Below are 57124 nucleotides of genomic sequence, written 5' to 3'. Positions count from 1 at the left end.
TCGAGGGAAGCTATCAGAAACTGTGGCAGGCGCTGACTCTTTCAAAGACAGTTCCGAGTGCAAGGATTGCAAAACTGATTTTGGATGACCTGATCGAAGCAAACAAAGACTTCTGGCCGGAACTGAAATAAGTCAAATGGGAGGTATGGGATGTTCGGATTTTTAAAGGGAAAAAGTAAAAAAGAGAAGATTTTTTATTCCATGGTAACAGGAAAGAGTATTGATCTTTCTGAGGTAGATGATGAAATGTTTGCAGGAAGGGTTCTGGGTGACGGGATTGCTGTCTGGCCGGAGGAGGATGTGTTTTCGGCTCCCTGCACCGGTACAGTGACTACGGTGACGGATACAAAGCATGCCATCGGTCTTGAGAACGGTGACGGTGTTCAGGTGCTCATTCATATCGGACTGGACACGGTAAAACTTGATGGAAAGGGCTTTGAAACTTATGTGGAGCCAGGACAGAAGGTAAAAGTCGGTGATCCCCTTGTAAAGGTGGACCGTCAGATGCTCAGGGAAGAAAAAATTCCGGACGTCTCCATGCTGGTTTTCATAGAACCAAACGGACATAAACTGACCAAATTTTATACACGACAGACAGTGGAGGCGGGAACAAGTCCTCTGGTGGAATACGAGTAGGAAATTTCTCCATTATTGCAAGGCAGGTATCATGAGGATATCTGCCTTCTTGCATCAATGGACAAAATGTGGGAAATAGAGTAAAATTAGGGTAAGATTCAGGAACCAGAAGGCGGCGGAAGCATTTATGAGGTAGATGTCTTTATGAAATTAGATGAACTGGTGAACAAGCATTACGGACAGCTCAATGAAAATGATTTATACATATGGAATTACATATTTTCACACAGGAAAGAGTGTGAAAAGCTTACCATAGACCAGCTGGCTTTTAAGTGCAGTGTGTCGAGAACAACAGTCCTGCGGTTTGCCCAGAAACTGTCCTTAAAAGGCTACGGTGAACTGAAGGTCTTTTTAAAGCTTGACAATCAGGAAGCAAAGGAAAACATCAGACATGTGGACATGGTCTGTGAGTCTTACCGCCGGGTGATCGACAGCATGAAAGAAAAGGACTGCACAGATATTTTAAGGAAGTTTGACCAGGCAGAGAATATCTATGTGTATGGGATCGGCATGATCCAGTCCTCTATTAAAAAAGAGTTAAAGCGGACCTTCATGATGAGCGGGAGACTGATCTATGATCTGAGCGGATATGAGGAGGCGGAAAGGCTCCTCAGTATTGTCGCAGAGGACGACTTGTTCATCATCATATCTGTGTCAGGAGAGAATGAATTTATCAATAATTTTACTAGAAACTTAAAGATTCGGGGCGTCTCTGTGCTGTCCATCACGAAGCTTCGGGAAAATACGCTGGCACATATGGCGGACTATGCTCTCTACGTTACTGAGACGGTGTTTTCCCAGCCGTTCAGTCACATAGAGTATGATTCTCTCACATCATATTTCATTTTGATTGAGATTTTATTTTTAAAGTACATGGAATATAAGACAAAAAAAGAGGAGATAGCGGATGAGGCTGGAAACCCTGATTGAAGAAAATTATGATAAACTGAATGAAAATGATTTGAGCATCTGGAACTATATTCTGCGGCATAAGAAGGAGTGTCAGACCATGTCGATCCAGGAGTTGGCAAAACAGTGCCATGTGTCCCACACAACAGTCTCAAGATTTACTCATAAACTGGGGATGGAAGGCTACGGGGAACTGAAGATTTTTTTGAAATGGGACAGCCGGGAGGAGGAATCCTTCGATGTGAGGGAGATCGAGCGGGTCTACCAGGACTACATAAAGACTCTGGATATGATGAAGGGCAGGGACTGTTCTGATGTCTCAGAGATGCTTTCCAAGGCCGGAAGCATATATGTATACGGAACAGGAGCGGTCCAGAAAAATGCTGCAAGAGAGTTAAAGAAGAACCTGCTTTTCCTGGACTATTTATGTAATTTGATTGAAGGACGGGATGAAATAAAGATGGTGCTGGAAATCGTAAAAGAGGGAGATGTATTTTTTCTGTTTTCTCTTTCCGGTGAAAATGCCTTTGTCAATGAGCTGACAGGCAGGCTGAAAGCAAAGGGTGTCAAAATCATCTCTGTGACAAAAGTGGGGAATAATGAGCTGTCGCGGCTCAGCGATATCAGCCTTCAGTTCTATGCTCATCCGGTGCTGAAGGGAAGGTGTAATTCCGATGTATATATGACGGCTCAGTTTTTTGTGGTCAATGAGTTTTTACTTTTAAAGGGATTGGAGTATGGAAGAAGTGAAGAGTGAATTCTAAAAGGTACAATAGACGGTCTTTCTCTTTTCTGTTAAAATAAAAAGAAAAATCAGGTGGTGACAGATCATGTTTGTAGAAGAAAGACAGCAAAAGATTCTTGAACTTTTGCATGAAAATCAGAAAGTAAAAGTAAAAGAGCTGAGCCGGATGTTTGAGGTTACAGAAGACTGTATCCGGAAAGATCTGGCCAGTATGGAAGGCCGCGGCCTTTTAAAGCGTGCCTATGGAGGTGCTGTTTTGACGGAAGGCATGCACCCGGGGCACAGCAATGCGGTTTCTTCAAGGAAGGAAACGAACCTGAAAGAAAAACAGAGGATTGCAAAAAAAGCGGTAAAGCTGATCAGCGACGGGGATGTGGTTTTTTTGGACACATCCACAACGAACCTGGAGGTTGCGTGGGAAATCATCCGTTCTAAACGGAAAGTGACGGTCGTAAGCTGTATGCTGGATATCGCAAATCTGTTCGCAGCAGACGGAAACACTGGATTTATACTTTTAGGAGGAGAGTTCAACCGTTCTCAAATTGGGTTCCTGGGTTCGCTGACCCTTTCTATGATGGAGAACTTCAGATTTGATCTCTGCTTTATGGGTGTTGTCGGAGCGGATATAAAAGGAAATGAAGTCACTACCTATGTTCCGGAGGACGGAGCCATGAAGCGGAAGGCCATCGATAAAAGCCGCAGAAGATATCTGGTGATGGAGACAAAAAAGTTTGATTTCCAGGCAAATTATGTCTTCACAGATTTCACACAGGTAGATGGGGTGATCTGTGAGAAGGAGCCTCAGGAAGAGATAAGAGAAGTGCTGAGAGAATATGGAACAGAAATCATAGTATGACAGTTTCTGCATGATCTCCGCTCGATTTTTGAAATGTATGGATAAATAAGATCATAGGCAAAGTATCTGTAAAATATGGACAGATACTTTGCCTGTTATATTTATTGTTTGGTGTACTTTGTTAATTGAACATCAATATTCCGCCCTTGATACATTACGCGTATGATGGTCACTGTTCGGCCCGCTTGTATGTCGGAATATCCCTTTTCTAATTCTGTATTCATCTTTACATTTTCATTATATGGATTTGTCAGCACAAAAGTAATACAAATTAAAATTATTTTTATATTTGTACCACCCTGTCCACCCAGCCGCGGTAAAAATTCTCTTCATGAGATACAAGAAGTACGGTGCCCGTGAATTTTTTCAATGCGTCTTTCAATGCTTCTTTGGCCGCTGAATCCAGGTGGTTTGTGGGTTCATCCATAATCAGGAAATTACATGGGTTTAGTGTCAGCAGACATAACTTTACTTTGCACTGTTCTCCTCCGCTTAATGACCCGATCTCCTGTCCGGCATGACGGCTGGAAATGCCGCAGTGTGCAAGACGCTGACGTACTTTTTTTATCGGGAGGGAGGGATAACAGTCAGACACGATCTGAAGCGGTGTCATGGTCATATCATCCCATAACAGATCGATACTGGTAGCCGACAGACAGATGTCTCACAAAGAGATGGTCGGTATTTGTCAAGGGGAGCTGCGAAAAGTTAAATTGAGGACATCTCTCAGTTATATCCGGATCTTCCATACGCTCAATTCTTTTTAACTGCTTTTGACGCCCTCTGGCCATTTTTGATTTCCGTCCGGCAATATTTTTGCGGATAAATTCTTCTGTTTCTTTAATTTTTTTCTGCTGGGATGAATATTGGCGCACATATTCTTCCTGAAGAAACGTCTTCTTTTTTAAAAATTCTGAATAAGAGCCGTAATATTTTGTGAGTCTGCCGTTATGAATATCACAAATACGGTTGACGCTTCTCTCTAAAAAGTCATGGTCGTGGGAGACGGCCATAAAAGCATTGGGAAGCCCCGAAAGATAGTCTGCAAGCCATGAGACATGTTCTTTATCCAGAAAATTCGTCGGTTCATCCAGCAGCAGGACAGAAGGCTGTTCCAGCAAAAGTTTAGCGAGGATGACTCTGGCCCTCTGGCCTCCGCTGATTTCTTCTACCTGGCGTTCAAGACCTATGGAGAGGAGTCCCAGTCCGGCGGCTGCCTGTTCAATTCGAGTATCGATCTGATAAAAGTCATGAAGTTCTAATTGTTCCTGGAGCCGTGCGGCGGCAGAGAGTGCTTTTTCATCTCCGGCCGCTGCTTTTGAATACAGCAGGTTCATTTGCTCCTCTTTTATATAAAGAGACTGGAAAGCAGATTTTAAAAAATCTGAGATCGTTATCCTTTCCTATCATATAAAAAGACAGAAGACAAAATACATTACTGTATCTGCCTTCTGCCGTATCTTAGAGTCGGTGTATTATAAAACAACAAAAGGCCGCGGACAAAACATTGTCCGCAGCCTTATAGCATGGGATTTTTCGGGAAAACGGGTATCCAAATAAGAACTGCTCATGCAGCCGCAGATGATTCTTGATTCGGATCTGTCTCCCGATGAAATCTTAAAGCGGGCAGGTGCCGCCATACTCTGCAAAATGTCCTACATCCCTTCGTGGAATGTTCGTCTCACAACTTCTTCCTGCTGTTCTCTGGAAAGCTTATTAAAGTTTACTGCATATCCGGAAACACGGATCGTCAGTGTCGGATATTTGTCCGGATGTTCCATGGCATCAATCAATGTCTCGCGGTTGAATACGTTGACATTCAGGTGATGAGCGCCCTGTACAAAGTAACCGTCCAGGATATTTGCAAGATTTTCTTCTCTCTGGCCCTGATCTTTTCCTAAGGCCTCCGGTACAATGGAGAAGGTGTTGGAAACACCATCCTGGCATACGTCGCGGTAAGGGATCTTGGCTACGGAATTTAGAGAAGCCAGAGCGCCGCTGTTGTCCCGTCCGTGCATTGGGTTTGCACCAGGAGCAAGAGGCTCTCCTAATTTTCTTCCGTCCGGTGTGGAGCCCGTTTTCTTTCCATACATAACATTGGATGTGATGGTAAGCGCAGATAATGTATGGATGGCATTTCTATAGATCGGATGTTTCTTTAATTCCTCAGAGAATAAAGTGACAGTGTTGACGGCCAAGTCGTCTGCCCGGTCATCGTCATTGCCGTATTTCGGGAAGTCTCCTTCAGTCTCAAAATCTACAGCCACACCGTTTTCATTGCGGACCGGTTTTACAGTGGCATATTTGATCGCTGATAAGGAGTCTGCCGCGATGGAAAGACCTGCCACGCCGTATGCTGCAATACGCTCCATATTGGTATCGTGCAGTGCGAACTGGCTCGCCTCGTAGGCATATTTGTCATGCATATAATGGATGATATTTACTGTGTCAACGTATAATTCGGCCACATAAGAAAGAACCTTTTTGTAGTTTGCCCAAACTTTTTCGTAGTCCAATACTTCATCGGTGATCGGCTCGATGCCCGGAATGACTTCAATGCCCTTTTTCTCATCGATGCCGCCGTTGATTGCATACAGCAGGGATTTGGCAAGGTTACAGCGCGCTCCGAACAGCTGGGTCTGTTTTCCGACTTTCATAGCAGACACACAGCAGGCGATAGCATAATCATCTCCGTAAATCGGTCTCATGACATCGTCATTTTCATACTGGATAGAGTCTGTGTCAATGGAAACTTTGGAGCAGAACTTCTTGAAGTTCGCCGGAAGCTTTTCAGACCAGAGGACAGTCAGGTTCGGCTCCGGAGCTGTTCCCAAATTATAAAGAGTATGGAGATAACGGAAAGAAGTCTTTGTTACAAGCGGTTTGCTGTTGATTCCGATGCCGCCGATGGACTCTGTGATCCAGGTAGGGTCTCCTCCGAATAATTCATCGTACTCCGGTGTCCTTAAATGTCTTACAAGACGAAGCTTGATGATAAACTGGTCGATCAGTTCCTGGGCGTCTTTCTCCGTCAGAACGCCGTTTTCCAGGTCGCGCTGAATATAAATATCAAGGAAAGTGGAAGTACGTCCGAGGGATGTAGCCGCACCGTTGTTTTCTTTTACACCGGCAAGGTAAGCCATATATACGGCCTGAACAGCCTCTTTGGCGTTGGATGCGGGTTTAGAGATATCCACTCCGTAGGAAGCAGCCATTTCTTTGATCGCTCCTAAAGCACGGATCTGCTCGGATACTTCCTCTCTTGCACGGATGCGGTCTTCGCTCATCGGTCCGTCTAAGGCATCCAGATCACGTTTCTTTTCTTCAACGAGATAATCAATTCCATAGAGGGCGGCACGGCGGTAGTCTCCGATTACACGTCCTCGTCCGTATGCATCCGGAAGCCCTGTCAAAAGACCGGCAGTCCTTGCAAGTCTTGTGCGCTGCGGATAAGCATCAAAGACACCTTCGTTGTGTGTCTTGCGGTATTCATTGAAGTGACGGTCAATTTCCGGATTCAGCTTGTATCCGTACTGCTCCAGAGAAGAATGGGCCATTCTCTTTCCGCCGTATAAGTTTACGATACGTTTTAACGGAGCATCTGTCTGAAGACCGACGATGACTTCATTTTCTTTGTCGATATATCCGGGAGCAAAGTTTGTGATGCCGGAGATGATGTCAGTTTCTACATCTAAAACTCCGCCTTTTTTTGTTTCTTCGGAAAGCAGTTCTTCGCATTTGTTCCACACTTTTTCCGTTTTTTCTGAAACACCTGCCAGGAAAGAGTCATCGCCCTCATATAACGTATAATTTTTCTGTATAAAGTCCCTTACGTTGGTTTCCTTTGTCCATTTTCCATCTTTAAAGCCATTCCATTCTTTTAACATTGTTTTCCTCCATATTGATCAAAATAGGTTTCCTGAAGTTGTTTGGTACGTTCCTTGTCCATTGCCGGAACTCCTTTGAGTGGGTAAGAAAGATTCATTACCTCATATTTGTTGGCACCGAGCAGATGATAGGGAAGAAGCTCTACCTTTTCTACGTTTGGTATGCGGTCTATGTATTCCTTTAATTCCTGCATGTGCTCTTCGCTGTCTGTAAGTCCCGGAACTACGACATGGCGGATCCATAGTTTCGTGCTGTTCCGTTCCAATGCCTTTAGAAATTCGTTGAACCGCTCCATCGGTCTTCCTGTCATAGACTCGTAAGCCAGTTCGGTTATTTCTTTGAGGTCTAAAAGTACCAGATTCGTGTAAGAGAGGATCTCATCATAATCTCCCTGTCCGAAGCCTGCGGTGTCAATGCACGTATGGATACCTTCCTGTCTGCAGAGTTTCAGGGTCTTAAGCAAAAACTCCGGCTGCATCAGCGGCTCTCCGCCCGAAAAGGTCACTCCGCCGTTCTGTTTAAAGTACGGCTTAAAGCGGGAAATCTTTTTCACCAGTGCCTCCGGAGTTATCTCTTCACCGCCCTGAAACTCCCAGGTGTCGGGGTTATGGCAGAACTTACACCGAAGGGCACAGCCCTGGAAAAAGACTACGCTGCGGATGCCCGGGCCGTCCACTAATCCCATGGATTCCATGGAATGGATGTGTCCAACAATCATAGGAACCTCCTGTAAAAATGTTGATTGGCTGCCTGGGATACGAGTATAAGCGGTTTATGGAAGGACAAAGTAGGCAAGCCCACACCTCATCTCCCCAACACCCCACTCTTTGAGGGGCTTGACAACTTTGCGTGTCAGATGCGATTTGCCAAAAGCAAATAATTTCCTTTGAAATAAAAAAAGCCGCACGTCCAGGCAGAGTGCCCAGACGGTCGGCTAAAAATTCATTGTCATACTTCCTGTGGTAAACTCCACTTGTCCGTCAGTCATATGACTTATGTCTTTAAAATACTATACCTGGCACCGGAATGTCAACCCCGGAATCGAAATATTTAATGTAAAATTTTTAGCCGGCTCCATCATAACCTGGATGCTTCTGCCTGTCTACCGGGTATCTGATAAAAGTTTTCATGTTTAAAATTCAGAAAATCCGGGCATGTTCATAGTATGAAGAAGAAATCAAACATCTGGATGTTTTTCCTTGCCGCCGCAGTGATCTTCTCTGTGGTCTGGGCAAAAGAGGAAGACGACAAAGCGGATCAGAAAATAAAACAGGGAGTCGTGCGGTTCCATATACGGGCAAATAGTAACAGCAGGAAAGACCAGGCAGAGAAACTCCTGGTCAGGGATCAGGTAGTGGCATATCTGAAGCCCTGTATGGAGCAGGCCAAAACAAAAGAAGATGCAAAGAGAATCCTTGACAGCAGGAAAAAGGATATTGCCAAAGTGGCAAAGGCCACGCTGCAAAAGAGGGGAAGGGATCTTCCGGTCAAAGTCTATCTGACCAGAGAGAAGTTTCCCGAAAAAGACTATGGCAGCTACGTATTTCCCGAGGGAACCTACGATGCACTGAGAATTGATCTCGGAAATGCCAGTGGACATAATTGGTGGTGTGTCATGTTTCCGGACCTTTGCATTACCAAAGAGAGTGAAGCGGCAAAAGACGAAAATACCAGAAAAAAACTGGAGCAGCAGGTAGGAAAAAAAGGAGTGAAAAAGCTGGAAAGGAAGAAGGAGAAGCTGCCCTGGTTTTTGAAATGGCTGGAGTAGAGAGGTAATATTTACTAAATAAATATATAAAAAGTTAACTACTTTTTTCGTTGATATTTGTTGTAAAAACAGGTATAATAAAGTTACAAAAGTTTTAAAAATTTATAATAATACATTTTATTTCCAACACGGCTGAGAGGGGCAGAAAGTGAAGGAGATGGTATGGATGAAAAAGATTTCAAAGAGGCATACGGTATGGTAGATCAATTATTTTTATAGGTCTCTGCTGCTCATAACAGCAGGGATTCTGATGCTTTTGGCCTTCCTGCTGCTCCTCCGGTAACTGCAGACGATTACATATCAAAATACAAAGAGGGAATTTTACAGGTGTATTCTGTAAACTTTCCTCTTTTATTTCATTTCATAGGAAAGTTCTATGACCTTCCCTATGAAATAAAAACGCTCCGTGGGTTGTGCACAGATGCGTAAGGAAATTATTTGCCTGCGGCAAATTGCATCTGGCACGCAAAGTTGTCAAGCACCTCAAAGAGTGAGAGGCTGGGGAGATGAGGTGTGGGCTTGCCCACTTTGTCCTTTCTCTGTGAGAAAGCAAAAAACATAAAGAGTGCACTATCTGGGAACCATAAAAACAAATGATGAAACAGGCACAACTTTTATGCTGCCCAAAACGTCTAATTATTAAATACGGATGTAAGGAGAATCTACAAATGAAGAAAAAAATAAAAAAAGATAAACTAAAAGAAATGAAGGATTTTTACCGTTCAGTCCTGCTGATTTCACTTGGCATCACTATGATCCTGATCTTCCAGGCAATGCTCATGTAGACAGAAAATCATGGACGATTCAGCTGATGAAAAAGACACGCCGCTAAAGCGTGTCTTGCGGTATGTATGTTTGGACTGCTTAATCCTCAGGCAAAGGTTTCTTTGCAGAGATCAACAGCAGTTTTTTCAGCTTATGTACACGAAACTTTGTGAGTCCCGCTGCCTTGAACATGCCAAGAATTTCATGAGTGGACGGCCGTTTCACCTTACAGGAAGGAAGAAGCCTGTCCGCCACGTTGCCGGTGATTCTTATTACCTCCGGGAATGCAACGACACCGATGTAAAGCCTTCCGCCAGGAGTCAGGAGATCGGCCGCTTTCTGAATGAACTCCGCCTGGTCGGGGAAGTGATGGAATGCGCTGCACACAGTTATGATGCGAAATGTATTGTCCTCAAAATCCAGGTCATCGCTGCTGCCTACCTGGAAATGCAGGTCGGGATAATCTTCACTGGCCCTGCGGATCATCTCTCCGGAGATGTCGACTCCATATCCTTCAGCGTTTCTCCAGCGTGTGAGTCCGGCGAGCAGCGCTCCGGTCCCGCATCCCACATCCAGAATTTTATCATTGTCGCGGACACATATCTTTTTGATCATCTCCTGTTCCAGAGAAGCCGCCATCTTACCGCTGATGGTCTTTTCATAATTTTCAGCCTTTTTATCGTAAATTTTTGCAGAACGTTCTTTTACATTTTTCATAGGTACGTCCTCTCTTTCTTCATCTTACTCTATTATTCTTTACAATGATTATATCAGATAAACGAAAACATCCGCAACAGATAAACCCAAAATGTGAGGCTGACAGAAGAAAGTACGGTTGCAGCCACCACAATACTGGAAGTCAGTACATGGTCGTTGTCCATGGCCTTCGCCATTACATAGCAGCTCACGGTAGTCGGTGAGCCGAGCATGATCAGAATTGCGATCAGCCCTTCATTCCGGAAACCGAAAAAAACAGCAAACGGAAGAAAGATGAGAGGCAGTATAAAAAGCTTGATGACTGCGGCAGCCATCGTAGGCCGGATTTTTTTCAAAGCCTTTGCGCCCTCAAAACCTGCGCCGACACAGAGCAGTGCCACCGGAGTTGCGGTGACAGAAAGTTCGTTTAAGCATTTATCGATGATCGGCGGAAAATCCACGGACAGATAGGAAAACGGAAGTCCGGCAAGAATTCCCAGAATGATAGGGTTTTTCGCGATATTAATCAGCGCGGATTTCATGCTGCCTGTGCCGGAACCCGATCCCCTGACTGTCAAAACGATGACAGAAAAGATATTATAAAGAGGTACACTGGCAACGATCATCAGCGGTCCCATAGTAGAATGCCCGTAAATATTCTCGATGAAGGCGATTCCCAGGATGGCGGCACTGCCCCGGAAAGAGGCCTGGACAAACGCCCCGGTCATGGACTTGTCCTTTAAGAAAATTTCTGCAAAGATCCAGATGCCGGAAAACATCAGAGTGGTGACGATCATGCAGAAAAAAAAGTATTTAAGATCAAAGGCCTGTTTCAGCGGTGCACCGGAAATATCCCGGAATAAAAGGGCTGGGAGGGCCGCGTTAAAGACAAATTTATTGGCCGTGTTTACAAAGTTTTCGTTAAACCATCCCTTTTCCTTCAGAAACCATCCGAGAAAGATCATAAAAAAGATAGGGACAGTCGAATTTAAGCTGAAAATAAAATCATTCATAAGTATCCTCCGGGTGAGATTATAGCAAATAAAAAAGAACAATTCAAACATGGCAATTTTTCTTGCTAAATGCAAATTGAGGTGATATAGTACCCTTGGATGGTATTCCTTAGAGAAATCATACCAGTGATCGAATCTTATGAAGGACATCACCTCAAGAAGGCAGGTGATTATTCCGTATGAAAGCAGGGTTTATCGGGGCAGGCAAAGCAGGCTGTTCCCTTGGCAGGTATTTCGTACATTACGGCATCCCTCTGGCAGGGTATGCCAGCCGCAACAAGGCTTCAGCCCAGGCGGCGGCAGACGCAACACACACACAAAGTTTTGATTCATTTGACAAATTATTATCAATGTGTGATGTTCTTTTCATTACTGTTCCCGACGGTCAGATCAAAGACGTGTGGGAGCAGATCAGAGCTTTTCCGGTCCGGGAAAAGTTTATCTGTCACTGCAGCGGTTCCCTAAGTTCCGCTATTTTCTCTGAAATAACCGAAGCAGGGGCTTACGGCTATTCTATCCATCCAATGTTTCCATTTAACAGTAAGAAAACTTCATATGAAGATCTTTCTGAAGCCTTGTTTACCCTTGAGGGTGACAGGGAGCACAGAGATCAGATGCTCTCATTTTTAAGCGTGTTGCCCAACCCGGTCGTGGAGATCGAGGCGGAGCACAAGGTTCGCTATCATGCGGCCGCGGTCATGGCGTCCAACCAGATGGCGGCGCTGATGAACCGGGCTTTAAGGATTCTTGAAAGCTGCGGATTCAGTGAGCAGGAGGGCCTTATGGCGCTTGCTCCTCTTGTCCGGCCGAATCTTGAAAATATTCTTCGTTCGGGGCCGAAAGTAGCTTTGACAGGACCGGTGGAGCGAAATGATGCAGCTACTGTGGAAAAGAATTTAAATGCTCTTTCCGGAGAAGAGAAGGAGATCTACCTTCCTCTGTGCAGGGAGCTGATAAGGATTGCGAAAAGCAAATATCCGATGAGAAGCTATGAACATATGGAGAGAATATTGGAGGAAGAACATTGAAGAACACAGTAAGTACATTTCAGAAGATGAAAGAAAAGGGAGAGAAGATCTCCATGCTCACAGCATATGACTATTCCACGGCCAGGCTGTTTGACGAGGCCGGCATTCATTCGATCCTAGTGGGAGATTCCCTGGGGATGGTTATGCTCGGCTATGACACGACGATCCCGGTGACTGTGGAGGACATGATCCACCACGGCGCTGCGGTTGTGAGGGGAGCAAAGAATGCGCTTGTCGTAGTGGATATGCCATTTATGTCCTACCAGACGTCTGTATACGATGCAGTGGTCAATGCCGGAAGGATCATGAAAGAGACAGAAGCTACGGCAGTTAAGCTGGAAGGCGGAAAGGACGTGTGTCCGCATATCGAGGCCATTGTGAAGGCTTCCATCCCGGTCGTGGCCCACGTAGGCCTTACTCCGCAGTCTGTAAACGCCTTTGGAGGATTTAAAGTACAGGGCAAAAGCAAAGAAGCGGCGAAGAAGCTTCTGGAGGATGCCCTGGCAGTAGAAGCAGCCGGAGCATTTGCGGTCGTGCTGGAGTGCGTTCCTGCAAAACTTGCAAAGCTTATTTCTGAGAAACTCCGCATTCCGACCATCGGCATCGGCGCAGGGGCAGACTGTGACGGTCAGGTCCTCGTTTACCAGGATATGCTGAATATGTACAGGGATTTTGTACCGAAGTTTGTAAAGCAGTTCGGAAACGCAGGCCCGGTCATGAAAGAGGCAGTGCAGGAGTATGTCAGGGCAGTAGGAGACGGGACATTTCCGGAAGAACAGCATACATTTGCGATCGACGACGATATTATAGAGAAGTTGTATTAAGGAGAGGATCATGAAGATTGTCAGTACAGTAGATGATGTCAGGAAACAGATAAAAGAATGGAAGATGCAGGGGCAGAGCGTCGGATTCGTGCCGACCATGGGGTATCTCCATGAAGGGCATAAAAGTCTGGTAGATTGTGCACGAAAAGAAAACGACAGAGTCGTCGTGAGTATTTTTGTAAATCCGATGCAGTTTGGCCCGGCGGAGGATCTGGCCGATTATCCGAGAGACCTGGAACATGACGCACAGATCTGTGAGAGTGCAGGGGCAGATCTGATCTTTCATCCGGAACCGGAGGAGATGTATGCCGGCGACTTTTGCTCTTTCGTTGATATGAGCGTTTTGACGGAAGGACTCTGTGGGAAAACAAGGCCGGTGCATTTCAGGGGAGTCTGCACGGTTGTCACGAAGCTTTTCAATATTGTCACTCCGGACAGAGCCTATTTCGGACAGAAGGACGGCCAGCAGCTGGCGGTGATCAGACGCATGGTGAGAGATCTGAATATGGATATCCGGATCGTGGGCTGTCCGATCGTAAGAGAAGAAGACGGACTCGCCAAGAGTTCCAGAAATACATATCTTTCACCGGAGGAAAGAAAAGCCGCATTGATTCTGAGTCAGGCGGTGCGGCTGGGAGCAGAGCTTGCAAAGACCGAAAAGGATGCTGAGAAGGTTGTCCTGGCCATGAAGGATAAGATACAGACAGAACCGCTGGCAAGGATTGATTATGTTGAGGCGGTGGACGCTCTGTCCATGCAGCCGGTGAAGACACTGGAAGGCGGCTGTATGCTGGCTATGGCAGTTTATATCGGAAAAACAAGACTGATCGACAATGTGTTAGTGTAAGGAGAAAGATGATGAAGCTTACGATGTTAAAAGGAAAGATCCACAGGGCCACGGTGAGACAGGCAGAACTGGACTATGTGGGAAGTATCACGGTGGACCCCGAACTTTTGGAGGCAGCAGGCATTCTGGAATATGAAAAGGTGGCCATCGTTGATATCAATAACGGCAGCAGGTTTGAGACATACACCATTGCCGGAGAGCCCGGAAGCGGCATGATCTGTTTAAACGGGGCGGCGGCCCGGTGTGTATCCCAGGGAGACAAGATCATTATAATGTGTTATGCTGAAATGACGCCGGAAGAGGCAAAAGAGCACAAACCAAAAGTAGTGTTTGTAGATGACAATAATAAGATCACCCGTCTGACCAGCTATGAAAAACATGGCCGGCTGGAGGATATGTAGGAGAAGACTATGCTGAGTGGAAAAACAATCGTCTTGGGTGTCACGGGAAGCGTGGCGGCCTATAAGATGGCTAACATGGCGAGCATGCTGATAAAAAGGGGATGCGAAGTCCATGTGATCATGACAGAAAATGCAACCAACTTCATCAATCCCATTGCATTTGAATCACTGACCAATACAAAATGTCTGGTGGAAACCTTTGACCGGAATTTTCAATTTCATGTGGCGCATGTGTCACTGGCAAAGAAAGCAGATGCCATGCTGATCGCTCCGGCTTCCGCCAATGTGATCGGAAAGATCGCAGGTGGAATTGCAGATGACATGCTGACAACCACCGTAATGGCATGCAAAAGTCCCGTCCTGATCGCGCCTGCTATGAATACAAATATGTATGAGAATCCAATCCTTCAGGATAATCTTGAGAAACTCAGAACATACGGTTATACGGTTATCGAGCCGGCCAGCGGACATCTGGCCTGCGGGGATACAGGTGCGGGGAAAATGCCCTCTGAGGAAGTCCTCATGGCTTATATTGAGCGGGCTGTGCACCGGCCGAAGGATCTTGCAGGAAAAAAGGTGCTGATTACTGCCGGACCCACGAGAGAGGCGATTTGTCCTGTGCGGTATATCACCAATCACTCGACAGGGAAGATGGGCTATGCCCTGGCAAAGATGGCAATGCTCCGGGGTGCTGATGTGACCCTGGTTACCGGCCCGGTAGAGATTGAGCCGCCGATGTTCGTTACCACAGTGCCGGTTGTAAGTGCAGCCGATATGTATGAGGCTGTCATGAGCAGAAAAAAGGAACAGGACATCATCATTAAATCGGCGGCTGTGGCAGATTATACTCCGGCCCGGGTAAGCGATGAGAAGATGAAAAAGACCGATGGGGATATGTCCATTCCTCTAGTCCGGACAAAAGATATTTTACAGGAGCTGGGCCAAACAAAAGAAGAAGGCCAGTTTATCTGCGGATTTTCTATGGAGACCCAGAACATGCTGGAGAATTCCAGAAAGAAGCTTAAGAAAAAGCAGATAGATATGATTGTAGCCAACAATCTGAAAGAGTCCGGAGCGGGATTCGGGACGGATACAAATGTGGTGACGCTGATCACCGATGACCGGGAAAAACAGCTTCCCATCATGTCCAAAGAAGATGTGGCAGATGCCATTTTAAATTTTATTAAAACTTCATAAAACTTTATTCAAATACTCTTTTTCCCACCTTCCTATGATATAATAGAAGTACCAAAAGCAGCAGGAAGGTACGGGGTCATGAAAGTAGTGAACAAAGTAAGAATTATATTTTTGCCAGCGATTATACTGCCGATTTTCTTGATGGTAGTATCAATCGCTGCTTTAAGTGTAGGGTATATCCGCACAACCAACGAAAACATATATTCCAATGGAATCGAAGGATTCGCCAATCCATTGAAAACGATGAACAATGAGACGAAGTCCTGTTTCAACGACTTGAAGAGGAGTGCCATCGAGAATCCCGCGGCCTTTGAGGATACGGATTACCTGAACAGGATCAATCAGAGGCTAAAAGAAAAAGAGTCTTATCTGATCATCAGAAAAGGAAAGACAATCGTATATCGGGGAACAAAAGAAGATCACACCGAGACGGAGAAGAAACTTCCCGGGTTTGGGAGTGAGATCAGCAGCCAGGACAGCGGAGTATTTCTCGGGAAACCGGAAAATTTTCTTGTCAAGCAGCAGGACTTTCAGTATACCGACGGAAGCAAAGGCTCTGCGTTTATTCTGACAGATTTGGAGACAGTCCTGCCTCATTATAAGAATATTATAAGCCAGGTCTTCTTTTCGATTGTGGCGATCCTGATTCTTACCAGTTTTCTGCTTTCCTGGTTTATGTACTCTGAGTTCATAAGGCCGTTAAAGAAACTCAAAGAAGGTGCAGACCGGATCAAGGAGGGCAACTTAGACGACGATGTGGAGATCAACAGCAAGGATGAGATCGGGGAACTCTGTGCTTCCTTTAATGCCATGAGGGCGGAATTAAAAGAGTCTATTGAGGCAAGAATTATCTATGAAAAACAGAACCGTGACCTGATCAGCAACATTTCCCATGACCTGAAGACGCCGATCACAGCCATCAAAGGCTATGTGGAGGGGATCATGGACGGAGTGGCAGACACGCCGGAGAAGATGGACCGGTATATTAAGACGATCTACAACAAGGCCAACGACATGGATGTGCTGATCAATGAGCTGTCCCTGTATTCCAAGATCGATTCCAACATTATTCCTTATAATTTCAGGAAGATCGATATTAACGCCTACTTTAAAGACTGTGTGGATGAGATTGGTTCAGACCTGGAGCAGAAGGGAATGATGTTCTCATACAGCAACTACTGTTCCGCAAATGTAGCGGTGATGGCTGATCCTGAACAGTTAAAGCGGGTGATGAACAACATCATTAACAATGCCTGTAAGTATACCAATAAAGCGAAGGGCAAGGTCAGCATTACATTAAAAGAGCTGGACCGCAAGATCCAGGTTGCGATTAAAGACAACGGCATCGGTATTTCCAGGGAGGATCTGCCCAATATTTTCCGCAGAACCTACCGCGCGGATATGTCCAGGAATTCTGCCGGAGGCAGCGGACTGGGACTTTCCATCTGTAAGAAGATCATTGAAGAACATGGGGGAGAGATATGGGCGGAGAGCAAGCTGCGCTCCGGCACCACAATATTTTTTACATTAAATAAAATCGCAGACACCCAGGAGGAAGAGAGTAATGAGTAGAGTTTTAATTGTAGAAGATGAACTGGCCATCGCAGAGCTTGAGAAGGATTATCTGGAGCTGAGTTCTTTTGAAGTAGAGATTGAGACGGACGGAGAGAAAGGTCTGAAACTGGGCCTTACCGAAGATTTTGATATGATTATTCTGGACATTATGCTTCCGGGTGTGGATGGTTTCGAGATCTGCAAGCAGATCCGGGAGAAGAAAGATATTCCGATCCTGATGGTATCCGCCAAGAAGGAGGATATCGATAAGATCCGCGGACTGGGTCTGGGAGCAGATGATTATATCACAAAGCCGTTCAGTCCGAGCGAACTGGTTGCCAGAGTAAAGGCCCATCTAGAGAGATACCGCCGTCTGGTATCCAGCAACACCCAGGAAAATGATGTGGTGGAGATCCGCGGACTCAAAATTGATAAAACCGCAAGAAGAGTCTATCTGAACGGAGAAGAAAAGGCATTTACGACGAAAGAGTTTGACCTTTTAACTTTTCTTGCCAGCCATCCAAACAGGGTATTTACAAAAGAGGAATTATTTAATAAAATTTGGGATATGGAATCTCTCGGAGACATTGCCACGGTCACCGTCCATATTAAAAAGATTCGGGAGAAGATTGAACTTAACACTGCAAAGCCGCAGTATATCGAGACCATATGGGGTGTCGGATACCGGTTTAAGATGTAGGAGCAGTCATGAGAAGAAAAAGAGAAGTAAAGATACTTTACAAAGATCAGGATATTGCCGTCTGTGAAAAGCCGGCGGGGATGCCCACGGCCGATGACAAGAGCGGAGATATGGATGTATTTCACAGTCTTAAAAACCAGCTCTTTTTTGAGGAGAACCTTGACAGGGAACCGGAGCTCTATGTGATCCACCGGCTTGACCGTCCCGTGGGAGGCGTCATGTTGTTTGCCAGGACGAAGGAGGCGGCGGCAGAGCTGAGCCGCCAGATCAGGGAACATATATTTGAGAAGGATTATCAGGCCATTATAAACGGCTGGCTTCCTGAAGAGGACGGGGTATTTACGGATTATCTGTTGAAAGACGATAAGAAAAATACGTCCTGCACCGTGCCGGGGGAAACGCAGGGAGCAAAGAAAGCGGAGCTGTCTTACGAGGTTCTGGATATGGTGGAGACAGGAGAAGGGAAACTTACCTACTGCCTGATTCATCTCATGACCGGGAGACACCACCAGATCCGGGTCCAGTTTGCCGCCAGAGGCTTTGGACTTTACGGAGACACTAAATACAATAAGAAATTCCAAAAGACGAAGAAACAATACGAAGAGATAGGACTCTATGCTACCAGGATCAGTTTTCGGCATCCGGTGACCGGGGAGGCATGTACCTTTAAGGCGGAGCCGAAAGGGAAGGCATTTCGTATGCTGGAAGAGCTGGATGCCTGGTAGAGACACGAAAAGAGGGAAGGCGAAATGAAATTCAGGCCGTGCATTGATATTCATAACGGAAAGATTAAGCAGATTGTGGGAGGCAGCCTGTTAGACAAGGGAGACCATGCAGAAGAAAATTTTGTTTCCGTACATGACGGAAGTTTTTATGGTAAACTATACAGAAAGCACCGTTTATCCGGAGGACATATTATCATCCTGAACCCTAAAAGCTCAGAGTATTATGATGCGGATGTACGGGAAGCATTGGCGGCACTGCGTGAATTTCCGGGAGGACTTCAGGTTGGAGGCGGCATCACTGACGAGAACGCTTCCTTTTTTATCAAACAGGGGGCATCCCATGTGATCGTCACTTCCTATGTATTTTCCGGAGGGTTGATCCGGCTTGAGCGCCTGAGACAGCTTTCGAATATCGTCGGGCGGGAGCATCTGGTGCTGGATTTCAGCTGCAGGAAGAAGGGCGGAGAGTATTATATCGTCACAGACCGCTGGCAGAAGTTTACAGATGTCATTCTTACAAAAGAACGCTTAGAGGAGATGGAAGAATACTGCTCGGAATTTCTCGTTCATGGGGTCGATGTGGAGGGAAAGGGACAGGGCATTGACGAGGAACTGGTCCGGATTCTCGGAAGCTACATGGGAAACCCTGTAACATACGCGGGAGGCATAAAGGACTTTGCCGACCTTGAACTGATCAAAAGAGAAGGAAGAAACAGAGTGGATGTGACCGTCGGCAGCGCTCTGGATTTATTCGGCGGGCCTATGGAATTTGAGAGAGTCCTTGGTTATTGTGATTGATATTGGAGGAATATATATGAAACTATGGTATGAAGCCAGCAATTTTACTATACAGCCCCATTGGGTCATTCCGTTTGCAATTCTCGGAGTGATCGGGCTGATCCTTATTTTTGCGTCTAAGAAATCCTTTTTTAAGCTGCTTGGTGGAGTCTGCCTTGTGATCTGTGCCGTGACGGCTCTGAGATTCTGCTATGGGTATGTAAGGATCATCCACGCATATAAACAGGGGAACTACAAAACAATCGAAGGCTACGTAGAGAATTTTATTCCGGCGTCCAAGGGCGGGGAGACAAATGAAGATACGGAGCAGGAGAGCTTCGACATCAAAGGGTTACATTTTTCTTACGGAGACCGCTTTATTAAGAAGTTCGGGTATCATCTGCCTTCTACTCAGGGAGGATACATTAAGAAAGATGGACAGTATTTAAGACTCGGCTACATTGACACCGAAGACCAGGGATATGTCATTGTCAGGATTGAAGAGCGCAGAGCAAAAAAATAGGTGAACAGGAAAGCTGTACTATCCTTTTTGGGTGGCACAGCTTTTTATGTTATGAGGGTTATTTAGCAGTCAGGAGGTGCTTATGAAAAAGGTAGTAGTTGCAGGATACCTTTGTCTGGATATCACGCCTAAATTCCATGGCAGCCGGGAACAGCAAAAAGCTGCATCAGAGTGGTTTCTGCCGGGCAAGCTTCTGCAGGTCGGCGAAGCGTCTATCCATACCGGGGGAGCCTCTGGACCTGACACTGATTGAGGAAGACAGTGACGCGGCACAAATTGACTGGAAAGGGCATCGGGATGATAAAATGCGGTGTCAAAGGATTGTACTTAAAGACCGGAAGAAATTTAGAAATGCCGGAAGAATGGCAGAACAAAGAGCTGTTCGAGCCAGGCTTTCAGGCAGACATAGTCCGTTCCGCAGCGTGGGCAGGGGATGTGACGATTGCCGCTTTCCTTACAGGTCTTCTGGAGGGAAAAGACCCTGGCCGATGTCTTCAGCTCGGTGCAGCGGCGGGAGCCTCCTGTGTAACAGAGTATGACTCTTTGAACGGACTGCTGACCATGGAGGAAATGGAACAAAAGATAGACAAAGAATGGAAAAAGCTCTGCATGAAATAACAAAAACGACCGGTCATATTTGATCGGCCGCTTTTGCGGGTATATGTCATATTTTTAATTCTTATGTTTCAATTCTGCCTATTTCCTGCCTGAAACATTACGGGATGCTTCGATCGTTTTCTTCTTAAACTTCTTGAAGAATCCTTTGGGCTCCTGCGGCGGTGCAACGTTGCGCAGATTGTGGATTTCGGTAATATATATGCCGCTGACTTTGGCTTTGATCTCGGTTTTGACAGGCACTTGATCGTAGATCAGTTCATCACATAACAATGGAGTGATCTTCGGCCCGATCTTTACTTTTACCACAGGTACTTTGGCAATCTTGCCGCGCTTTGGAATCTGGTCGATGACCATCTTCGGAAAACCTGCCTCTGTCATCTTCATCTTCTTTTTATCAATGACCAGCATTGAATACATCTGAGCTGCACTTTCCAGCTGTGCCCGCTGGGCTTCCTGCTTCTTCTGAAGTTTGTTTCCTACAAAATACAGAATGGCAAGAACAGCAATAATGACGACAGCAATAATCAATAAAACCATCCATACTTGCATTTCTTTCTTCCTCCTGGCTTTTCACATCTTAAACTTCATGCCCTCGTACGGCATGCCTAAAAAACATTATATCATCTTTTCAGGCCATTGTCTTATGTTTTTTTCTCATTTCGATAATTTCTTCACGAACTGTCGCCCCCAGATGTTTCTGGGCCTGGCGGTCCAGCTGGTCTGGATAGATCGGCCGGCCGAATGTGATATGGACCTCTGCAGGCTTCACAGTGTATTTTTTGTTGTTCTCCAGAATATCCGGCGTACCGGAGATTGCCATGGGAATTACCGGCACCTTTGATTTCAAAGCGGGTCTTAGGCTGCCTTCTTTAAATGTGTGTGGATCTTCATCCTGGCTTCTTGTGCCTTCCGGGAAAATGACCATGGAAAATCCGTCCTTCAGATACTGGGTGCCTTTGTTGATCGTCTTCATACCTTCTTTGATATTTTTTCTGTCCAGAAACAGGCAGTTGATGAATGTCATCCAGTGGCTGAGGCAAGGAATCTTACCCATCTCTTTTTTCGCGAAAAATCCGGCGCCGTGGGGAGTTGCCACGTAGCTGCACAGGATATCGTAATAACTGCTGTGATTCCCTACATAGAGGACCGCGGTATCCTCGGGTATATTCTCGCGTCCTTCTACGATGACTTTAGTGCCTGCAAACCGAAGGCAGATCTTAAATGCATTCATGACCATAGACTGGGCTTTCCTTGCCCTGCGGTGTTCCTGCCCGGTTTTATTCCAATGGTTAAACAGCGGGTACATCGGAAAAGTGAGAGTCAGGAAGAAAAAAAGATATATGATATCAGCAAAAAAACGAATCATAGAGATTCTCCTTTCAATATTCTTTATTTTACGGCTTTTGAGAGAGCAGCTTATTTTTTAAATCATACAGAGGTTTAGAGAGATCCACATAGACATTCTGCGGATTGACTAAACGCCGAGTCTCGTCCCACAGAGTGTTGAGCTCTCCGGTACAGTAATCTCTGATCTCCATAGCCGAAGGAGTTTCGTAGACACACTGTCCTTTCAGGAACACGGGAACCAGGAGTTCTCTGAGTGTATAGGTTCCACCTATGATCGTGGATTTTTTCCAGGTAGCGATCGGGTCAAAAATGACCAGGTCCTCTTTGCTGGAATAAGCTTCATCTGTCAGGCAGATCAAATCCGCACGGATCTTGCCTGTGGTCTTGTCATAAATCCGATAAACAGTTTTATTTCCCGGGTTTGTAACCTTGGCAGGATTTTCCGAGATCTTGATCTTTGCCGTAAAGTCTTTTTCACCCTGATGCTTTGCAGCCGCAAGCTTATATACACCGCCGAACGCAGGACAGTCTGAGGAGGTAATAAGCTTGGTGCCGACTCCCCAGGAGGTGATCGGAGCACCCTGGAGTTTTAAACTCTGTATGAGGTTCTCGTCCAGATCGCTGGAGGCGGATATAATAGCCTCGGGAAATCCTGCTTCGTCCAGCATGGCCCTCGCTTTTTTAGAAAGATAGGCAAGATCTCCGCTGTCTAAGCGGATACCGATTTTGCGGGGATGTATGCCCTCTTCCCGCAACTCTTTAAAAACCCGGATGGCGTTGGGGACACCGGATTTTAATGTGTCATATGTGTCTACCAGAAGCATGCATGCATCCGGATACAGAGCGGCATAGGTTTTAAATGCCGTATATTCGTCCGGAAAACTCATGATCCAGCTGTGGGCATGGGTGCCCAGCACCGGAAGGTCAAACATCTTCCCGGCAAGTACATTGGAGGTGCCGTCACATCCGCCGATCACTGCGGCTCTGGCTCCGTATGTCCCGGCATCGGCACCCTGGGCACGTCTCAGTCCGAATTCCATAACACCGCTTCCGCCTGCTGCATAGACGACGCGGGAGGCTTTCGTGGCAATCAGGCTCTGGTGATTGATGATATTTAATATGGCAGTCTCAATCAGCTGGGCTTCCATCATAGGAGCGATCACCTTTAAGAGCGGCTCCATCGGAAAAACAACAGTGCCTTCCGGAATGGCATAAATATCACCGGTAAAATGGTATCCTGCAAGGTATTCCAGGAAATCTTCATCAAATATGTCAAGGCTTCGCAAGTAGTCAATATCTTCATATGAGAAAGACAGGTTTTTGATATAATCAATAACCAGCTCAAGTCCGCAGGCAATGGCATAGCCGCTGCCGGAAGGATTGTCCCGGTAAAAGACGTCAAAAATCACGGTCTCGTCATTGCCGGACTTGTAATATCCCTGCATCATGGTCAGTTCATAAAGGTCCGTAAGCAATGTAAAATTTCGAGTCATCATCCCCCGATATCTCCTTTGTGTAGTTAGATTTTGATTTATCGTCATTTTTATATATTATATCATAAAATGTAAACTAAAAATCATGAGTTTTTACCGCAGTTTCCGTCGCGGGATGAATTTTAAAGTTCCGTTTCCAGAATATTCAGGAGCTGCTCTCCGACGGATTCTTCATTTGGTCCCTCAACCGTGACAGATATCTCATCCCCGCATCCGGCTCCCAGGGCCATGAGATCAATGGGATTTTCGGCAGCAGCCTCAATACCTCTGCAGGAAAGCACGATAGAGCAGCCGGTATTTCTGGCTAAAGCAATGATAGAGACGCAAGGACGGGCATGGAGTCCGTTCGGCGCCTCAATTTTATAAGAAAGTGTTTTCATGAGATAAAACCTCCAAATGTTACCTGATTTATTTTGGTATTTTGATATAATCTTATTACTATCTATGGTAACATATTGTGAAAGAAAAAATCCATAAATTTGTTTGGAGAAAAAGATTTTTATGTCATTTATTAAGATTTCATAATGCAGAAGAAGGCGAGGCCGGTGTTGTTTTATTGTGACTGCAGGGAGGAAGATCCGTTCCGTGATTTTACAGATGCGGACCTGCGGTTTTTGTTGTCGGGAACAGAAATTCATGAAGGTGGTTGACATTTAAAAATGCCTATACTAAAATAAACACAAATAAACATTTTCAAAGAGCGTTGACAGAGACAGTACTTATGCTGTAAAAGCAGAGAGCGAGTCAGGGGCGGTGGGAGCCTGATGCAAGTAGCACATAAGGAATATCACTCTTGAGCTGCAAGCTGAATAAAGTAAGCTGTGCCGGCATCCTCCGTTATCAGGATAACATATGTCAGTATGTGAAATAGGTGGTATAGAAGCAGCAAGTGTTGTCCTATTTTAGGGCAGCACTTTTTTATTCCATAGGAAAGTTCTACGAACCTCCCTATGAAATAAAAACGCTCCGCGGGTTGTGCACAGATGCGTAAGGAAATTATTTGCCTGCGGCAAATTGCATCAGGCACGCAAAGTTGTCAAGCCCCTCAAAGATTGAGGGGTTGGGGAGATGAAGTGGGCCCGCCCACTTTGTTCTTCCATAGCTTATTAATAAAAAAGGAGAAATAGACGATGTACAAGAAAGTATCTTCCGACTTGAATTTTGTTGACCGCGAAAAACAGACAGTAGAGTTCTGGAAAGAACACAAGATTTTTGAAAAGAGTATCGAAGAGAGAAAAGGGGATGACACCTATACTTTTTATGACGGGCCTCCGACAGCAAACGGCAAACCGCATATCGGCCACGTCCTGACACGTGTCATCAAGGATATGATTCCGCGCTATCAGACGATGAAAGGACACAAGATCATCCGTAAGGCAGGGTGGGACACCCATGGTCTTCCGGTAGAACTTGAAGTGGAAAAGAAGCTTGGACTGGACGGAAAAGAACAGATCGAAGAATACGGACTGGCTCCTTTCATCAAAGAATGTAAAGAAAGTGTCTGGAAGTATAAAGGCATGTGGGAAGATTTTTCAGGTGTGGTAGGCTTCTGGGCAGATATGGACGATCCATATGTAACTTATCACAACGACTATATCGAATCAGTCTGGTGGGCATTAAAACAGATCTGGGACAAAGGTCTTCTTTATAAGGGATATAAGATCGTCCCTTACTGTCCGCGCTGCGGAACCCCGCTTTCCTCTCACGAGGTTGCCCAGGGGTATAAAGATGTAAAAGAAAAATCAGCTATCGCAAGATTCAAAGTAAAGGGAGAAGACGCCTATATTCTGGCCTGGACCACAACCCCATGGACCCTTCCGTCAAACGTAGCACTCTGTGTGAATCCGAATGAGACTTATGTCAAAGTGGAAAATGACGGATATACTTATTATCTGGCAGAAGCGCTCTGTGACAGTGTTCTCGAAGGCGAATACAAGGTGCTTAAGACATACAAAGGAACAGACCTGGAATACAAGGAGTACGAGCCGCTGTTCTCGTTTGTGACACCGAAAGAGAAAGCATATTACGTAACCTGCGACACCTATGTAACGCTGACAGACGGTACGGGAGTGGTACACATCGCCCCTGCATTCGGTGAGGACGATGCTCAGGTCGGCAGAAAGTACGGACTGCCGTTCGTACAGCTGGTGGATGAAAAAGGTGAGATGACAAAAGAGACACCTTGGGCAGGAACATTCTGTAAAGAAGCGGATAAACTGATCCTTAAAGATCTGGAAGAAAAAGGGCTCTTATTTGCGGCACTTGACTTTGAGCACAGTTATCCTCACTGCTGGAGATGTGATACTCCGCTGATCTACTATGCGAGAGAATCCTGGTTTATTAAGATGACGGATGTAAAAGACCAGCTGATAAAGAACAATAACACCGTCAACTGGATTCCGGAAAACATCGGTAAAGGACGTTTCGGGGACTGGCTGGAAAATGTCCAGGACTGGGGTATTTCCAGAAACCGTTACTGGGGAACTCCGCTGAATGTCTGGGAATGTGAATGCGGACATCAGCACGCCATCGGTTCTATTGAAGAGTTAAAGAGCATGTCTGACAACTGTCCGGATGACATCGAACTGCACCGCCCATATATTGACGATGTGACCGTGAAGTGTCCGGAGTGCGGAAAAGAGATGCACCGGGTGGAAGAAGTCATCGACTGTTGGTTTGACTCAGGCTCCATGCCGTTTGCCCAGTGGCATTATCCGTTTGAAAATAAAGAAATCTTTGAGGAGAATTTCCCGGCGGACTTTATCTCGGAAGCAGTGGACCAGACAAGAGGATGGTTCTATTCTCTCCTGGCGATCTCTACATTGCTGTTTGACAAGGCTCCATATAAAAATGTCATTGTATTAGGCCATGTCCAGGATGAAAACGGACAGAAGATGTCCAAGTCCAAAGGAAATGCAGTCGATCCTATGGAGGCACTGGCAGAGCACGGGGCAGATGCCATCCGCTGGTATTTCTATACAAACAGCGCCCCATGGCTTCCAAACCGATTCCATGGAAAAGCTGTTACTGAGGGTCAGAGAAAGTTCATGGGAACACTGTGGAATACCTATGCATTCTATGTGTTATATGCGGAGATCGATCAGTTTGATCCTACAAAATACAGTCTGGATCATGACAAACTGCCGGTCATGGACCGCTGGCTTTTATCCAAGCTGAATTCTCTGGTGAGGACTGTAGATGAGAATCTGGGCGCTTACAGGATTCCGGAAGCAGCAAGGGCTCTTCAGGAATTTGTCGATGAGATGAGCAACTGGTATGTAAGACGATGCCGTGAGAGATTCTGGGCAAAGGGAATGGAGCAGGATAAGATTAATGCATATATGACCCTTTACACTGCTTTGACGACTGTCTGCAAGGCAGCGGCTCCGATGATTCCGTTCATGACGGAAGAGATTTATCAGAATCTCGTAAAGAGTGTGGATCAGGAGGCTCCTGAGAGCATCCACCTGTGTGACTTCCCGGCTGTGGACGAAAGTCTTTGTGATAAAGAGCTGGAAGAAAATATGGACGCTGTACTGAAGATTGTAGTTCTCGGACGTGCGTGCAGAAACAGTGCAAGCATTAAGAACCGCCAGCCGATCGGGCAGATGTATGTAAAAGCACCTTCAGAGCTGCCGGAATTTTATCAGGATATTATCCGCGAAGAATTAAATGTAAAAGCCATTGAATTTACGGATGATGTTTCAAACTTCACCACTTATAATTTCAAACCGCAGTTAAAGACGGTTGGACCGAAATACGGAAAACTCTTAAACGGTATCCGCAAGCATCTGACAGAGCTGGACGGAAATAAGGCCAAAGCAGAGCTGGATTCCAAGGGAATGCTTGAGTTTACTGTGGATGGTATGCCGGTGGAACTTTCCGAAGAAGATCTCTTGATAGAAATGGTGAAGCAGGAAGGCTTTGTGACAGAGGCGGACAGTGAATTTACTGTTGTGCTGGATACGAATTTGACAGAAGAACTTCTCGAAGAAGGATTTGTCCGCGAAATCATCAGCAAAGTCCAGTCTATGAGAAAAGAGGCGGGATTTGAAGTGATGGATAAGATCACGATCTTTTATGAAGCAAATGAAAAAGTCAACGAGCTGATCTCAAAAAATGAAAGTACTGTCATGAACGATGTGCTGGCTACGGGGATTGTGTCAGGAGAGGCAGCAGGCTTCACGAAGGAGTGGAATATCAACGGAGAAAAAGTAACTCTTGGGGTGAAAAAGAACGAAGAATAAAAATCATCAGATAAAGATGAAAAAGAGATGGGCGGGATATCATCAGCAGATGGGTATCCCGCCCATCTTTTGCAGATAAAAAGCAGGGATATGTAAACGATAAAATATTGTATCACTTTAACTTTTTTAGCATAGACAAAACGTCTGGCTGGGTAGGAGTAAATTTAACGCCTCGTTTGAGCATACCTAGAACTTTTTTTGCTTTCGTTTGGACAATCTTGGCGGTATGTTGGCTGGTTAATTTTAAATGATTCCCGGAAATGGTAAAGGGACGCTTGATATATTTTTCTGTTATAGGAAACATATCCTGTATTAAGAAAACACTTTCGATGCCGGTGTCCAATTTTGCAATATGCAGAATATCACAAGGTCTGCCATCAGAAATGCGCTGATCCATGAGCTTTTGATATTTCATAATCTTACTGCTCATAGGAATCATCCAGTAAATTTCATGTGAGATATCCCGAAAGCAGTAATAATGTGGCCTGGATTCAAGTTTATTGCCTTTCAGATATGGATCATTCATGTCGTGGAAAAATTCATCTTTTATAATGTAGAATCCTGAGATTGTCATATAAATATCCCTTTTTAGTATAATTATGTAAATAAAGATTATAAAAACTTCCCACAATTTGTGGGAAGTTTACAACCCAACTACTTATATACCGCATATTGGTCAGCGGTAAACTTACAACCCAACTACTTATATACCGCATATTGGTCAGCGGTAAACTTTGTATATTTATCATAACAAGGTTTTTACGTACTGTCAATATTTATTTCTATTTATATACAATTATGATTGATTATGTAAAATAGTTTTTGGAATACATTCTGCCTGTCCTGAATAAAATAATAAGACGGACAGGAAGGGGGATTTTGATGAGAAATAAATTGTCCTACCTTTTCTTTTTACTGTTTCTGTTCTGCAGTGTTCCATATCTGCTGACAGTAGTGCTTTCAGGAAAAGAAGAAGCAAAACCTGTGGATTTTCAGACACACACCAGCGGCTATACTGTGACAGTAAGCGGAAAACCAATGGACTTAGAAGCCTATCTGCTGGGTGTATTGCCGACACAGATTTCTATGGATGATGAAAAAGAGGCGCTAAAAGCCCAGGCGGTCATTTTGAGGACAGATATTATACGAAGAATGGGTGATAAAAAGAACATAAGCCAGGATTCTCTTCCATACAAATATGAGTCGGATGACAACCTTCAGGAAAAGTTAGGGGAACAAAAATATAAAATAACCGATCAGTCAAGAAAACAGGCAGTCGGGGAGACGACCGGGGAGGTCATGACATATGAGGGAAAGTACATACAGCCGTATTTCCATGGCATCAGCGTCGGTACTACTTTGAGTGCCAAAGAATGGTTCGGAAAAGAGATCCCTTATCTTCAGGAAAAAGACAGTTTGAAAGATGTGGAATCATCGGAATATATGACTGGTATCCCAGTTACATACGGACAGGTGGTGACTCAGCTAAAAAAGGAGAAAAAGATCAGTCTGTCGGTGGAAGAAGCCAAGAAATCCATACGAATCAAAGAAAAGACGGGAAACGGTTATGTCAAAAAGGTACAGGTAGGAAAATATGTTATGACCGGAGAGGCGTGGGCAAAATGCTTTCAGCTGAATTCTACCAACTTTTATCTGGAGCCGTATGACGGCAAACTGAGGATGGTCGCCTTGGGAAAAGGACTTGGACTCGGACTGTCCCAATACGGAGCCAATGAGCTGGCCAAGGACGGAAAAAGCTATAAAAAAATCTTAAAATATTATTACACAGGAATTCAAATTACAAAAATGTCTGATCAGTGAATAAAGCCTCTGAATTCGGTAAAACTATCACTGAGGTGATGAAAATGAAAGGACATAACCGGGACGTCTCTTCCCCATTAAAGAAATACTATGCGGTGATGCTGGTAGGACTGGCCCTTTTTATCGGGATCATGACATATTACAGCATAGAATTTAAAAATAAAAGAGACTTAGCAAAACAGCAGGTAGATTTAAACAAGGATTCTGTCGGTGTCAATAACGGGGCTACCGAGGGAACAACAGAAGCAACGACAACAGAAGCGACAGAGGCAGAGACTGAAAAGACCACAGAGACTATGAACCAGAATACGGTATCATATGATGGAAAAACAAAGCTTGCCTGGCCGCTGACAGGAAACATTCTGATGCCTTACAGCGTAGACTCCACTATTTATTTTGAATCCCTGGATCAGTACCGGGTAAATAAGGGAATCATGATCGAGGCAAAAGAGGGAATGGCAGTAAAAGCTCCGAAAAATGCAAAAGTAGAAGAAATCCGCAAGACCGAAGAATACGGACAGACTGTACTCCTGGATTTAGGAAATGGTTACACCGCTTTCTACGGACAGCTGAAAGATCTTGCTGTGAAAGAAGGAGATATGGTGACCAAGAACCAGATCCTCGGTAAGGTGGCGGCTCCTACTGACTGCTTTACACTGGAGGGTGCAAATGTGTACCTGCAGATGGAAAAGGACAAGAAGACAATTAATCCAACCAGTTATTTAGAATAGTGGAACAAAGATGTAAAAATATCGTATACTATATAAGAAGCAAAAATAACAGTCAATGTACTTTCTACTTTACTTTGCTTTTTAGGGTATTTTACTTTTCACATCTTTGGCTGCTGTAGAAGAAAGGCTGCCGCTTCGGCAGCTTTTTCTTCGAATAAACGAAGGAGAATTATAGATGAAGAACTATACATATATTTTAAAGTGCAGCGACAAGAGTCTCTACACAGGATGGACCAATGACATTGAAAAACGGCTGAAGTCCCACAACGAGGGCAAAGGCGCCAAGTACACAAGAGGCCGGACGCCGGTTGAACTTGTGTACCTGGAGGAGTTTGATACAAAAGAGGCGGCGATGAAAAGAGAAGCCGCCATAAAAAAGATGAGCCGGGCAGAGAAATTAAAACTGCCCGGCATAAAAGTGTGAGTTTTTCAGCACTATTTCCGTCGCACTTTGTTGTAGAATCGTTGCGAGCTGTAACCGTGAATCCGGAACGGTCTACTGTGTGTGCAGATACTCTTCTGTTCATGACTGCTCCTTCTAGGCCAATTACAATTATCGGAGTAGAAGAAAAAGCTTCGGTAAAATTCACCCTTGCATCTACGGTAGAAGAAGCGTTTACACTGACACTTCCTCGGTTTATCAATATTTTTCTATTTGCAAATTTATCTAGTTGTGAATTGGTATTATCTAAGCTGGTTTTATCTGCTTTTAAAGCCGAAGTTGTATTATTTAAAGCCAAATCTAAATCATCAGCCCTACGATTCACTTCACTGATCGCTTCTGTATGTTTCCGGTAAGCCTCAATATTCACCAACCCGCTGGAATCCAGTACAACTTCAAACGGTACCGTATTGGAAGTATTAAAATAAAAATTCCACGTAACAGAGTACCCCGGGCTTTCTGCTTCAGAAGGAACATGTTTCGCCTGTGATGCCTGTGAAATGCAAAACAATATCTCACCTTCATCCGGATCTTCCGCGAAAAAACCAACCTGCCATAAGTCATAGCTCTCTTTTAAACCTGTGTTTTCCCAAATATTCATTTCTTTCTCCTTTGTAAAAAAATGATTTGTTAACTGCAGAAATGAATATAGCATGATGACCGCGGGCAATGTGGGCAAGTTTGGGTTTGCGCAGAAAAAAAGAAACACAATGCTTCTGTGTTTCTTTTGATATCTCCCCAATATGCTGCCTCCAAACAAAACGTTAAATAAAAAACATCATGATCAAATGGCAGGCGCTTCCTCCCATGACGAACAGATGAAAAATTTCATGCAGTCCGAAATTCTTCCGGTGGTTTTCAAACCATGAAAGCTTCAGGGCGTAGATGATGCCGCCTACGGTGTAAATGATACCGCCGGCCAAAAGGAGTCCGAAGCATACTGCAGACAATTTCTTAAATAACGGAGATATGGCTATGACGCAGAACCAGCCCATGGCGATGTACATGACAGATGACACCCATTTAGGACAAGTCACCCAGAACATTTTAAAAACAATTCCTAAAATAGCGATGATCCAAATGGCGGTCAGCAGCCCGTAGCCCACTTTGCCGCCCAGTACTATGGTGCAGATCGGTGTATAGGAACCCGCTATCAGGATAAAGATCATAGCATGATCGAGTTTTTTCAAGACTTTCATGACATGTTCAGAAGAATAGATGGAGTGGTACGTTGTGCTGGCCCCGTACAGGCCGATCATACTGAGGACAAAAATAGTCAAAGAGGCAATGCGGATATAGTCATGGGTCTTTATACTGCTGACAATCAAAGGAATACCAGCCGCAATGGATAAAACCATGCCTATAAAATGTGTGACAGCACTTCCGGGATCTTTCAGTCTATAATTCATAGTGTATATACCTCCGATAAAAACTTGAGTCATTAATATATTATATGTAGTAATGAAAACTATATTCGGTGTATTTATATACTACTACTACAGTGCAGTCATTTCAAGGATTTTTCCTATATTTATAAAAAGTTAAGATATTAATTGACATATGTCAGAAATGTGGTATCATAATAAATGACATATGTCAGTAAAACCACCAAAGGAGAAAACGGATGCCGAGACCCAGAAAATGCAGAAGAGTCTGTGCCATGCCGGAGAATCAGGGCTTTGAGCCGCTGGGAAAACAGGAAAAATACTGCGGAAACAGAATCGTCAAGATGAGTATTGATGAATACGAAACCATTCGGCTCATTAATTGGGAAAAGCTCACTCAGGTGCAGTGTGCGGAGCAGATGGGGATTGCCAGGACCACGGTTACAGGCATCTACGATTCTGCCAGAACTAAGCTGGCTGATGCTCTCATTCATGGAAAAATGTTAAAGATTCAGGGCGGGGATTATACACTCTGTTCTGGAGATAAAGAAAAATGCAGCGGGCACTGCTGTAAAATAGAAAAGGAGAAAGAAAGATGAAGATAGCAGTAACTTTTGAAAACGGAGATATTTTTCAGCATTTCGGACATACAGAGCAGTTTAAGATTTATGAAACAGCCGACGGAGAAGTGTTAAACAGTGAAGTCGTATCCACCATGGGAAGCGGGCACGGTGCTTTGGCAGGATTTTTACAGGAACACGGGGCAGATACTCTGATCTGCGGCGGAATCGGTGCAGGGGCACAGGAAGCTTTAAAGGAAGCAGGAATTACTCTGTACGGAGGAGTTTCCGGAAGCGCGGATCAGGCTGTTGAGGATCTGCTTAAAAATGAACTATCCTATGACGAAAATGTCATGTGCAGCCATCACGGTGAAGACCACCATCATGACGGAAACTGCGGGGAGCACGGCTGCGGCCGTCACTAATTGTCGAAAGACAGGCACATCGTCTTCTTGACGCGGAACATGAAAATGTGTTATAGTTGATAACGTTGTTGCTCTGGATTGTCAGCATGCCTGACAACCCGGAGCATTATTTTTGATTGAAAGAGAAAGATACAGAGGAATTTATGGACGCAGTAAGATTTGATGAGTTGAATATTAATGATAAAATATTAAAAGCAGTGAAAGAGATGGGCTTTGAGGCTTCCTCTCCGATCCAGGGGGCGGCAATCCCGGTGATTCTTGAGGGAAGAGACATTGTTGGTCAGGCACAGACAGGAACCGGAAAGACCGCTGCATTTGGAATACCGCTTTTGGAAAAGTTGGATACCAAGGTGAAAAAGCCTCAGGCAATGATTTTATGTCCCACAAGAGAACTGGCGATCCAGGTGGCAGATGAGATCCGTAAATTAGCCAAATTTATGCATGGAGCAAAAGTGCTTCCGATCTATGGGGGACAGAACATTACAAATCAGATCCGGTCCCTCAAAGCAGGAGCCAATATTATAGTAGGAACACCGGGCCGTATCATGGACCATATGCGCCGTCATACTTTAAAATTAGAAGATTTGAAAATGGTAGTCCTGGATGAGGCGGACGAGATGCTGAACATGGGATTCAGAGAAGATATTGAAAGCATTTTAAAAGAAGTGCCGGAAGAAAGGCAGACTTTATTATTCTCTGCCACGATGCCAAAGGCGATCCTGGACATTACAAAAAAATATCAGAAGGATTCCAAGCTGATCAAGGTAGTGCGCAAGGAACTGACGGTACCGAATATAGAGCAGTACTACTATGAGGTAAGGCCGAAACAGAAGGTTGAAGTGCTCTGCCGTCTGCTGGATATGCATTCTCCGAAGCTTTCTATCGTATTCTGCAATACAAAACGTATGGTAGACGAAGTTGCGGGAGAGCTGAAAGGCCGGGGATACTTTGCAGAGGGAATTCACGGAGATTTGAAGCAGAGTCAGAGAGACCGTGTCATGAAAAGTTTCAGAGGCGGGCGCGTGGATATCCTTGTGGCAACAGATGTGGCTGCAAGAGGCATCGATGTAGATAACGTAGATGCAGTATTCAATTACGATCTCCCTCAGGATGATGAGTTTTATGTGCACCGGATTGGGCGTACTGGACGCGCAGGCAGGACCGGAAATGCATTTACTTTTGTAGCCGGAAAAGAAATTTATAAGCTGAGAGACGTACAGCGATACTGCAAAACAAAGATTAAGGCAAGACCGATCCCCAGTATAAACGATGTTCAGGCTACCAGAGCAGAAAAGAGCCTGGAAGAGATCACAGGGCTGATCGAAGAAAATAATCTGGATAAATATGTGGATATGTTGGATGAGTTTATTAATGAGACTGACTTCACTGCATTGGAAATCGCCGCGGCATTTTTGAAAAAGCAGATTTCTGAAAACGAAGAGGAAGTTCGCCAGGGTGAAGATTTTGGAGATACCGGTGCCGAAGCCGGTATGGTGCGGCTCTTTATCAATATCGGAAAGAAGAAAGGTGTCAGGCCGGGGGATATCCTTGGGGCGATTGCAGGGGAGTCCAGTATCTCCGGTGATTTGGTAGGTGCCATTGATGTGCATGATCAATATACATTTGTAGAAGTGCCGAAAGAGGTTGCAAAAGACGTTATGTACGGAATGAGACACGCAAAGATCAAAGGGAAAAGTGTCAGCATGGAGCCGGCAAACAGGAAATAAATACAGAGCACTATGACGGAATGAATTTTCGTCATAGTGCTTTTTTTCGCATATTTCTCAAGTAAGGTCCTTGACAACACATGTAAGGTGATTTATACTAAAAACAGTAACAATTATTATTATGAGAGGAGACGCCTATGCAGCCTGCGACGAAAAGGAGCAAGCAGAGGGATGCGATCATTAACTTTTTGATGACGAGAAAAGATCATCCGACTGCGGATACCATTTATGTAAATATAAAAGAAGAGTTTCCAAACATCAGCTTAGGTACGGTTTACCGCAATCTGGCACTGCTGTCAAGCCGCGGTGATATCTTAAAACTGAGCTATGACGGCGGGGCAGACAGATATGATGCTAATGTTGGTCCGCACTATCATTTTATATGCAAAGAGTGCGGGGAAGTTATCGATCTTGAGATGGACCCGATCGACTATGTGAATGCGATTGCAAGCGCCCAATTTAAAGGTCGTGTAGACGAGAATGTCACTTACTTCCGTGGGGTATGTGAAAAATGTTTAAAAAAAGATATTGACAATACAAAATAGCGGTGTTATCATTAGATCAGTAAGAAAACAGTAATAGTTACTGATATCTTAACTGGGTTTCTTGAACATAGCAAGAACAGTAAAACAAATAAATCAAAAGGAGATGTATAAGTATGAAGAAATGGGTTTGTACAGTATGCGGTTACGTTCACGAGGGAGATACTCCACCAGAAAAATGTCCGACATGCGGAGTTCCGGCAGAAAAGTTTAAAGAGCAGACAGGCGAAAGAGAATGGGCTGCTGAGCATGTAGTCGGAGTGGCACAGGGAGCCAGCGAAGACATCATGGCGGACTTAAGAGCAAACTTTGAAGGAGAATGTTCTGAAGTAGGTATGTACCTTGCGATGAGCCGTGTGGCACACAGAGAAGGATATCCGGAGATCGGATTATACTGGGAAAAAGCTGCACTGGAAGAAGCAGAACATGCAGCAAAATTTGCTGAACTGCTCGGAGAAGTATTGACTGACAGCACAAAGAAAAACCTTGAGATGAGAGTTGATGCAGAGAATGGAGCAACAGCAGGTAAGTTTGATCTTGCAAAGAGAGCGAAGGCAGCAAACTTAGACGCAATCCATGATACTGTACATGAGATGGCAAGGGATGAAGCCCGCCACGGAAAAGCTTTTGAAGGATTATTAAAAAGATATTTCGGATAGAAAACATAGAGAAAAGAGACTGCGGCCGCAGTCTCTTTTCTTCTTGCTTCTCAGTAAAGTGTAAATCTAAGGATTCAGGATATTTTTTACAATATCTGTATCGCTTAAATAGACCATTTTGGAATCTTTCAGCTTCACATAGTAATTTTCTCCACTCTTGTCTTTGGAACCGATATAAAGGGTGAGAGATTTTGTTTTCTTTGTTTCCGTATCCTTGTAAGTAATATCTACTGTGATACGGGATTTACTGTTCAGGCCGTATTTTGCAAGGTCTTTATTTTCTGCAGAGTAGTTCTGACAGTCACCGAATGTGAAAACTCCAAGTCCTCCGGCAATGCTGTCCATATCATTTTTGGATTTAGATGTGTAGGTTTTTACCCTGCTGCCGCTGGTTACAACAACTTTTTTTAGATTCCCGCTGCTCAGTGTGGGAAAGGTATCCGTCTGCATCATATCATTCAGAGAGTAAGATAAACCAGAGAGAAGATCTGCGGATACGGTATAAACAGTTGATTTGTCATCCAGCGTCAGATAATAGTTGTCTCCGGAGGCACTGCCGATATAATAAGTCGTCTGTGTTCCCTTTTTATCTTTCACCCTGATCGTATAGGCGGGGTGTTCCAGCCCATAGTCTTCAAGACTGTCACCGTTTTTTAATTTCCGGACGGCCTCTATCTTTTGAAACTGAGATGCCATGGAGGTGAGATAACTCTGTTCCAGAGGAAATTCGCTGTCCTTTTCATAAAACCATGTACCGTTTCTTTTCACAAAAGACAGGTTCTGTCCGTTGTTATAAGAAATAGAGGTGAGGTCCGACATATTTTTAATGATCAGTTTATCGGAAGAACGTTTTTGTTCAGACTGTTTTTTCTGATACATGCGGATTCCGGCGTACAGGGCCAGAAGGCCCGCAAATACCAGGGTCAGAATGATCAGTGTTTTTTTCTGTCTCATAGAAACCTCCTTACCTTCTTCTTCTGCGGAACCATATGATAAAGCCGCCGGCAATGACCACAGAAGGAATCACGAAGATGATCAGGATACTGAAGATACCCGGATGTGCAATGGTGTTATAAGTTACCTGAAGGCTCTTCGGTGAGATGGAGATATTATCTGCACTGTCCAGATTTGCGGTGACAGAATTCATGAACAGAGTAAGGTTCTCTAAGGTTGAGAAAGACTCTGTTACCTGTGCGTCGATGAGCATATTGCTTCCGTAAACGGTCAGACGGCTGTCTTTCTTTTTTTTCTTTCCTCCGCTGTCTTTTACAGTGACCGATTCTGTGGCCGCTGCTCCCAATATATAGGTTCCCTGCGTCTGTTTTTTCTCTGTCACGGCACAGCCGTTCTCGGAAGTGGTCATAAAAGATTCCACGTTGATTGTGTCCCGGACAGGATCTGTCTGCGTCATGCCTTTCGAGTTGACCACCAGCACAGAATTTGAGGAAATACCGGAAGCCATATCGCCGCTCACAGATAAGTTTGGTATGAGGTAATAATAATTACCCTGATAGCAGCGCTCTGCATCCGCAATATATCCATTGGCGACTTTCATGCCGTAGTCCTCAAAAATGCCATAGAGCCGTGTCATGCTCTTGTTTGTATAGGCCAGGAGGGACATGACGTTTCCTCCTTTTTTCAGATAAGCGGTCAGAACTTTGGCTTCATCTTTTGTGAGATCACTGGTGGGGCCGTTGAGTATAAGAAGGTCACAGTCATCCGGTATGGATGAGGCAGTCAGGAGATTCAGCTCTGACACAGAGATTCTGGATTTTTCCATCAGGCCTGTGACAGAAGATGACAGGGCGGTTTCACCGTGTCCGGCCGTGTAATAAGCCTTGTATTCTTTTGTATTTGTCACATAATCTACTGCACTGGTCAGCTGCCCGTCTCCGTCAAACTTTGTGGCGGAAGAAGATGTATTATAATAGGAAGATTCAGTTACTAAAATATCGTCGAAGGAGATCGAAGTCTGCCGGTCTGTTGCTTTACAGGATACGACGATACTGTTTTTTTCCGTGTCATACTTTGTCAGTGCAGAAGGATGCAGTACGGGGTCGATCCATTCTACTCTGAGGCGGCCGGAGAGAGAGGCATACTTGGTGATAAAGGTCTTGATGCGGTCATCAGTGCTTCCTTTTTCCGCGATTACATAAAGGTTGACGTCATTCTTCAAACTTTTAAGCAGCTTTTGGCTTTTTGACGAGATCTCATATATATTGGTGTCACTGATATCAATCTGCCGGATCTTTTGAGGCAGCTGGGCCACAAGAAGATTAAACAGGATTACGATTCCTATGACAACGGCAGTAACAGCTATGCTGTATGAGCCTCTCCTGGAATCCTTTGTCTGAAATAGTTGTTTTATTTTATCCACTTACAGTCCTCCTAACTCCATCGTCTTTTCTGAAATGTCTGTATCGTCAAGAAAATAAAAAGAATGATGACGGAGAGATAATATAAAAGCCCTCCGATATCAAAAATATAGTTCTGGGCAAAATTATAGAAAACGCCGGTCAGGACGAAATGTTCCAGAATATCATGAATGAAATTTTCAAATACAGACGATTTAATGAAATATACTGCAATACTTATGACTGCTCCGGCAATTTCTACGGTTCCGGCGATAATCTGATTTTTTGTTATATGAAAGATCAGGCCTGCGGCCAGTGACAGGATCAGGATGGTGATGATGACACCGCTGGGTGCGCTGGTCGGAATATAGCTTAAGAGATTATCAAGCATATACAAAAAGAATAAAACCCCGAAGGTGCTGATCGCCGCAATGACCGGACTCTCTGTCAGGGAAGACAGTAACATTCCGATGCCGATAAAAACACAGCCCAGCAGATAAAATGCCAGGATTGAAGAATAGTCCACCAGAAGATGGGCATTTCCGTGAAACTTGATAATCAGAGGAAACAGGCAGTAGATCAGGCAGGGCATGGCGAATACCGTGATCATCGCAAAGTATTTGCCTAAAATGATCTTTGTCAGAGACACAGGCGAGGTCAGAAGCAGCTGGTCTGTCTTGTTTTTTCTCTCCTCCGCGAAGCATTTCATGGACAGAACCGGGACCGTGATCAGAACGGCAAAGATTACACCGGACAGAGAATAAGAAAAATAGGGATATCCGCTCATCAGGTTATATACCATAAAATATACACCCCCGATGACAGTGAGGAATGCCGCAAAGGCACAGCCAATCATAGAGGTAAAATAGGAGCGGAGTTCCCGCTTATAAATTGCTTTCATTTTCTTCGTCTCCTTCCTGTTCCTGAATGTCTGTATCGGTCAATTCCAGGAAAATGTCCTCAAGAGTCGTCCTGGAAATATAAATCCTGGTGACCGGGATTTCTTCTCTTGCAAAAGCGAGGGAAATCTCCCGGCAGATCTTCTGGCTGTCGCCGGAGAATTCCACAGAGATGTCGCAGGAATCTCCCGTGTCTCCTTTCCAGTAGATCGCGCGTATGCCAGAGAGAGAATCCAGGACAGACTGTATCCGTGCCGGGTCCGACATGATGGTAAGCTCCACAGTATCCTTTCCGCGGGACATTTCTTCCAGCTGTTTTGGTGTACCCTCGGCTGCCAGGCGCCCTTTTGAAATAATAAGAACATAATCGCAGATCTCCTGGACCTCCGCCAGGATATGAGAGCTGAGGATGATAGTATGGTCTTTGGAGAGCGTGCGGATGAGCTGCCGGATTTCGATGATCTGTTTTGGGTCCAGGCCAACGGTCGGCTCATCCAGAATAATGATATCGGGGAAACCAAGGACTGCGGCCGCGAGACCGGTCCTCTGGCGGTATCCTTTGGAAAGATTGCGGATCAGGCGGCTGGAAACATCGGTAAGCCTGACGAGACTTAGGATTTTATCCACCTGTGCTGCACTGTCTTTTCTGGGAATCTCTTTTAATTCAGATACGAAACTTAAATATTCCCGGACGGTCATATCCGGATAGAGGGGCGGAATTTCCGGCAGATATCCCACGGATCTTTTCGCTTTCTCCGGCTCTTTTAAAATATCGAACCCGTTTATCAGAACTTCTCCGCTGTCTGCACCGATATATCCGGTCATGATGTTCATCGTGGTAGACTTTCCGGCACCGTTAGGTCCGAGGAAACCATAGACCCGGCCTTTCTCGATCGTAAATGACAGGTCATCCAAAGCTGGATGGCTGTCATAGCTCTTTGTAAGGTGTTTTACTTCAATCAATTTACTGCCTCCTTTTATGTTGTCTCTTAACAGAATAAAAGAGAAAGCTAAACAAAATGTGATGAAAGTTTGATTCTTTTGTGTTCTCCTTCTTATCCTCAGTTACAAGTCTTTTTTTTTATTTCCATTTCTGTTATAATCTTAGAAAATAATTTCCATTTGACCTGCATTGTGTGAAAAGGGGCGGTGACTATGAAGGTAAAAGGCGTCAGACTTTATGGGGTAAAGGACATCAGGATGGAAGAATTTGAACTTCCCGGGATCAAAGAGGACGAGATCCTGCTCAAGATCCTCTGCAATGGAATTGCTATGTCTACTTTAAAAGAGATCACGCTTGCACAGAGGCATCTGAGGGTTCCGAAGAACATACGAAGATATCCGATATTGATCGGACATGAATTCGCCGGTGTCATTGAACAGGTGGGTGAGAAGTGGAAGGATCAGTACCGTCCGGGGGACAAGTATGTAGTTGTTCCTGAGATACCGGGACAAATCGAGTCTCCTGGTTATTCCTATGAGTATTTTGGAGGAGCTGCCACCTACTGCATTGTCCCGGGAGAAGTGATTGAAAAGGGATGTCTGCTTACTTTTGAGGGGGAAAGCTACTATGAGGCAACGGTGGCACAGGCACTGTACAGTATCGTAGGAAGCTTTCACTCCAATTATCACAGCAAACCTGGTTCCCATGACCATATCTCCGGCATTAAAGAAGGCGGCAATACAGTGATCCTCGGGGGATGCGGACCCATGGGGCTGATGGCCATCCGCTATGTCCTGGCTATGGAGAGGAAACCGAAGAGGCTTGTGGTGACGGATATAAACGAAGAACGGATTGCCAAGGCCAGAAGGCTGATACCGGTGCAGGAGGCCCAGAGGACCGGAGTGGAGCTTTACTATATAAATCCGTCCATGATGGTAGACCCTGCTTCCGCGCTGCTGGCGCTGACCAATGAAAAGGGGTATGATGATGTTTTCGTCTATGCCCCGCCGAAAAATGTAGCGGAGACAGGAAACAGGATCATGGCCATGGACGGCTGCATGAATATTTACGCGGCTACTGCGGACAAGAAGTACAGGGCGGGCATGAACATCTACGGCAGCCATTATCTCAAGACAAAGCTTATCGGTTCATCCGGGGGCCTGAGAAGCGATATGGAGGAAGCCCTTGAACTGCTCCGTGACAAAAAGGTTGATCCGGCTATGAATATTACCCATATCGGCGGTCTTAATGCGGTTGTGGATACTACACTGTATTTAAAGAAAATGCCGGGAGAGAAAAAGATCGTGTACACGCACATCTCTATGCCGCTGACGGCGATTGAGGATTTTCGGAAGCTGGGAAAAGAAGACCCTTTATTTAAACGGCTGGCAGATGCATGTGATGAGGCCGGGGGATTCTGGAACAAGAAAGCGGAGGATATTCTGCTGGGTCGGCATTCGGCAGAAGAATAGAGATACAGATTTTTTTACCGTTATTTCCTAATAACTTCCTTGCATATTTGTATGTGAGTTAGTATAATATAGGAGTGAATTTACTTGACAAGTTCGGGTATAAGTAGGTATACTTTGATAATCAAACTATTATGAGGTATGAAGGAGATTAATTATGTTAGAGAAAATGAAGGAAATCATTGCAGAACAGTTAAGCGTTGATGAAAGCGAAATTGCGTTAGAGACATCTTTCAAAGATGACTTAGGAGCTGACTCCCTGGACTTATTTGAATTAGTTATGGCATTAGAAGAAGAGTACGATGTAGAGATTCCGTCTGACGATCTGACAGAGCTTAATACTGTCGAAGATGTAATCAACTACTTAAAGAATAAAGGCGTAGAAGATTAAGATTGACAAAATATTGACTTATAACTGATGATTTGAGGTTATAAGTCAATTTTTTAGAAACAGATATTTTGAAACTCAAAGTAATTGACGAGGTGATAACGATGGGTAAAATTGTTTTTATGTTTCCGGGACAGGGAGCACAGTATGTCGGTATGGGACAAGAGTTCTATGACTCTTTTGAACACAGCAGAGAAGTATTTGAAAAAGCAAATGAAGTGTTGGATATTGATGTGAAGGCATTGTGCTTCGAGGAAAATGAAGACATCAACATTACGGAGTATACACAGGCGGCCATGGTGACAGCCAGTGTGGCCGTCTTAAGAGAGATCGAAGCCATGGGCATAAAAGCGGATATGACAGCTGGTTTAAGTCTCGGGGAATATTGTGCCCTTGTTGCAGGCAATGTCATGAGCTTTGAGGATGCAGTCAAAGTAGTCCGCCAGAGAGGAATTCTCATGCAGGACACAGTGCCTGCCGGAGAGGGAGCCATGGCGGCTGTTCTTGGCATGAAGAAAGAAGAGATCGAGGCCGTGCTTCCCGGAGTGAGCGGAGTTGTCTCCATCGCCAATTACAACTGTCCCGGACAGATTGTGATATCAGGTGAGGCCAAAGCCGTCGAGGCAGCGGCAGATGTACTGAAAGAGGCGGGGGCCAAAAGAGTCCTTCCGCTGAAAGTGAGCGGGCCGTTTCATTCTCCTATGTTAAAGACTGCCGGGGAAAAACTGCTTGAGGTCTTAAAAGACGTGGAAGTTCATGATCCGGAGATTCCATATGTGTCAAATACGACTGCAGAATTTGTCACTTCCAAAGATCAGGTGAAAGACCTGCTGGGAAAACAGGTTTATTCTTCTGTCCGTTGGGAACAATCTATACATAAAATGATAGAAGCGGGAGCAGATACTTTTATCGAGATCGGTCCGGGAAGAACTCTGTCCGGATTTATGAGAAAGATCGACCGGAAGATGAAAGTGATCAATATAGAGAAAAAAGAAGATTTGAAAAAGCTTGAGGAGGTCTTATCATGTTAGAAGGAAAAGTAGCTGTTGTCACAGGCGCAAGCCGTGGGATCGGCCGTGAAGTGGCACTGACCCTTGCAGGCTATGGGGCGAAAGTCATCGTCAATTATTGCGGGTCCAAAGAAAAAGCCGAAGAAGTGGTCGCTTCGATCAAAGAAAACGGTGGAGAAGCCAAAGTATATCAGGGAGATGTCTCCGATTTTAATACAGCCAAGGAAATGATGGCTTCCGTGAAAAAGGAATTCGGTTCCATCGACATTTTGGTCAACAATGCAGGAATCACAAAAGATAACCTGGCTATGAAGATGAGCGAGGAAGAGTTCGATCAGGTGATCAATGTCAATCTGAAGGGAACATTTAACTGCATGAAGCATGTGGCAAGGATTATGCTGAAACAGAAGTCCGGCCATATCATCAACATGTCTTCCGTTTCTGGAGTGATCGGAAATGCCGGGCAGATGAATTACTGTGCCTCCAAGGCAGGAGTCATCGGTATGACCAAATCACTGGCAAGAGAGCTTGGTTCCAGGGGAATCACGGTCAATGCGGTGGCACCGGGGTACATAGATACGGAGATGACGGAAGTGCTTCCGGAGGACGTGAAAAAGGGAATTATCGATACGATCCCGTTAAAAAAAGTAGGGACTACGAAGGATATCGCAGAGACAGTAGCATTTTTAGCATCTGACAAGGCGTCCTATATTACTGGGCAGACGATCAGTGTAGACGGCGGAATGGGAATGTAAAGGAGAGCAGTATGAAGAATTTAAAGAGAGTCGTAGTTACCGGAATGGGCGCGATTACTCCGATCGGAAACAGCGTGGAAGAGTTCTGGGACGGAATTAAACAACAAAAGACTGGATTTGCTCCAATCAGTCATTTTGATGCCAGTGAATATAAAACCCATCTGGCAGCAGAAGTAAAGGATTTTAAAGCGAAAGATTATATAGACCCGCGTTCTGCAAGGAGGATGGAACTGTTCTCCCAGTACGCCGTAGCTGCGGCCAAAGAGGCGATTGAGGATTCCGGACTGGACCTGGAAAAAGAAGATACAGCGAGGATTGGTGTATCCGTCGGGTCCGGCACAGGAAGTCTGCAGATTGTAGAAAAAAACACCGAAGTCATCCGTACAAAGGGTCCCAACAGGGTCAAGCCTCTGGTAGTTCCGATGATGATCTCCAATATGGCTGCGGGAAATGTGTCACTTGCGTTTGGATTAAGGGGTAAGAGCATCAATGTAGTCACTGCGTGTGCTACAGGCACACAGTCTATTGGAGAAGCATTCCGCTCTATCCAGTGCGGTGAGGCAGATGTGATGGTGGCAGGAGGAACGGAAGCCTGCATCACGCCGGTAGCTGTGGCAGGATTTGCCTCTCTGACAGCATTGAGCAGTTCAGAAGATCCAAAACGTGCATCGATTCCATTCGATAAAGAGAGAGACGGATTTATTATTGGAGAGGGAGCAGGCGTGGTAGTGCTGGAGACATTGGAGCACGCCAAAGCCAGGGGAGCCAATATCCTTGCGGAAGTTGTGGGATATGGGGCGACCAGCGATGCTTTCCATATCACTTCACCGGCAGAAGATGGAGAGGGAGCAGCGCGTGCGATGCAGTTTGCCATTGACGAGGCGGAGATCCGTCCCGATGAGGTGGATTATATCAACGCCCACGGAACAAGCACACCGGCCAACGACAAGTTTGAGACAAAGGCAATCAAAACTACCTTCGGCGATCACGCCAGAGACTTGAAGATCAGCTCTACAAAATCGATGATCGGTCACGGACTCGGGGCGGCCGGAGCCATTGAGTTTATCACCTGTGTAAAGACTGTTTTGGAAGATTACATTCATCCCACTGTGGGACTTAAGGTGCCGGATGAAGAATGTGACCTGGATTATACATTAGAGCCGGTCACAGACCGCACAGTCAATTATGCTCTGAGCAATTCACTTGGGTTCGGAGGGCATAATGCAACGCTTCTGATCAAAAAGTTTGCGGAATAGGGAGGATAGGCTATGAAATTAGAGGAAATGAAAGAACTGATCCAGGCATTATCAGAGTCAGATGTCGATAAGTTTGAATATAAAGATGATGATTTCTCAGTGAAGCTGTCAAAGAAGAAGGAAAGAGTCTTCGCATCACCGGAATTCGCAGCGCCGCCTGTGCCCGCGGCTGCACCTGCGTCGCAAAGCACGCTGGAAGCTCTGCCGGAAGACGAAGAGGCGGAAGGCAATGCCGTGACTGCTCCTTTGGTGGGTACCTTTTACGCTGCTCCGTCGGAAGGAGCAGAACCGTTCGTGCAGGTAGGCGATACGGTGACAAAGGGACAGATCATTGGAATTGTTGAAGCTATGAAGCTGATGAACGAAGTGGAGAGTGAATTTGAAGGAACCGTAGTGAGCATCCCGGTTAATAACGGGGATATCGTGGAATACGGGGAAACTCTGGTCATTATCCGGTAGGAAAGGGGAAACATATGCTGAATATTAAAGAAATTATGAATATTATCCCGCACAGGAGCCCGTTTCTTCTGGTTGACCGGATTGAGGAAATGGAAGTCGGAAAAAGGGCAGTGGGCAAAAAATGCGTGACATACAACGAACCGTTCTTTGCGGGACATTTTCCGCAGGAACCGGTGATGCCGGGTGTGCTGATCATCGAGGCGCTGGCTCAGGTGGGAGCCGTGTGCTGCCTTTCTGCGGAAGAGAACAAAGGAAAGATCGGATTTTTAGGCGGAGTCAATAAGGCAAAATTCCGCGGCAAAGTCGTACCTGGAGACGTGCTGAATCTGGAAGTAGAGATGATCAGGGTGAAAGGACCGGTAGGCGTCGGCAAGGGAACCGCAACGGTGGACGGAAAGGTCGTCGCGTCCGGCGAAATCACATTCATGATCGGCTAGGAGGAAGCGTTGTATGTTTAAGAAAATTTTAATTGCAAACAGAGGAGAGATCGCGGTGCGCATCATCCGGGCCTGCCGTGAGATGGACATCCTTTCTGTAGCAGTTTGCTCCGAGGCAGATAAAGAAGCTCTGCACGCACAGCTGGCGGATGAGACCGTCTGTATCGGGCCCGCGCCTGCAAAGGACAGCTATCTGGATATGGAGAGGATCATCGGAGCTGCTATGGCAGTAGGGGCGGATGCCATTCATCCGGGATTCGGATTTTTATCGGAGAACAGTAAGTTTGTCCGCATGTGTGAAAAGTGCAACATATCCTTTATCGGGCCTTCCGCAGAAATCATTGACAAAATGGGGGATAAATCTTCTGCCAGAAAGACTATGATGGAGGCTGGTGTTCCGGTTGTGCCGGGGACCAAAGAGGCGGTTTACGAAGCCTTGGAGGGCAGGAAGATTGCCGACGAGATGGGATATCCCGTCATGATCAAGGCATCCGCAGGCGGCGGAGGCAAGGGCATGAGGATCTGCGAAGACTCCGCAGAGTTTGAACATATATTTGAAACGGCAAAGCGGGAAGCAGAAAATGCTTTCGGCGACGGCACCATGTATATTGAAAAATATATCCGTGATCCGAGACATATCGAATTTCAGATTCTGGCTGATAAATACGGAAATGCGGTTCATCTGGGTGAGAGGGACTGTTCCATCCAGAGACGTCATCAGAAGCTGATCGAGGAGTCACCGTCACCGGCCATTAACAAAGAGCTCAGAGAGAAGATGGGAGCCATTGCAGTCAAAGCGGCAAAAGTGGTCGGATATTACAGCGCAGGCACCATTGAATTCCTGAAGGACCAGGACGGGAATTTCTATTTCATTGAGATGAACACCAGAATTCAGGTAGAACATCCGGTCACGGAATGGGTCACCGGCATCGACTTAATCCGGGAACAGATTCGTATTGCGGCGGGAAGACATCTGACTTATCAGCAGAAGGATATCCATATCTCCGGACACGCCATCGAGGTAAGGGTAAATGCAGAGGATACGGAACATGATTTCAGGCCGAGTCCGGGAACTGTTACAAATGTACATTTTCCGGGAGGCAAGGGTGTGCGCATTGACTCTGCCCTGTTTACCGGATATCAGATCCCTCCATTCTATGATTCGATGGTTGCAAAACTGATCGTCTATGACAAAAACCGTGAACTGGCTTTGAGGAAGCTCAGAAATGCTCTGGGAGAGCTGGTACTGGAAGGCATCAAGACGAACATCGATTACCAGTATGACATCATCAATCATCAGGATTTTATTGACGGAAATGTGGATACCGCATTTATTGAAAGGTTCCAGAAGGAACGGGAAGAAGAGACAGAAAGCCAGGGTGAAGCATCATGTTAAAAGAAATGTTTAAGAAAAGAACATTGACACCTCAGGAGAAAAAGCAGGCGGAACGGGTGAAAAAGGCCAAAGATACCCTGCTTGAATATCAGGCGCCGGAAGGACTGTTCCAAAAATGCAGTGACTGCGGAAAGCCGGTCTATAATGAAGATATCATTGAAAATTATTATATCTGCCCCCACTGCGGAAATTATTTCAGAATACGGCCGAGAACAAGGATTGCCATGGTTCTGGACCGCAATACCTTTGAGGAGTGGGACACCGGACTTGTCACGTCCGATCCGCTGGAGTTTCCGGGCTATTTGAAAAAGCTGGAGCACCAGAAATCTGTGACGAATCTGGAAGAAGCGGTGATCACGGGAAAAGGAAAGATCGGCGGCAGTGAAGTGGCCATTGCAGTCATGAGTGCTGATTTCATGATGGGCAGCATGGGCCAGGTCGTCGGTGAAAAGATCACGAGGGCTATCGAGAGAGCCACCGAGCAGAGAATACCAATCATTATTTTTACATGTTCGGGAGGGGCCAGGATGCAGGAAGGTATCATTTCCCTGATGCAGATGGAGAAGACGTCGGCGGCTTTGAGAAGACACGACCAGGCAGGGCTTTTGTACATCAGTGTACTGACAGATCCGACGACCGGAGGAGTGACTGCAAGTTTTGCAATGCTCGGAGATGTGATACTGGCTGAACCGGGAGCGCTGGTCGGATTTGCAGGACCCCGCGTCATCGAGCAGACCATTGGGCAGAAGCTTCCGGATGGTTTCCAGAGATCCGAATTCCTGCTGGAGCACGGATTTGTAGATAAGATCGTTGAGCGGAAGAACCTGCGGAAAGTGCTTGCCACCATTATAAGGAGTTGTTGTTATGAGTCATAATAATTTAACACCATGGGAGAGAGTCGAGATCTCAAGGTCAGCGGAGCGGCCGACCAGTCTGGACTACATTACAACGATCTTTGACCGTTATATGTCCCTGCACGGAGACCGCCTGTTCGGCGATGACGGAGCGATCGTCGGGGGGCTGGCATCCATAGACGGCATTCCGGTCACAGTGGTTGGACAGCAGAAAGGCCGTTCTACAAAGGAAAATATAAAAAGGAACTTCGGAATGCCTTCCCCGGAAGGTTACAGGAAGACGATGCGTCTCATGCGTCAGGCAGAGAAATTCCATCGTCCGGTCATCTGTTTTGTGGATACGCCGGGAGCCTTCTGCGGCATCGAAGCTGAGGAGGGCGGCATCGGTGAGGCGATCGCGAGAAATCTTTATGAGATGTCTTCCCTGAAAGTTCCGATACTTTCGATTATGATCGGAGAAGGCGGCAGCGGCGGAGCTATCGCCATGGCTGTCGGCAATGAGGTGTGGAGCATGGAAAATTCCACTTACTCAGTCCTATCCCCGGAAGGGTTTGCAAGTATCCTGTGGAAAGACGGAAGCAGGGCATCCGAGGCTGCAAAAGTAATGAAGATCACAGCGGCAGATTTAAAGGAACTCGGAGTGATCGAGAGGGTCATCAGAGAACCCGAACCTGCAAGTATTGATAATATTATCGAATTGTCAGAGGAGATCAGAGAGATGATCGTTGATTTCCTGAAACGATATAAGAAGAAAATGCCGGAAGAGATTGTAGAAGAGAGATACCAGCGCTTTAGAAAAATGTAACTGAAAGAAAGACCACGGAGGTAATGGAAGTGAAACCATTGAAGATCGGGGATTTGGTTGCGAAAATCCCTATTATACAGGGGGGAATGGGCGTAGGTGTCAGTTTGAGTTCTCTTGCGGGAGCTGTTGCAAGAGAGGGCGGCATCGGTGTGCTGTCGGCGGCTCAGATTGGATACAACGAGCCGGACTTTGAGCAGGACCCTGAGGGCGCCAATATGCGTGCCATGAAAAAACATATCAGGAAGGCGAGAGAGATCGCACCCGACGGTGTCATTGGCATAAATATCATGGTAGCCACAAGGCTGTATGCCAACTATGTAAAAGAAGCAATTGCAAACGGCATTGACCTGATTATTTCAGGCGCCGGACTTCCTACGGAGCTTCCGGCTCTGGCAAAGGGGAGCAAAACAAAGCTTATCCCGATCGTATCCCCGAAAAAGTCGGCGCGGGTGATTCTCAAGATGTGGGATAAAAAGCATCAGACGGCACCGGATGCTCTGCTGATCGAAGGTCCAAAGGCCGGGGGCCATCTGGGATTTAAATATGAAGAGCTTGTCAGCGATGAGACTTATGAAAATTATGACGACACGATTCAGGAGATCATCGACATGGTAAAAACATATGAAGAAAAATATGAAAAAGACATCCCGGTTATCGTGGCGGGAGGAGTTTCCTCCAAAGAAGACCTGGAACACTGTCTTTCCATGGGAGCTTCCGGAGTGCAGATTGCCACTCCATTTGTCACTACTGAGGAGTGTGACGCGGATATCAAGTATAAAGAGGCTTATATTAACTGCAAAAAAGAAGATATCACGATCGTAAAGAGTCCGGTGGGAATGCCTGGGCGGGCCATCAAAAATAAATTTATGGAAATCGTCCAGAGAGAAGGCAGGATCAAGCCGAAGCACTGCTTTAACTGTATGTCTGCCTGCAGTCCGGCTGAGACCGTTTACTGTATCACGGAACGGCTGATCGAGGCTGTTAAAGGAAATGTAGATGACGGACTGATTTTCTGCGGAGCTGATGCGTGGAAGTGCAATAAGATCACCACTGTGAAAGACGTTATTGGAAGCTATTTAAGATGAGAAGAGAGAGAAAAAGCGAAATGGTATCTGTGGATCTTCATAGGTATAGCTGTGCTGATCCATCTGATTCTCCAAAGTGATTTTGGGGATGACTTAATCTTTGGAGCACAGCTGGAACACAAGGCTGTCCTGCCGTGGCTGGTCCACAGGTATCACAGCCTGTCTTCCAGATTCCTGGTTGAAATCTCCATGGCGGCGGCGCTTAAAATGCCGGTTCTGCTCTGGAAGGCTGCAGATATCCTGATCTGTATCCTGCTGGGTGCAGGACTCAATTATCTGCTGGACAACAAGGGGAAGTGTGCAGTTTTCACCGCAGCGCTGCTCTGTGTATATCCATTTATGCATATGGGTTCTGCCGGATGGAGAGTTACTATAGCCAATTACCTCTGGCCTTTGGCTGCAGGTATCGGATGTTTTGTGTTGTTTAAAAAATTCCTGGAACAAAAGAAGCTGTCTGTGGCTGAGTATGTTCTTTATATGGCTGGCATGCTTTATGCGGCGAACCTGGAACAGATGGCTATTGTGCTCGCAGGCAGTCTCTGTCTGCTGATCTTCTGTTTCAGAGACCACAAAAAAACTGTGGTCTTTCTTGCGGCAGGACTTATAGCTGTCATTGGGAACCTGGTATTTATTTTGAGCAATCCAGGAAATTCTGTCCGAGTGGCAAAAGAGATCCACGACAAAATGCCGGAATTTATCCGTCTGACATTCCTTGACAAGCTGAGACTTGGATTTGTGTCAATCTTCCAGCATTTCACCGTGGTGCCAAATTTCATCCTGTTTATCTTTTGTCTTTTGCTCATTCTTCTTGCCGTTGACAGGAAGTTCCGGGGATGGAAGCTTGCCGCAGCACTGGTCCCTATGGGGCTTGATATCATCTACAGCCTGTATTTTCTTGTTGATATCGTCAAGAATCGGTCAGTGGAATACACGGAACCGCGGGTTCTCCCGGAAAATGCAGTACAGTGGGGATTCCAGATCCTTATGGGCGTTGCTTTTCTGATTTTTATCATATGTGTGATCTTTGTCTGTATAGAAGGGCTCAAGGACAGCAGGGACCGGATGCTTGTGATCTCAGGGTTTTTGATCGGAGGAGCTACCAGAATGGCCCTGGCCTTTACCCCGACCATGTTTGCGTCCAGCACCAGGACGTATCTGTTTTTATATATGGCATTCATACTTGGATCGGCGGTCATCTATAAAAGGATTGAGAAGGTCCGTTTTAACTGGCTCCTGAATGCAGCCATTGTTTTTGGGGTTCTCATGAATCTGGGAGGTATCGTCATGCTCCAGATGAAATATTAAAAATTCATAGTAATCTAAAATCTCTGCAGAAGGATCGTTTGTCCTCTGCGGAGATTTTTTAGTTTTTGCATCTCAAAATTTGCATAGCGAGAGGTCAGCTCAATGAAAGTTCCCAGCGTTGCTATCAGTTTTATGATATCAATACCGATTCTGTCTATGTATGATGAAGCAGTGATAATATACTTACACCAGAACCACGTCGGTCATTTCCTGTATGTTGCGCAGCACGTCCCCGGGAATATCTCCGTCGATGATCAAATGGTCGATATCATGCCAGCTTGTGTACTGAATCAGGGAAGATGCTTCGGCCTTGGAGCTGTCTGCGATCACCACATTGGTTCTGGCGTTCGGTATAATGGCCTGTTTTGTCTGGGCATCCTGAAAGTCTGATACAGCGGGACCTTTGTGCTGTTCAAAACCGTTGGTACCTAAGAATGCAATGTCAACCTTCAGTGAGTTAATCAGACTGGTAGCCTGGAAGCCCTCGGCTGCCATGCTGTTTGGATTTAGCATGCCGCCGGTAAGAATCACCTTATTGTTGCTGTGAACCAAGGCATAAGCAGCCTCCAGTGAAGTGGTCACAATGGTGTAGCCGGATTTCTTGCTCAGCATTCCTGCCAGGCAGAAGATGGTGCTTCCGGAGTCCAGGAATATCACATTGCCGTCCTCAATGAACTCCATAGCCCGTTCGCACAGCTTTTCTTTCAGCGGTACCTTCTCCCTGACCCTGGACTCCCACGGCAGAGGTTTTAGTTCATAGACAGAAGTGGCTCCGCCGTGGCTTTTCTTTACCGCTCCTATTTCATTTAGATGTAGTAAATCCCGCCGGATCGTTTCTCTGGATACCTGGAACTGTTTCGCAAGCTGGCTGATCTTTACGCTCCCATTGCTGTTTAGCAGCCTTATGATTTCTTTTTGGCGTTCTGCCGCGATTAATTTTCCCATGCTGTGTCTCCTTCGTAGATCAAACTATGATAAGTTTTCTTATTGAACTATTTTAGAAATAGTTTACATCATTTTAATTGCGAAGTCAAATTTATACAACACAAAAAACTGCAAAACTGCAAAAAAAGCAAAATATTATGTTGACATTGTTGGGTTGTGAATCTATAATGAAAGCATAAAGCAACAAAAGACCACAATTAAAAAACATATTGCCACATGTTAAGGAAAAGGAGAATATCATGGAAGCAGTCAATTTAAAGATAATCACGGATGAACTGTCAAAGTTTTCAGGGATGGTCAAAGAAGAAGAAATCCAGGGTCTGGCAGATGAGATCAGGAAAGCAAACAAGATCTTCCTGGCAGGAGCAGGTCGTTCTGGACTGGCAGCAAGAGGATTTACCAACCGTTTATTACATATGGGATTTGACGTGCACTTTGTAGGAGAGATCTCCTGTCCGCCGATCAAAGAAGGAGACCTGATCGTCCTCGGATCTGGCTCAGGAACAACGCAGAGTCTGATCGTCATGGGTGAAAAGGCAAAGAAGGTTGGAGCAAGAATCGCTACTGTGACTATGTTTCCTACACACACCATCGGACAGATGGCAGATGTGATCGTGACAGTGCCTGGATCTACCCCGAAGAAAGCAGAAGGAGAAAAGAATCTGGCAGAATCCAATCAGCCAATGGGAAATCTGTTTGAGCAGATGAGCTGGCTGACCTATGACAGCATTATCATGAATCTCATGAGCGACCTGGGACAGACAAGCGAAGAGATGATGGGAAGACATACAAATTTAGAATAGGAATCTAAAAAGGAGGAAGAACATTGCAGAGATTTGTAAATAATCCGGATTACATTGTAGAGGATATGGTCAAAGGCTTTCTGAAGGCTCATGACGATCTGATCGTTAAAAATGAAAAAAATGACCGCGTTGTCCAATATAAAAATGCTCCGGTAGAAGGCAAAGTCGGTCTGGTCACCGGAGGCGGAAGCGGACATGAGCCTGCGTTCCTTGGATACGTAGGAGAAAATATGATGGATGCGGTAGCTGTCGGAGAGGTATTTTCTTCTCCGTCTGCCCAGGCATTTTATGACGCATTTATGGCGGCAGATTCCGGAAAAGGTGTTGCCTGTCTGTTCGGAAACTATGCCGGCGACAACATGAATGTAAAAATGGCCATCCGCAAAGCAAAGAAACAGGGAGTCACAGTTAAGTATGTCACAGCCACGGACGATGTGGCATCTTCTCCAAAAGAGACAAAAGAAAAGCGCCACGGAATCGCAGGCGGAGTCTTTATGTGGAAGGTTGGAGGCGCTAAGGCGGCTAAGGGAGCAGACTTGGACGAAGTCATCGCTACAGCGCAAAAGGCAGTGGACAACACGAGAAGTATCTGTGTGGGACTGAGCCCGTGTGCAATCCCGGCAGTGGGCCATCCGAACTTTGACATCAAAGAGGGGGATATGGAATTCGGTATCGGCCATCACGGTGAGCCAGGGATCAATGTCCAGAAACTAAAACCAGCCAAGGAAATTGCCAATGATATGGCAAAAGCAGTCATTGATGACCTGGAGCCTGCTGACGGTGATGAAGTGGCAGTGCTTTTGTCCGGATTGGGAGCTACACCGATCATGGAACTGTATGTGCTCTACGATGAGATTGAAGCATACCTGAAAGAGCAGGGGCTTTCCATATATAAAGTACTGATCGGTGACTATGTGACCTCACTTGATATGAATGGTGCGGCTCTTACTGTGATGAAGCTGGATGAGGAGTTAAAAGAGCTGCTTGACTACGATGCCAAAGCGCCAGGTTTAAAATAAATTTATAGACAATGTTAATCATTTAGGAAAGGAATCCAATTATGAAATTACAGTTAGCATTAGACGAAATGCCGTTAGTAGACGCCTTGAGATTTGCAGATAAGGTAGCAGAGCACGTTGATATCATTGAGATCGGAACTCCATTTGTTATGGATGAGGGAATGCGCGGAGTGCGTGAGTTCCACCGTTTCTTCCCTGACAAAGAAATCCTTGCGGACTTAAAGATCATGGACGGAGGATACCTTGAGGCGAGTTATGCATATGAAGCTGGGGCGGCTTACGCAACCATCCTCGGAGTGTCTGACAACCTGACCATTGAAGGAGCTTTGAAGGCTGCCAGAGATTATGAAAGGAAGCTTGTGGTAGACATGATCTGCGTAGAAGACCTTCCAAGCAGGATCGCAAAGATGGAAGAGATCGGCGTTGACATCCTGGCAGTACATACCGGAGCTGACCAGCAGGCAGCGGGAAGAGAACCGATTGAGGATCTCAAAGTTATGACAGAAAATGCAAAGAAAGCACAGATCGCCGTAGCCGGAGGAATCAATAGCAAAACCATTGACAAATATGTAGCATTAAAACCGGAGATCATCATCGTGGGTTCTGCTATTGGCCATGCAGATGATCCTGTAGCGGAAGCAAAAGCAATCAAAGACGCAATGCTATAAAATAATACAAAAGTGATGAGGTGAGAACAATGACTAGTTTTAAAAATGCCGAAGCAGGTTTGATTGTTGACCAGCTGATCAAGACCATCCAGGAACAGAGAGATTATCTGAGTGAGATTGACGGCAAGATCGGGGATGGGGACCACGGTATCAACATGAATAAAGGCTTTACAATGTGTGAAGAAAAGTTAAGCCATATGACATATAATCTGAGTGAAGCTTTGTCAACCCTTGGTGAGACATTGTTAGACGACATCGGAGGTTCTATGGGACCGCTGTATGGTATGCTGTTTGATGAAATGGCCATGGCCTGCGAGGACGCAGAAGATATAGACGCAGAAGTCTTCGGTGAGATGCTGGCCAATGCGGTAGAGGGTATCCAGGAGATCAGTCCGGCAAAAGTCGGAGATAAATCACTGATCGATACACTGGTACCTGCCAAGGAAGCCTTTATCGCGGCAAAAGAAGAAGGAAAAGAATTTGTACAGTGTCTGGAAGCAATGAATGATGCGGCCGAAAGGGGATGGCAGTCAACAAAGGATCTTGTGGCAAAGATAGGCCGGGCAAGCCGTCTGGGAGAGCGTTCCAGAGGTGTTCTGGACGCAGGTGCCACCAGCTGTTACTTCATTGTGACAGGGATTGGAAAAGCAGCAATCGGGCTGCTGAAATAAATCTGCCTGAAATATACAATGTGAGAGATTGAGGGATTTCTTATTCAGGAAAGGCTGTCATGCCGGGAAACTGGAGACAGCTTTTTGCATGTGTCCCTTTTACAAGTATAAAGAATTAAGAGCAGAACCGGGAATGGGTCTGCTCTTACAAATGAAGAGGATCATTTATTTTTTCTTCTCACACATTAAAAGATGTTCACAAGCCAGGACCACTCTTCCATCCTGATTGATAACTTCTAATGCCTCTGTTACCACCCCCATATCAGGATTTTTCTTATGATCCTTCTTTTCTTTAATAGTGACTTTAGTATGAATGGTGTCACCGATAAAGACGGGACCGATGAATCTCAAACGGTCATAGCCGTAGGAAAAAGCCGCAGGATTGATCACATTGGCAGTAAGTCCCACACCTATGCTGAAGGTTAATGTTCCGTGAGCAATCCTCTTTCCAAAAGCGGTTGTCTTTGCAAATTCCTTATCTAAGTGATGGGGGAAGAAATCGCCGGTCTGGCCTGCATGCATTACGATGTCAGTCTCTGTGATGGTCCTTCCGATACTTTCTCTGACACTTCCAATTTCATAATCTTCATAATAAATTGCCTGTTCCATGATAAATCTCCTTTTTAATGAATATAAAGTTCGTTATCCTGTCCGATGACAGGAGCTGCTTTTTTATTTGTATAGCGCTGCCGGTCAATGGTGATCGGACATCTCGTTGTATATAATTCGGTACCGTTTTTGCGGGTAATCTTTTGGATCATTTCAAGTTCCTTAAATCCGTCCCGCTGCATCAGTTCATCCCAATTCAATACATCGGCACACCAGATGTCTGCTCTTTCAAGAATAGAAAGCCAGTGAGAAGTGGTATTAGTTTTTAAGAAATCTTTTAAGATTGTTTTAATTTCATCTCTCTGATCAGACCAGGAAGAGGGATCAGTATACTGAAGTAGAGCTTTACATCCGATGAGCTCCCCTAAATAAGGGATCGGAACCATGGCCAGTGCAAGGTAGCTGTCTGCAGTCTCATAAATTCCGTATGGAGCACCGATATATGCATTGGCATTATTCACAGCGCTGCGCACAGGTTCTTCGTATCCATCATTGAGATAGGTTGTAAATACTTCAAATTGAATGTCTAAAATTGATTCCAAAAGACTTACCTGGATCAGTGATCCTTCGTTGGAATGTTCTCTCTTGATCAGTGCGGATAAAACTCCCTGCACCAGATGCTGACCGGCAAACATATCTGCAACAGAAAGGCCAAAAGGCATGGGAGCATCATTCCGATTTCCGTTCAGGAAAGGAAGGCCAGACAGCGACTGGACCAACAGATCCTGTCCGGGCTTTTGTTTCCAGGGGCCTTTACAGCCATAGCCGCTGATCTCGCCGTAAATGATCCGGGGATTTATTTTTTTTACAGAATCATAATCTAGTCCCAGTTTTTCTGTAACTCCGGGACGGAAGTTAAATAAGGTCACATCGGACTGACTGATTAAGTCCGCAAGGATACTTTTGCTCTTTTCTGCCTTCAGATCCAGTGTAATGCCGTCCTTATTTCTGTTGATTGCGTGGAAAAGAGAACTGTCCCCGTCAATCATGCAGTTGGAAATATAAAGCGTGCGACAGATATCTCCTGTTTCTGGTTTTTCCACTTTGATGACATGGGCACCCATGTCAGCAAGTCGCAAGGCAGCGGAAGGAGCGGATAAAAACTGGCTGAAATCTAATACAGTAATGCCTTCAAGGGGCTTCAT

59 protein-coding genes, 2 pseudogenes and 1 riboswitch (2 of these 62 running past the window's edge) are annotated in these 57124 nt (G+C 45.5%); of the genes and pseudogenes, 42 read left to right on the top strand and 19 right to left on the bottom strand.

The annotated features are described in order from the left end of the window. The 5 genes from QGT46_RS04165 to QGT46_RS04145 form a co-directional block, all read left to right on the top strand. On the top strand, positions 1 to 131 hold the 3' end of the coding sequence (locus QGT46_RS04165) for a 6-phospho-alpha-glucosidase (RefSeq protein ID WP_024729266.1). The gene continues 1204 nt to the left of window position 1, outside the view; only the last 131 of its 1335 coding nucleotides appear in the window; the start codon falls outside the window, past its left edge; the stop codon is at positions 129 to 131. Positions 132 to 150: 19 nt separating this feature from the next. Continuing rightward, entirely contained in the window at positions 151 to 636 is a 486-nt protein-coding gene (locus tag QGT46_RS04160) for a PTS sugar transporter subunit IIA (RefSeq protein ID WP_024729267.1), read from the top strand. 144 nt (positions 637 to 780) lie between these two features. Continuing rightward, on the top strand, positions 781 to 1566 hold the full coding sequence (locus QGT46_RS04155; protein ID WP_148459082.1) for a MurR/RpiR family transcriptional regulator: 786 nt from the start codon (positions 781 to 783) through the stop codon (positions 1564 to 1566). After that, positions 1544 to 2302: a MurR/RpiR family transcriptional regulator gene (locus QGT46_RS04150; RefSeq protein WP_148459083.1), complete on the top strand. Its 759-nt coding sequence runs from the start codon at positions 1544 to 1546 to the stop codon at positions 2300 to 2302. Before QGT46_RS04155 ends, QGT46_RS04150 begins: the two co-directional genes overlap by 23 nt. Positions 2303 to 2375: 73 nt before the next feature. Then, on the top strand, positions 2376 to 3146 hold the full coding sequence (locus QGT46_RS04145) for a DeoR/GlpR family DNA-binding transcription regulator (RefSeq protein WP_148459084.1): 771 nt from the start codon (positions 2376 to 2378) through the stop codon (positions 3144 to 3146). Between the two features lie 283 nt (positions 3147 to 3429). On the opposite strand, the pseudogene QGT46_RS17215 reads toward QGT46_RS04145, so the two are convergent. The 3 genes and pseudogenes from QGT46_RS17215 to pflA form a co-directional block, all read right to left on the bottom strand. Then, positions 3430 to 4543: pseudogene (locus QGT46_RS17215) on the bottom strand (ABC-F family ATP-binding cassette domain-containing protein); the annotation flags it as partial. A gap of 258 nt (positions 4544 to 4801) precedes the next feature. Continuing rightward, positions 4802 to 7033, bottom strand: coding sequence for a formate C-acetyltransferase (gene pflB / locus QGT46_RS04135; protein ID WP_148459085.1), 2232 nt, complete (start codon positions 7031 to 7033; stop codon positions 4802 to 4804). After that, complete coding sequence (gene pflA, locus QGT46_RS04130; RefSeq protein ID WP_148459086.1) at positions 7027 to 7752, bottom strand: pyruvate formate-lyase-activating protein; 726 nt, start codon at positions 7750 to 7752, stop codon at positions 7027 to 7029. The genes pflB and pflA overlap by 7 nt, the downstream gene beginning before the upstream one ends. Positions 7753 to 7947: 195 nt before the next feature. After that, positions 7948 to 8032, bottom strand: a riboswitch (ZMP/ZTP riboswitch). Positions 8033 to 8199: 167 nt separating this feature from the next. Between pflA and spoIIR the strand changes: the two genes are divergently transcribed. Beyond that, on the top strand, positions 8200 to 8802 hold the full coding sequence (spoIIR, locus tag QGT46_RS04125; RefSeq protein WP_024729274.1) for a stage II sporulation protein R: 603 nt from the start codon (positions 8200 to 8202) through the stop codon (positions 8800 to 8802). An 864-nt stretch (positions 8803 to 9666) separates the two neighbouring features. Here spoIIR and QGT46_RS04120 read toward each other — a convergent pair. Together QGT46_RS04120 and QGT46_RS04115 are read right to left on the bottom strand one after the other, a co-directional pair. Next, complete coding sequence (locus tag QGT46_RS04120) at positions 9667 to 10284, bottom strand: class I SAM-dependent methyltransferase (protein ID WP_024729275.1); 618 nt, start codon at positions 10282 to 10284, stop codon at positions 9667 to 9669. A gap of 53 nt (positions 10285 to 10337) precedes the next feature. Beyond that, the gene (locus tag QGT46_RS04115) at positions 10338 to 11276 is read right to left on the bottom strand and encodes an AEC family transporter (protein ID WP_024729276.1); all 939 of its coding nucleotides are present in this window, start codon (positions 11274 to 11276) and stop codon (positions 10338 to 10340) included. Between the two features lie 179 nt (positions 11277 to 11455). On the opposite strand from QGT46_RS04115, the gene QGT46_RS04110 reads away from it, so the two are divergent. From QGT46_RS04110 to QGT46_RS04055, 12 genes are all read left to right on the top strand, one after another. Then, on the top strand, positions 11456 to 12304 hold the full coding sequence (locus QGT46_RS04110) for a Rossmann-like and DUF2520 domain-containing protein (RefSeq protein ID WP_148459088.1): 849 nt from the start codon (positions 11456 to 11458) through the stop codon (positions 12302 to 12304). Then, on the top strand, positions 12301 to 13128 hold the full coding sequence (gene panB / locus QGT46_RS04105; protein ID WP_148459089.1) for a 3-methyl-2-oxobutanoate hydroxymethyltransferase: 828 nt from the start codon (positions 12301 to 12303) through the stop codon (positions 13126 to 13128). Before QGT46_RS04110 ends, panB begins: the two co-directional genes overlap by 4 nt. A 10-nt stretch (positions 13129 to 13138) precedes the next feature. Next, positions 13139 to 13975, top strand: a complete 837-nt coding sequence (panC, locus tag QGT46_RS04100) for a pantoate--beta-alanine ligase (RefSeq protein WP_024729279.1) — start codon at positions 13139 to 13141, stop codon at positions 13973 to 13975. 11 nt (positions 13976 to 13986) lie between these two features. Beyond that, positions 13987 to 14376: an aspartate 1-decarboxylase gene (gene panD / locus QGT46_RS04095; RefSeq protein WP_024729280.1), complete on the top strand. Its 390-nt coding sequence runs from the start codon at positions 13987 to 13989 to the stop codon at positions 14374 to 14376. Positions 14377 to 14385: 9 nt separating this feature from the next. After that, positions 14386 to 15573 (top strand): bifunctional phosphopantothenoylcysteine decarboxylase/phosphopantothenate--cysteine ligase CoaBC, encoded by a 1188-nt coding sequence (gene coaBC / locus QGT46_RS04090; RefSeq protein ID WP_148459090.1) that lies wholly within the window; start codon positions 14386 to 14388, stop codon positions 15571 to 15573. A gap of 78 nt (positions 15574 to 15651) precedes the next feature. After that, positions 15652 to 17145 carry a sensor histidine kinase gene (locus QGT46_RS04085; RefSeq protein WP_148459091.1) on the top strand — a complete coding sequence of 498 codons (1494 nt, stop codon included), beginning with the start codon at positions 15652 to 15654 and terminating at the stop codon, positions 17143 to 17145. Then, positions 17138 to 17827: a response regulator transcription factor gene (locus QGT46_RS04080; RefSeq protein ID WP_006568425.1), complete on the top strand. Its 690-nt coding sequence runs from the start codon at positions 17138 to 17140 to the stop codon at positions 17825 to 17827. Before QGT46_RS04085 ends, QGT46_RS04080 begins: the two co-directional genes overlap by 8 nt. A gap of 8 nt (positions 17828 to 17835) precedes the next feature. Beyond that, a complete protein-coding gene (locus QGT46_RS04075) occupies positions 17836 to 18552 on the top strand; it encodes an RluA family pseudouridine synthase (RefSeq protein WP_148459092.1) in 717 nt (238 codons plus the stop codon). Positions 18553 to 18576: 24 nt separating this feature from the next. Beyond that, a complete protein-coding gene (gene hisA / locus QGT46_RS04070) occupies positions 18577 to 19350 on the top strand; it encodes a phosphoribosylformimino-5-aminoimidazole carboxamide ribotide isomerase (RefSeq protein ID WP_148459093.1) in 774 nt (257 codons plus the stop codon). Positions 19351 to 19366: 16 nt separating this feature from the next. After that, a complete protein-coding gene (locus tag QGT46_RS04065) occupies positions 19367 to 19852 on the top strand; it encodes a hypothetical protein (protein WP_034550680.1) in 486 nt (161 codons plus the stop codon). An 82-nt stretch (positions 19853 to 19934) separates the two neighbouring features. Then, positions 19935 to 20105, top strand: a complete 171-nt coding sequence (locus QGT46_RS04060; protein WP_301589682.1) for a hypothetical protein — start codon at positions 19935 to 19937, stop codon at positions 20103 to 20105. Positions 20106 to 20113: 8 nt separating this feature from the next. After that, positions 20114 to 20470: a carbohydrate kinase family protein gene (locus QGT46_RS04055; protein WP_301589680.1), complete on the top strand. Its 357-nt coding sequence runs from the start codon at positions 20114 to 20116 to the stop codon at positions 20468 to 20470. Between the two features lie 78 nt (positions 20471 to 20548). Here QGT46_RS04055 and QGT46_RS04050 read toward each other — a convergent pair whose 3' ends face one another. The 4 genes from QGT46_RS04050 to QGT46_RS04035 all read right to left on the bottom strand — a co-directional run bounded on the left by QGT46_RS04050 (position 20549) and on the right by QGT46_RS04035 (position 23690). Then, positions 20549 to 21019 carry a hypothetical protein gene (locus tag QGT46_RS04050; protein ID WP_024729287.1) on the bottom strand — a complete coding sequence of 157 codons (471 nt, stop codon included), beginning with the start codon at positions 21017 to 21019 and terminating at the stop codon, positions 20549 to 20551. A 79-nt stretch (positions 21020 to 21098) separates the two neighbouring features. Next, positions 21099 to 21836: a lysophospholipid acyltransferase family protein gene (locus QGT46_RS04045; RefSeq protein WP_148459094.1), complete on the bottom strand. Its 738-nt coding sequence runs from the start codon at positions 21834 to 21836 to the stop codon at positions 21099 to 21101. 28 nt (positions 21837 to 21864) lie between these two features. Further along, the gene (locus tag QGT46_RS04040) at positions 21865 to 23313 is read right to left on the bottom strand and encodes a nicotinate phosphoribosyltransferase (RefSeq protein ID WP_148459095.1); all 1449 of its coding nucleotides are present in this window, start codon (positions 23311 to 23313) and stop codon (positions 21865 to 21867) included. Between the two features lie 119 nt (positions 23314 to 23432). After that, on the bottom strand, positions 23433 to 23690 hold the full coding sequence (locus tag QGT46_RS04035; RefSeq protein WP_024729290.1) for an HPr family phosphocarrier protein: 258 nt from the start codon (positions 23688 to 23690) through the stop codon (positions 23433 to 23435). Positions 23691 to 24440: 750 nt separating this feature from the next. Here QGT46_RS04035 and ileS point away from each other — a divergent pair. Then, the gene (ileS, locus tag QGT46_RS04030; RefSeq protein ID WP_148459096.1) at positions 24441 to 27557 is read left to right on the top strand and encodes an isoleucine--tRNA ligase; all 3117 of its coding nucleotides are present in this window, start codon (positions 24441 to 24443) and stop codon (positions 27555 to 27557) included. Positions 27558 to 27669: 112 nt separating this feature from the next. On the opposite strand, the gene cptIN is transcribed toward ileS, so the two are convergent. Then, positions 27670 to 28131 carry a type III toxin-antitoxin system CptIN family toxin gene (gene cptIN, locus QGT46_RS04025; RefSeq protein ID WP_148459097.1) on the bottom strand — a complete coding sequence of 154 codons (462 nt, stop codon included), beginning with the start codon at positions 28129 to 28131 and terminating at the stop codon, positions 27670 to 27672. Between the two features lie 308 nt (positions 28132 to 28439). Between cptIN and QGT46_RS04020 the strand changes: the two genes are divergently transcribed. The 3 genes from QGT46_RS04020 (at position 28440) to QGT46_RS17210 (ending at position 30533) form a co-directional block, all read left to right on the top strand. Further along, complete coding sequence (locus QGT46_RS04020; protein ID WP_148459098.1) at positions 28440 to 29378, top strand: SpoIID/LytB domain-containing protein; 939 nt, start codon at positions 28440 to 28442, stop codon at positions 29376 to 29378. 44 nt (positions 29379 to 29422) lie between these two features. Further along, positions 29423 to 30109, top strand: coding sequence for a M23 family metallopeptidase (locus QGT46_RS04015; protein ID WP_301589673.1), 687 nt, complete (start codon positions 29423 to 29425; stop codon positions 30107 to 30109). Between the two features lie 175 nt (positions 30110 to 30284). After that, on the top strand, positions 30285 to 30533 hold the full coding sequence (locus QGT46_RS17210) for a GIY-YIG nuclease family protein (RefSeq protein ID WP_148459100.1): 249 nt from the start codon (positions 30285 to 30287) through the stop codon (positions 30531 to 30533). A gap of 782 nt (positions 30534 to 31315) precedes the next feature. Here QGT46_RS17210 and trhA read toward each other — a convergent pair. Beyond that, positions 31316 to 31960, bottom strand: coding sequence for a PAQR family membrane homeostasis protein TrhA (gene trhA / locus QGT46_RS04005; RefSeq protein ID WP_024729295.1), 645 nt, complete (start codon positions 31958 to 31960; stop codon positions 31316 to 31318). Positions 31961 to 32175: 215 nt separating this feature from the next. Between trhA and QGT46_RS04000 the strand changes: the two genes are divergently transcribed. The 5 genes from QGT46_RS04000 to QGT46_RS03980 all read left to right on the top strand — a co-directional run bounded on the left by QGT46_RS04000 (position 32176) and on the right by QGT46_RS03980 (position 35849). Next, positions 32176 to 32535, top strand: coding sequence for a DUF134 domain-containing protein (locus QGT46_RS04000; protein WP_148459101.1), 360 nt, complete (start codon positions 32176 to 32178; stop codon positions 32533 to 32535). Further along, complete coding sequence (locus QGT46_RS03995; RefSeq protein ID WP_024729297.1) at positions 32532 to 32921, top strand: NifB/NifX family molybdenum-iron cluster-binding protein; 390 nt, start codon at positions 32532 to 32534, stop codon at positions 32919 to 32921. The genes QGT46_RS04000 and QGT46_RS03995 overlap by 4 nt, the downstream gene beginning before the upstream one ends. Before the next feature lie 143 nt (positions 32922 to 33064). Beyond that, positions 33065 to 34648, top strand: a complete 1584-nt coding sequence (locus QGT46_RS03990) for a DEAD/DEAH box helicase (RefSeq protein ID WP_024729298.1) — start codon at positions 33065 to 33067, stop codon at positions 34646 to 34648. A gap of 137 nt (positions 34649 to 34785) precedes the next feature. Further along, a complete protein-coding gene (locus tag QGT46_RS03985) occupies positions 34786 to 35193 on the top strand; it encodes a Fur family transcriptional regulator (protein WP_024729299.1) in 408 nt (135 codons plus the stop codon). A 113-nt stretch (positions 35194 to 35306) separates the two neighbouring features. Beyond that, positions 35307 to 35849, top strand: coding sequence for an NADH peroxidase (locus QGT46_RS03980; RefSeq protein WP_006568456.1), 543 nt, complete (start codon positions 35307 to 35309; stop codon positions 35847 to 35849). Positions 35850 to 35915: 66 nt separating this feature from the next. Here QGT46_RS03980 and QGT46_RS03975 read toward each other — a convergent pair whose 3' ends face one another. Genes QGT46_RS03975 through QGT46_RS03960 form a run of 4 tightly spaced genes read right to left on the bottom strand, consistent with a single transcriptional unit; the run spans position 35916 to position 40065 of the window. Continuing rightward, positions 35916 to 36803, bottom strand: coding sequence for a DUF4340 domain-containing protein (locus QGT46_RS03975; protein WP_024729300.1), 888 nt, complete (start codon positions 36801 to 36803; stop codon positions 35916 to 35918). A gap of 10 nt (positions 36804 to 36813) precedes the next feature. Then, a complete protein-coding gene (locus QGT46_RS03970) occupies positions 36814 to 38226 on the bottom strand; it encodes a GldG family protein (RefSeq protein WP_024729301.1) in 1413 nt (470 codons plus the stop codon). Between the two features lie 11 nt (positions 38227 to 38237). Further along, positions 38238 to 39104: an ABC transporter permease gene (locus QGT46_RS03965; RefSeq protein ID WP_024729302.1), complete on the bottom strand. Its 867-nt coding sequence runs from the start codon at positions 39102 to 39104 to the stop codon at positions 38238 to 38240. After that, positions 39088 to 40065: an ABC transporter ATP-binding protein gene (locus QGT46_RS03960; protein WP_301589670.1), complete on the bottom strand. Its 978-nt coding sequence runs from the start codon at positions 40063 to 40065 to the stop codon at positions 39088 to 39090. Before QGT46_RS03960 ends, QGT46_RS03965 begins: the two co-directional genes overlap by 17 nt. Positions 40066 to 40257: 192 nt before the next feature. Between QGT46_RS03960 and QGT46_RS03955 the strand changes: the two genes are divergently transcribed. From QGT46_RS03955 to QGT46_RS03905, 11 genes and pseudogenes are all read left to right on the top strand, one after another. Then, positions 40258 to 41517 (top strand): zinc-binding dehydrogenase, encoded by a 1260-nt coding sequence (locus QGT46_RS03955; protein ID WP_148459103.1) that lies wholly within the window; start codon positions 40258 to 40260, stop codon positions 41515 to 41517. A gap of 154 nt (positions 41518 to 41671) precedes the next feature. Next, entirely contained in the window at positions 41672 to 41905 is a 234-nt protein-coding gene (gene acpP, locus QGT46_RS03950) for an acyl carrier protein (protein ID WP_006568462.1), read from the top strand. 101 nt (positions 41906 to 42006) lie between these two features. Further along, positions 42007 to 42933, top strand: a complete 927-nt coding sequence (gene fabD, locus QGT46_RS03945) for an ACP S-malonyltransferase (protein WP_148459104.1) — start codon at positions 42007 to 42009, stop codon at positions 42931 to 42933. Continuing rightward, positions 42927 to 43667, top strand: coding sequence for a 3-oxoacyl-[acyl-carrier-protein] reductase (fabG, locus tag QGT46_RS03940; RefSeq protein ID WP_148459105.1), 741 nt, complete (start codon positions 42927 to 42929; stop codon positions 43665 to 43667). The genes fabD and fabG overlap by 7 nt, the downstream gene beginning before the upstream one ends. An 11-nt stretch (positions 43668 to 43678) precedes the next feature. Then, positions 43679 to 44923 carry a beta-ketoacyl-ACP synthase II gene (fabF, locus tag QGT46_RS03935; RefSeq protein WP_024729307.1) on the top strand — a complete coding sequence of 415 codons (1245 nt, stop codon included), beginning with the start codon at positions 43679 to 43681 and terminating at the stop codon, positions 44921 to 44923. Between the two features lie 12 nt (positions 44924 to 44935). Next, the gene (accB, locus tag QGT46_RS03930; protein ID WP_024729308.1) at positions 44936 to 45382 is read left to right on the top strand and encodes an acetyl-CoA carboxylase biotin carboxyl carrier protein; all 447 of its coding nucleotides are present in this window, start codon (positions 44936 to 44938) and stop codon (positions 45380 to 45382) included. Positions 45383 to 45396: 14 nt separating this feature from the next. Next, on the top strand, positions 45397 to 45819 hold the full coding sequence (gene fabZ / locus QGT46_RS03925; protein WP_024729309.1) for a 3-hydroxyacyl-ACP dehydratase FabZ: 423 nt from the start codon (positions 45397 to 45399) through the stop codon (positions 45817 to 45819). Between the two features lie 13 nt (positions 45820 to 45832). After that, positions 45833 to 47215, top strand: coding sequence for an acetyl-CoA carboxylase biotin carboxylase subunit (locus QGT46_RS03920; protein WP_148459106.1), 1383 nt, complete (start codon positions 45833 to 45835; stop codon positions 47213 to 47215). After that, positions 47209 to 48874 (top strand): annotated as a pseudogene (locus tag QGT46_RS17205) (acetyl-CoA carboxylase carboxyltransferase subunit alpha). The gene QGT46_RS03920 and the pseudogene QGT46_RS17205 overlap by 7 nt, the downstream one beginning before the upstream one ends. A 23-nt stretch (positions 48875 to 48897) precedes the next feature. After that, positions 48898 to 49959 carry an NAD(P)H-dependent flavin oxidoreductase gene (locus QGT46_RS03910; protein WP_024729313.1) on the top strand — a complete coding sequence of 354 codons (1062 nt, stop codon included), beginning with the start codon at positions 48898 to 48900 and terminating at the stop codon, positions 49957 to 49959. Between the two features lie 27 nt (positions 49960 to 49986). After that, positions 49987 to 51264 (top strand): DUF6056 family protein, encoded by a 1278-nt coding sequence (locus QGT46_RS03905; RefSeq protein ID WP_330655732.1) that lies wholly within the window; start codon positions 49987 to 49989, stop codon positions 51262 to 51264. A 183-nt stretch (positions 51265 to 51447) separates the two neighbouring features. Here QGT46_RS03905 and QGT46_RS03900 read toward each other — a convergent pair whose 3' ends face one another. Beyond that, positions 51448 to 52209 (bottom strand): DeoR/GlpR family DNA-binding transcription regulator, encoded by a 762-nt coding sequence (locus tag QGT46_RS03900; protein WP_137329872.1) that lies wholly within the window; start codon positions 52207 to 52209, stop codon positions 51448 to 51450. A 239-nt stretch (positions 52210 to 52448) separates the two neighbouring features. Between QGT46_RS03900 and hxlB the strand changes: the two genes are divergently transcribed. Genes hxlB through dhaL form a run of 4 tightly spaced genes read left to right on the top strand, consistent with a single transcriptional unit; the run spans position 52449 to position 55370 of the window. Further along, positions 52449 to 53012 (top strand): 6-phospho-3-hexuloisomerase, encoded by a 564-nt coding sequence (hxlB, locus tag QGT46_RS03895; RefSeq protein WP_024729330.1) that lies wholly within the window; start codon positions 52449 to 52451, stop codon positions 53010 to 53012. Positions 53013 to 53035: 23 nt separating this feature from the next. Next, complete coding sequence (locus tag QGT46_RS03890) at positions 53036 to 54031, top strand: dihydroxyacetone kinase subunit DhaK (RefSeq protein ID WP_024729331.1); 996 nt, start codon at positions 53036 to 53038, stop codon at positions 54029 to 54031. Positions 54032 to 54072: 41 nt separating this feature from the next. Then, positions 54073 to 54699: a 3-hexulose-6-phosphate synthase gene (gene hxlA / locus QGT46_RS03885; RefSeq protein WP_024729332.1), complete on the top strand. Its 627-nt coding sequence runs from the start codon at positions 54073 to 54075 to the stop codon at positions 54697 to 54699. A 29-nt stretch (positions 54700 to 54728) separates the two neighbouring features. Continuing rightward, entirely contained in the window at positions 54729 to 55370 is a 642-nt protein-coding gene (gene dhaL / locus QGT46_RS03880; RefSeq protein ID WP_148459108.1) for a dihydroxyacetone kinase subunit DhaL, read from the top strand. 165 nt (positions 55371 to 55535) lie between these two features. On the opposite strand, the gene QGT46_RS03875 is transcribed toward dhaL, so the two are convergent. Then, positions 55536 to 55979 carry a MaoC/PaaZ C-terminal domain-containing protein gene (locus tag QGT46_RS03875; protein WP_024729334.1) on the bottom strand — a complete coding sequence of 148 codons (444 nt, stop codon included), beginning with the start codon at positions 55977 to 55979 and terminating at the stop codon, positions 55536 to 55538. A gap of 14 nt (positions 55980 to 55993) precedes the next feature. Beyond that, positions 55994 to 57124 (bottom strand): CaiB/BaiF CoA transferase family protein, encoded by a 1131-nt coding sequence (locus QGT46_RS03870; RefSeq protein WP_148459109.1) that lies wholly within the window; start codon positions 57122 to 57124, stop codon positions 55994 to 55996. Further along, positions 57121 to 57124, bottom strand: partial view of a CaiB/BaiF CoA transferase family protein gene (locus QGT46_RS03865; RefSeq protein WP_024729335.1) — the end only. It continues 1166 nt past the right edge of the window; only the last 4 of its 1170 coding nucleotides appear in the window; its start codon lies off the right edge, out of view; its stop codon occupies positions 57121 to 57123. Before QGT46_RS03865 ends, QGT46_RS03870 begins: the two co-directional genes overlap by 4 nt.

Origin of the sequence: Anaerostipes faecis, assembly GCF_910574135.1 — a bacterium.
Taxonomy (GTDB): Bacteria; Bacillota; Clostridia; order Lachnospirales; family Lachnospiraceae; genus Anaerostipes; species Anaerostipes hominis.
The sequence above is the reverse complement of the archived record's forward strand: the minus strand, read 5'-3'. Positions and strand labels throughout refer to the sequence as shown.

Bases quoted from the DNA above. Each gene is read 5' to 3' on its own strand.
- QGT46_RS04160 (WP_024729267.1), top strand. From the start codon at position 151: ATGTTCGGATTTTTAAAGGGAAAAAGTAAAAAAGAGAAGATTTTTTAT.
- QGT46_RS04155 (WP_148459082.1), top strand. From the start codon at position 781: ATGAAATTAGATGAACTGGTGAACAAGCATTACGGACAGCTCAATGAA.
- QGT46_RS04150 (WP_148459083.1), top strand. From the start codon at position 1,544: ATGAGGCTGGAAACCCTGATTGAAGAAAATTATGATAAACTGAATGAA.
- QGT46_RS04145 (WP_148459084.1), top strand. From the start codon at position 2,376: ATGTTTGTAGAAGAAAGACAGCAAAAGATTCTTGAACTTTTGCATGAA.
- pflB (WP_148459085.1), bottom strand. From the start codon at position 7,033: ATGTTAAAAGAATGGAATGGCTTTAAAGATGGAAAATGGACAAAGGAA.
- pflA (WP_148459086.1), bottom strand. From the start codon at position 7,752: ATGATTGTTGGACACATCCATTCCATGGAATCCATGGGATTAGTGGAC.
- spoIIR (WP_024729274.1), top strand. From the start codon at position 8,200: ATGAAGAAGAAATCAAACATCTGGATGTTTTTCCTTGCCGCCGCAGTG.
- QGT46_RS04120 (WP_024729275.1), bottom strand. From the start codon at position 10,284: ATGAAAAATGTAAAAGAACGTTCTGCAAAAATTTACGATAAAAAGGCT.
- QGT46_RS04115 (WP_024729276.1), bottom strand. From the start codon at position 11,276: ATGAATGATTTTATTTTCAGCTTAAATTCGACTGTCCCTATCTTTTTT.
- QGT46_RS04110 (WP_148459088.1), top strand. From the start codon at position 11,456: ATGAAAGCAGGGTTTATCGGGGCAGGCAAAGCAGGCTGTTCCCTTGGC.
- panC (WP_024729279.1), top strand. From the start codon at position 13,139: ATGAAGATTGTCAGTACAGTAGATGATGTCAGGAAACAGATAAAAGAA.
- panD (WP_024729280.1), top strand. From the start codon at position 13,987: ATGAAGCTTACGATGTTAAAAGGAAAGATCCACAGGGCCACGGTGAGA.
- coaBC (WP_148459090.1), top strand. From the start codon at position 14,386: ATGCTGAGTGGAAAAACAATCGTCTTGGGTGTCACGGGAAGCGTGGCG.
- QGT46_RS04085 (WP_148459091.1), top strand. From the start codon at position 15,652: ATGAAAGTAGTGAACAAAGTAAGAATTATATTTTTGCCAGCGATTATA.
- QGT46_RS04080 (WP_006568425.1), top strand. From the start codon at position 17,138: ATGAGTAGAGTTTTAATTGTAGAAGATGAACTGGCCATCGCAGAGCTT.
- QGT46_RS04075 (WP_148459092.1), top strand. From the start codon at position 17,836: ATGAGAAGAAAAAGAGAAGTAAAGATACTTTACAAAGATCAGGATATT.
- hisA (WP_148459093.1), top strand. From the start codon at position 18,577: ATGAAATTCAGGCCGTGCATTGATATTCATAACGGAAAGATTAAGCAG.
- QGT46_RS04065 (WP_034550680.1), top strand. From the start codon at position 19,367: ATGAAACTATGGTATGAAGCCAGCAATTTTACTATACAGCCCCATTGG.
- QGT46_RS04060 (WP_301589682.1), top strand. From the start codon at position 19,935: ATGAAAAAGGTAGTAGTTGCAGGATACCTTTGTCTGGATATCACGCCT.
- QGT46_RS04050 (WP_024729287.1), bottom strand. From the start codon at position 21,019: ATGCAAGTATGGATGGTTTTATTGATTATTGCTGTCGTCATTATTGCT.
- QGT46_RS04045 (WP_148459094.1), bottom strand. From the start codon at position 21,836: ATGATTCGTTTTTTTGCTGATATCATATATCTTTTTTTCTTCCTGACT.
- QGT46_RS04040 (WP_148459095.1), bottom strand. From the start codon at position 23,313: ATGATGACTCGAAATTTTACATTGCTTACGGACCTTTATGAACTGACC.
- QGT46_RS04035 (WP_024729290.1), bottom strand. From the start codon at position 23,690: ATGAAAACACTTTCTTATAAAATTGAGGCGCCGAACGGACTCCATGCC.
- ileS (WP_148459096.1), top strand. From the start codon at position 24,441: ATGTACAAGAAAGTATCTTCCGACTTGAATTTTGTTGACCGCGAAAAA.
- cptIN (WP_148459097.1), bottom strand. From the start codon at position 28,131: ATGACAATCTCAGGATTCTACATTATAAAAGATGAATTTTTCCACGAC.
- QGT46_RS04020 (WP_148459098.1), top strand. From the start codon at position 28,440: ATGAGAAATAAATTGTCCTACCTTTTCTTTTTACTGTTTCTGTTCTGC.
- QGT46_RS04015 (WP_301589673.1), top strand. From the start codon at position 29,423: ATGAAAGGACATAACCGGGACGTCTCTTCCCCATTAAAGAAATACTAT.
- QGT46_RS17210 (WP_148459100.1), top strand. From the start codon at position 30,285: ATGAAGAACTATACATATATTTTAAAGTGCAGCGACAAGAGTCTCTAC.
- trhA (WP_024729295.1), bottom strand. From the start codon at position 31,960: ATGAATTATAGACTGAAAGATCCCGGAAGTGCTGTCACACATTTTATA.
- QGT46_RS04000 (WP_148459101.1), top strand. From the start codon at position 32,176: ATGCCGAGACCCAGAAAATGCAGAAGAGTCTGTGCCATGCCGGAGAAT.
- QGT46_RS03995 (WP_024729297.1), top strand. From the start codon at position 32,532: ATGAAGATAGCAGTAACTTTTGAAAACGGAGATATTTTTCAGCATTTC.
- QGT46_RS03990 (WP_024729298.1), top strand. From the start codon at position 33,065: ATGGACGCAGTAAGATTTGATGAGTTGAATATTAATGATAAAATATTA.
- QGT46_RS03985 (WP_024729299.1), top strand. From the start codon at position 34,786: ATGCAGCCTGCGACGAAAAGGAGCAAGCAGAGGGATGCGATCATTAAC.
- QGT46_RS03980 (WP_006568456.1), top strand. From the start codon at position 35,307: ATGAAGAAATGGGTTTGTACAGTATGCGGTTACGTTCACGAGGGAGAT.
- QGT46_RS03975 (WP_024729300.1), bottom strand. From the start codon at position 36,803: ATGAGACAGAAAAAAACACTGATCATTCTGACCCTGGTATTTGCGGGC.
- QGT46_RS03965 (WP_024729302.1), bottom strand. From the start codon at position 39,104: ATGAAAGCAATTTATAAGCGGGAACTCCGCTCCTATTTTACCTCTATG.
- QGT46_RS03955 (WP_148459103.1), top strand. From the start codon at position 40,258: ATGAAGGTAAAAGGCGTCAGACTTTATGGGGTAAAGGACATCAGGATG.
- acpP (WP_006568462.1), top strand. From the start codon at position 41,672: ATGTTAGAGAAAATGAAGGAAATCATTGCAGAACAGTTAAGCGTTGAT.
- fabD (WP_148459104.1), top strand. From the start codon at position 42,007: ATGGGTAAAATTGTTTTTATGTTTCCGGGACAGGGAGCACAGTATGTC.
- fabG (WP_148459105.1), top strand. From the start codon at position 42,927: ATGTTAGAAGGAAAAGTAGCTGTTGTCACAGGCGCAAGCCGTGGGATC.
- fabF (WP_024729307.1), top strand. From the start codon at position 43,679: ATGAAGAATTTAAAGAGAGTCGTAGTTACCGGAATGGGCGCGATTACT.
- accB (WP_024729308.1), top strand. From the start codon at position 44,936: ATGAAATTAGAGGAAATGAAAGAACTGATCCAGGCATTATCAGAGTCA.
- fabZ (WP_024729309.1), top strand. From the start codon at position 45,397: ATGCTGAATATTAAAGAAATTATGAATATTATCCCGCACAGGAGCCCG.
- QGT46_RS03920 (WP_148459106.1), top strand. From the start codon at position 45,833: ATGTTTAAGAAAATTTTAATTGCAAACAGAGGAGAGATCGCGGTGCGC.
- QGT46_RS03910 (WP_024729313.1), top strand. From the start codon at position 48,898: ATGGAAGTGAAACCATTGAAGATCGGGGATTTGGTTGCGAAAATCCCT.
- QGT46_RS03900 (WP_137329872.1), bottom strand. From the start codon at position 52,209: ATGGGAAAATTAATCGCGGCAGAACGCCAAAAAGAAATCATAAGGCTG.
- hxlB (WP_024729330.1), top strand. From the start codon at position 52,449: ATGGAAGCAGTCAATTTAAAGATAATCACGGATGAACTGTCAAAGTTT.
- hxlA (WP_024729332.1), top strand. From the start codon at position 54,073: ATGAAATTACAGTTAGCATTAGACGAAATGCCGTTAGTAGACGCCTTG.
- dhaL (WP_148459108.1), top strand. From the start codon at position 54,729: ATGACTAGTTTTAAAAATGCCGAAGCAGGTTTGATTGTTGACCAGCTG.
- QGT46_RS03875 (WP_024729334.1), bottom strand. From the start codon at position 55,979: ATGGAACAGGCAATTTATTATGAAGATTATGAAATTGGAAGTGTCAGA.
- QGT46_RS03870 (WP_148459109.1), bottom strand. From the start codon at position 57,124: ATGAAGCCCCTTGAAGGCATTACTGTATTAGATTTCAGCCAGTTTTTA.